This is a genomic window from Massilia eburnea (assembly GCF_009720745.1).
Classification (GTDB): Bacteria; Pseudomonadota; Gammaproteobacteria; order Burkholderiales; family Burkholderiaceae_D; genus Rugamonas; species Rugamonas eburnea.
In genome coordinates this window covers 168,402-224,159 of sequence record NZ_WNKX01000006.1, presented here as the reverse complement: position 1 = coordinate 224,159, position 55,758 = coordinate 168,402, and the positions used below count along the sequence as shown (strand labels likewise).

The following is a 55,758-nucleotide window of genomic DNA, read 5'->3' as shown; positions in this document are numbered from 1 at the left end:
CCGGCGGGTGGCCCACTTCGGAAGAATCAAGGCCGACGCCGATGAATTGTTCGCGGAATGGCAGAGCCGCTTCCAGCGTGGCGAGCGCGTCTTCCTCGCTCAGGTGGCGCAGGAAACACAGGATCAGCTTCGCGCTGATTGGCCCTTCGGTCGCAGCGCGGTGGATACCGTTAATCACATCGGCCATCGGCACGCCGCGCGCAGTGTGGGTTTGCGGATCAAAGAAGATTTCCGCGTGGCGCACGTGATCGGCCTTGGCACGCTGCAGGTAGGCCATTGTCATGTCATAAAAATCCTGCTCTTTCAACAGCACGCTGGCGCCGGCATAGTAGATGTCGAGGAAGGATTGCAGGTTGGTGAAGGCATACGCGGCACGCAGTTCTTCCACTGACTGATAGGCAAGCTTGACGCCATTGCGCTGGGCCAGCGCGAAGATCAATTCCGGCTCCAGCGAGCCTTCGATGTGGATGTGCAGTTCGGCCTTCGGCATGTTCTGCACGATGGAGCGCATTTGGGTAGTCATTTTTTGTTCTCTCTCGCTTTGGACAGTTTGAACATCATACTTCACATGTGCTGCAGAGTCGGGCCAGCCGTGCTACTGTGGTGCCATATGCGAGGGGATCGGCGCTGGCTGTACTACCAGCTTTACTTCTACATCCAATAGAGCAATAATAAATTTCATCAACGTAAGATGCGTTTCGAGCCCGGCAACCATCCCCCCGCCGGCTAATAATGATCCAGCTCTGAGCCTCGGGCAATCCCTGGCACCTCAAGCAAGCTGGCAAAGCATTGAGCAGGCCTGCAGCCCATAGCTTCGACTGCCGACCATGTGACGAGTAGATTTTTCATTAAAGGACATTCACATGACCATTTTTGACAACTACGCAGCACGCTACGAGCGCACCAAAGAAGAGGAGATGTCGCTCTCCGAATATCTCGCGCTTTGCAAAAAAGACCGCCTGACCTACGCGTCGGCGGCAGAGCGCATGCTGGCTGCGATCGGCGAACCCACCCTGGTCGATACGCGCAACGATACGCGCCTGTCCCGCATCTTCGCCAACAAGGTCATCAAGATTTATCCCGCCTTCCGCGAGTTCTACGGCATGGAAGACGTCATTGAGCAGGTCGTGGCCTATTTCCGCCACGCGGCGCAAGGCCTGGAGGAGCGCAAGCAGATCCTCTACCTGCTGGGGCCAGTCGGCGGCGGCAAGTCCTCGATTGCGGAAAAACTCAAGCAATTGATGGAAGAAGTACCCTTCTACTGCCTGAAAGGCTCGCCGGTGAACGAATCGCCGCTCGGTCTGTTCAGCGAGGCGGAAGACGGCACCATCCTGGAAGAAGACTACGGCATCCCGCGCCGCTACCTGCGTAACATCCCTTCGCCTTGGGCCGTCAAGCGCCTGCATGAGTTCAACGGCGATATCAACCAGTTCCGCGTAGTCAAGCGCTACCCGTCGGTGCTGAAGCAGACCGCCATTTCCAAGACCGAACCGGGCGACGAAAACAACCAGGATATTTCCTCCCTGGTCGGCAAGGTCGATATCCGCAAGCTGGAAGACTATGCCCAGGATGATCCGGACGCCTACAGCTACTCCGGCGGCCTGTGCCTGGCCAACCAGGGCCTGATGGAATTCGTCGAAATGTTCAAGGCGCCGATCAAGGTGCTGCACCCGCTGCTGACCGCTACGCAGGAAGGCAATTACAAGGGTACCGAGGGCTTTGGCGCCATCCCCTTCGAGGGCATCATCCTGGCGCACTCGAATGAGTCCGAGTGGAAGAGCTTCAAGAACAACCGCAATAACGAGGCATTCCTCGACCGTATTTATATCGTGAAGGTGCCGTACTGCCTGCGCGTCACTGATGAAATCAAGATTTACGAGAAACTTCTGCATAATTCCTCGCTCGACAAGGCGCCTTGCGCCCCCGGCACGCTGCGCATGATGTCGCAGTTCGCCATCCTGTCGCGCCTGAAAGAGCCGGAAAACTCCAGTATTTTCAGCAAGATGCTGGTATATGACGGTGAAAACCTCAAGGATACCGACCCGAAAGCCAAGTCCATCCACGAATACGTGGACTATGCCGGCGTCGACGAGGGCATGAGCGGGCTGTCGACGCGCTTTGCCTTCAAGATCCTGTCCAAAGTCTTCAACTTCGACTCGACCGAGGTGGCGGCCAATCCGGTGCACCTGCTCTACGTGCTGGAACAGCAAGTCGAGCGCGAGCAATTCCCGCCCGAGACCGAGCAAAAGTACTTCTCCTATATAAAAGAGCACCTGGCCCAGCGCTACGTCGAGTTCATCGGCAAGGAAATCCAGACTGCCTACCTGGAGAGCTACTCCGAATACGGACAGAACATCTTCGACCGCTACGTGACCTTTGCCGACTTCTGGATCCAGGACCAGGAATACCGCGATCCGGATACCGGCGAAAGCTTCGACCGCGAATCGCTGAACAACGAGCTGGAGAAAATCGAGAAGCCGGCCGGGATTTCGAACCCGAAAGACTTCCGTAATGAGATCGTCAACTTTGGCCTGCGTGCACGCGCCAATAACGGCGGCAAGAACCCGGCCTGGACCAGCTATGAGAAGTTCCGTACGGTGATCGAGAAGAAAATGTTCTCCAATACGGAGGAACTGCTGCCGGTGATCTCCTTCAACGCCAAGGCCAGCGCCGAGGATGCCAACAAGCACGCCGACTTCGTGGCGCGCATGGTGGAAAAAGGATACACGGCCAAGCAGGTCCGGCTGCTGTGTGAGTGGTATCTGCGCGTGAGGAAGTCGTCCTGATATAAAAGGTGGATAATCAGGACGCGCCAATCAAGCAGGCAGGAGGAACATGACTTACCTCATCGACCGTCGTTTGCAGGGCAAGAACAAGTCCGCGGTCAACCGCGAACGATTTTTGCGGCGTTACAAGGGCCAGATCAAGGATGCGGTCGGGCGTGCCATCAAGGGGCGCTCGATCACCGACATCGAGAATGGCGAAAAAGTATCCATTCCCGTCAAGGACGTGAACGAGCCCTCGTTCGGCCACGCCCACGGCGGGGTCTGGGAAGTAGTGAACCCCGGCAACCAGGAATACCAGAAAGGCGACTTGATCAACCGCCCCAAAGGCGGCGGGGGCAGCGGCCGCGGCCGCGCAGGCAACAGCGACCAGACTACCGAGGATGATTTCATCTTCGAACTGTCGCGCGAAGAATTCATGAACTACTTCTTCGAGGACCTGGAACTGCCGCATATGATCAAGACCCAGCTGACGGCCACCACGGAGTTCAAGCCGCAGCGCGCCGGCTACACGGTGTCGGGTACGCCTTCCAATATCCACGTGCTGCGCTCCCTGCGCGGCGCACTGGGCCGCCGCATCGCGGTGGGCGGCAGTTCGCGCAAGCGCCTGATCGAAGCCGAGCGCGAACTGGAAGAATTGCTGGTGGCGGGCGCTCCGCTGGATGACCCGCACGTGATCGAGCTGAAGAAGCTGATCCACCACCTGCACACGCGGCTGCTGGCCATTCCCTACATCGACCCCTTCGACCTGCGCTATTCCAACCGCATCAAGGTGCCGAAGCCGATGACGCAGGCGGTGATGTTCTGCATCATGGACGTGTCGGGTTCGATGGACGAGCAGCGCAAGGATACCGCCAAGCGTTTCTTCATCCTGCTCTACCTCTTCCTCAAGCGTGTGTACGACAAGATCGAAGTGGTGTTCATCCGCCACCATACGGCCGCGTCGGAAGTGGACGAAAACGAATTCTTCCACTCGCGCGAATCGGGCGGCACTGTCGTGTCCTCCGCCCTGCACCTGCTGAACAAGATCCTGGACGAGCGCTTCGGCGGCGGCAGCTGGAACGCCTATGTGGCGCAAGCTTCCGACGGCGACAACTGGGACAACGACTCCGTGCTGTGCCGGCAGCTGCTGGTCAACACCATCATGCCCAAGGTGCAGTACTACACCTACGTCGAAATCACAGATGGCCCGCCACAGAACCTGTGGGAGCAGTATGCGCAGGTGCCGGAATACCACCAGCACTTTGCCATGCAGAAGATAGTCACGCCGGCCGACATCTACCCGGTGTTCCGCGAACTGTTCAAGAAGCAGCCTAAATAGTATGAACCAGATGACCCGCCGCCCTCCCCATCCGCGCGCGCTGCCGGAGCAGTCGGAATGGACTTTCGAACTGATCGAGCAGGCGCACGAGGAAATCCGCCGCGTGGCGCAAAACTTCGGCCTGGACACCTACCCCAACCAGCTGGAGATCATTACCGCCGAGCAAATGATGGATGCCTACACCTCGGTCGGCATGCCGGTGTCCTATGCGCACTGGTCCTTCGGCAAGCACTTCCTTGCCACTGAGAAAGGCTACAGGCGCGGCCAAATGGGACTGGCGTATGAGATCGTCATCAACTCCAACCCCTGCATCGCCTACCTGATGGAGGAAAACAGCCTGACCATGCAGGCGCTGGTGATCGCGCACGCAGCCTATGGCCACAATTCCTTCTTCAAGGGCAACTACCTGTTCAAGACCTGGACCGACGCGGACGCCATCATCGATTACATGCTGTTCGCCAAGAATTACATCACCGAATGCGAACAGCGGCACGGCATCGATGCGGTTGAACTGCTGCTCGACTCCTGCCATGCCATCCAGCACTACGGCGTCGACCGCTACAAGCGGCCTGCCAAGCTCTCGCTGGCTCAAGAGCAAATGAAACAAAAGGAGCGCGAAGCTTACTTGCAGTCACAAATCAACGAGCTGTGGCGCACCGTGCCGCGGCGCGAAGAAGAAGCGGTCGACAAGCCGGCGCCGCGCTTCCCGCAGGAGCCGGAAGAAAACCTGCTCTACTTTATTGAGAAGTACGCGCCGCTGCTGGAACCCTGGCAGCGCGAGATCGTGCGCATCGTGCGCAAGATCAGCCAGTACTTCTATCCGCAGCGCCAGACCCAGGTGATGAACGAAGGCTGGGCCACCTTCTGGCACTACACCATCCTCAACCAGTTGTACGATGAGGGCGTGGTCGGCGATGGCTTCATGATGGAATTCTTGAAGAGCCATACCAACGTGGTATACCAGCCGCCGGTGCACAGCCCTTACTACAATGGCATCAATCCCTATGCACTGGGCTTTGCGATGATGTCCGACATCCGCCGCATCTGCGAGAACCCGAGCGAGGAAGACCGCGAATGGTTCCCCGATATCGCCGGCAGCGACTGGAAGAAGACGCTCGACTTTGCGATGCGAAATTTCAAGGATGAATCATTCATTGCGCAGTACTTATCGCCGCGCCTGATCCGCGAGTTCCACTTCTTCGCTGTACTGGACGACGACAAGAACGACAAGCTGGCCGTCTCGGCCATCCATGATGAACTGGGCTACCGCTATGTGCGGCAAATGCTGGCCGACCAGTACAACCTGGGCAACCGCGAGCCTAATATACAGGTGTGGTCGGTCAATACCCGCGACGACCGCGCCCTGACACTGCGCCACACGCAGTACAACCGCCGTCCCCTCAACCAGCAGGCCAACGAAGTCCTGAAACATGTGGCCCGCCTCTGGGGTTTCGACGTCCACCTGGATACGGTATCGCCGGATGGCCAGGTGGTCAGCACCATCGAGTGCAAGCGCGAGAAGCGCAACCGGGTGATCTGAGCCCCGCTTTTGACAGAGTTTCGTCGAAGCAACACACTTCACCGAATTTCGTCTGCTCTTCCAGCAATGCTGGCGTTGATTCTTTTGTCCTATGAAAAAAGTGATGAAGATCAATCGAAGAGCCGAAAAAATGGTCAATTTTCTCTTGCTTTTTCTGCCAGACCACTTTGCAGTAGTCTGGTAACAGCCTGCTAATATGGGGCTAAGAGCATGAAATTTAAACGGTTTTCAGGACAAAATTCTATGCAAAAATCCAAAATTCGTATGTATAATTCGCCGACGTCCCGGATGCGGCTGTAGCTTTGTGTCGCTATTTTGGGGGTTTAAAAAGTAGCAAACAAGAGTTGGTATTGGAGAAAGCAGGCATGAATTTCAGTGATAACGAGAAAATTGCCGGGAAAAAGAACTATACGGGCATCGCGTTCGTCGTAGTCCTGCACCTGTTAGCTGGTTACGGCATCGTATCTGGCCTGGGCAAGAAAATGATCAGCAAGATGATCGAACCGGTGGAGACCAAGATCATCGAGGAGGTAGCCCCGCCTCCGCCAAAAGAACTGCCGCCACCGCCACCTCCACCAGAGATGAAGGCACCACCACCGCCATTCATTCCTCCGGTTGAAGTGAACGTGCAGCAACCGCCGCCAGCGCAGAACGTGATCGCCAACGCGACCAGCGTGAAGCCGGCAAACACCGATATTCGCCCAGCCCCTCCAGCGGCGCCAGCTCCTGCAGCTCCTGCAGCAACTGGTGTTCGTACCCCGGCTGTGGTCGACTTCAGCACCTGCGCCAAACCAGAATGGCCGAAGTCGTCGCTGCGTAATGAAGAGACTGGCACTGTGACCATGTCCTTCCTGATCGGTACCGACGGCCACGTCGCTGAGGCAAAAGTAGTGAAATCTAGTGGTTTCCGTGACCTGGACAAGGCTGCACAAGTTGGTATTTCCAAGTGCAAATTCAAGCCTGCGACGGTAGACGGCAAGCCGCAAGAAGGCTGGCAACAGATGCAGTATGTCTGGACGCTGGAATAAACCAGAGACAACTCACCGTCTCGCAACTAAGTAAGTCTCGTTGTCGTTTAAGCCAGCGAACTGATAATTTTTCAAATTTGGAGGAAGCATGTTTAAGAATACCCGTTTGTCCGCTGTACTGGCCGCTGTGCTGTTCTCGGTGACCGCAGCTACTGCCCTGGTTAGCGCGCCAGCAATGGCTGACGCTCCTGCCTCGGCCGCCGCTTCGGCTCCTGCCGCTGACGCACCTGCAGCTCCAGCAGCCGACGCGGCAGCCGCTCCAGCACCAGCAGCTCCAGCTGCCGCTGCTCCAGCCGCTAAAGAAGAAGTCGAGAACCCATTCGGTCTGTCCGCAGTGTGGGAAGGCGGCTTCGTTTCCCGTGCTACCCTGATCATCCTCTCGATCATGTCGATCGGTTCCTGGTACATCATCGTGACCAAGGTCATCGACCAGCAGAAGATCTTCAAGCAGCAGAAAGAAACCTCTGCCAAGTTCTGGAAAGCATCCTCGATCGCTGCCGGCACCGCAACCCTGACCGAAGGTTCCCCATTCCGCTTCATCGCTGAATCCGGCACCAAGGCAACTGCCCACCACGACGGCGCCCTGCTGGAACAGATCGACCTGTCGACCTGGGTGACCATGTCCATCCAACGCGCTGTTGACAAAGTTCAGTCCCGTCTGTCCGATGGCCTGTCCTTCCTGGCAACCGTTGGTTCCACCGCTCCGTTCATCGGCCTGTTCGGTACCGTCTGGGGTATTTACGGCGCGCTGACCAACATCGGTATGACCGGTAACGCATCCATCGACAAAGTTGCAGGTCCAGTGGGTGAAGCGCTGATCATGACCGCTTTCGGTCTGCTGGTCGCAGTTCCTGCCGTTCTGGGTTACAACTGGCTGCTGCGTCGTAACAAGGCAGCAATGGAAGACGTGAACGCCTTCTCGGCTGACGTGCACTCCGTGCTGATCTCCGGCGCGATGTCCACCTCGAGCGCTGCGTCGAAAAAAGTAGGTTAATACCATGTCGATGTCTGTAGGCTCCGAAGGCGGAGAAGATAAGCTCAACAGTGAGATCAACACGACTCCGCTCGTGGACATCATGCTGGTGCTGCTGATCATCTTCCTGATTACGAGCCCGGTCGTTCTCAAACTGCAGAAAATCAGTCTGCCGGAAGAGATCAACCAGGCGATCCAGACCAAACCAGAAGACGTCAACATCACTGTTAACAAAGATGGCGACATCTACTGGAACCAGAAGAAAATGCGCGACTCGAATGAGCTGTTCGATTTTCTGAAAGAGGAAGCTGTGAAGTTGCCTCAGCCTGAAGTCCATATCCGCGGCGACAAAGACGCGAAATATGAATCGATCGGCCGAGTGATCTACACCACTCAGCGCGCTGGCATCCAGAAGGTCGGTTTCATTACCGAACCACCTGATAAGCAGTAAGGGAACCAGCCGCCCCCGGCAACATCGGGGGCGGTCTTCTGAAAAGGAACACAATTCATGAGTATGAGCGCAGGCAGTTCCGGCGGCGATGCGGAACCAATGATGGAAATGAACATGACGCCGATGATCGACGTCATGCTGGTTCTGATCGTTATGCTGATCATCACCATTCCAAAAGCCAACCACTCGGTTAACCTGAACATGCCGGTCGGCACCCCGCCACCGCCAACCAAGGAACCTGTGGTCGTGACCATCGACGTTGACTTCGACGGCACCATTCTGTGGGATAACGTGGTCGTTCCTGACCGCCCAGCCCTGGAAAACAAGCTGGTGGCTGTAGCTGCACAGGCTGACCAGCCTGAAGTGCACCTGCGTCCGAACAAGCTGGTGAGCTACAAGGTGGTTGCTGGCGTGATGGCTTCGGCACAGCGTCTCGGCGTCACCAAGATTGGTCTGGTCGGTAACGAGCAGTTCCAGTAAATAATTGGGCCAAAACACCCTTTATTTTCCCAAATAGGCAGGTTATCCTGCCTATTTCGCATTTTGAAGAAAGAAAATCACCCCATGATTAAGTTTCGTCTGGCACATCTCGGCCTGGTAATGGCCGCTATCGGTTTCAACGCTGCCGTTCCTATGGTTGGCCTGTCGTCCATCGCCTATGCCGAGAACGTGCGCCCTGAAGTGGGCAAGCCACTGCAGGAAGCGCAAAAACTGATGTCCTCCGGCAAAAACAAGGAAGCCCTGGCGAAACTGAAGGAAGCCGACGCGGTTGGTGGCAAGTCCGAACTGGAAAAGTTCCAGATTGAGTACACCCGCGGCTCCGCAGCGATCGCCGCCGGCGAAAACGAGACCGCCGCCCGCGCTTTCGAAGCTGTGCTGGCTTCGCCTAAGCTGTCGCCGGCCCAGGCGCCCAAGATTACTGAAGCGCTGGCCAGCATCTATCTGCGCGCCCGCGACTATCCAAAAGCCATTACCTACATCCAGAAAGTGTTGAAGGACAATCCTAACAACGCTGCGATGAAGGAACAGCTGATCCAGACCTACTACCAGAGCGGCAAGCTGAACGAAGCTGCCAAGGAACTGCAGGGCGCCAAGTCCGAAGGCAGCCTGCAAATGCTGGCCAACATCCAGCTGAAGCAGAACGACAAGGCTGGCTACGTGCAGACCCTGGAAAAGCTGGCAGCATCCTATCCAAAGGCCTCCTACTGGGCTGACCTGCTGAACCGCGTGGTTGGCAAGCCAGGCTTCTCCTCGTCCCTGAACCTGGACGTGATGCGCCTCAAGCTGGCCCTGAAGCAGATCACCAAGCCGTCTGAATTCATGGAAATGGGCCAGCTGGCCCTGCAAGCCGGCAACCCGGCTGAAGCCCTGAAGATCGTTGACGAAGGCTACAAGAAGGGCGCCCTGGGCACCGGCGCCGACGCCGGCCGCCACCAGCGCCTGAAAGACCTGGCCCTGAAGACCCAGGCCGACCTGCAGAAGAACGCAGCCACCCAGGAAGCTACCTTCACCAAGGAAAAAGATGCTGACGGCCTGGCCAACCTGGGTTACGCCCTGGTTGCTGAAGGCAAAGGCGCCGAAGGCCTGAAGCTGATGGAAGAAGCGATCAAGCTGGGTACCGGCCGCAAGCCTGAAGAAATGAAGCTGCACTACGGTGTGGCCCAGTACATCGCCGGCAAGAAGGCTGCTGCCATCAGCACCCTGAAGTCGGTGAAAGGTACCGCTGGCGAGCCGGAACTGGCCCGCTACTGGACCATGTACATTAACAACCCGGTCTAAACAAAGCCGGGCTGAGCCAAGAAAAGCGCTGCCTGCACCCGCAGGCAGCGCTTTTTGTCTTTGAGAACGTATAATCAAGCATTTGAGCCTCGCAGCAATATAAAGCAATCTACATGAAGGTATTTCGCGGACTTCCCAATGCAGCGGCGCGTGCGCCCTGCGCCTTAACGATCGGCAACTTCGACGGTGTCCACCGCGGCCACCAGGCGTTGCTGGCGCGCGTACGCGCGGCCGCCGATCGCCTGGGCCTGGAATCGGCCGTGATGACCTTCGAGCCGCACCCGCGCGAATTCTTCGCCCACAAGCTGGGCGATATGTCCAAGGCGCCGCCGCGCATCGCCAACCTGCGCGACAAGCTGCAGGCGCTGGAGAACAATGGCGTCGACCGTGTGATCGTCGAGCACTTCTGCGATGCCTTCGCCAGCCAATCGCCGCAAGCCTTCGTCGAGAAGGTGCTGGTTGAAGGCCTGCACGTCAAATGGCTGATGGTGGGCGACGATTTCTGCTACGGCGCCAAGCGCGCCGGCAATGTCGCCCTGCTGGCCGAAGCCGGCAAGCAGTACGGTTTCGAAGTCGAAGTGCTGCCGACCGTGCGTAACGGCGAAACCCGCGTGTCCTCCTCTGCCGTGCGCGCTGCGCTGGCGGAAGGCGATTTCCAGCACGCGCAAGCGCTGCTGGGCCATCCTTATTCGATTTCCGGCCATGTGATCCATGGCGCCAAGCTGGGACGCGATATCGGCTTCCCGACGCTGAACCTGCGCGTGCCGCACCGCCCTGCCCTCTCCGGCATCTTCATCGTGCAGGTGCACGGCCTGGGCGGCAAGCCGCTGCCGGCCGTGGCCAGCCTGGGCGTGCGCCCGACGGTGGAAGACGCCGGCCGCGTGCTGCTGGAAGTCCATGTCTTCGACTTCGCCCAGAACTGCTACGGCAAGGTGGTGCGCGTCGAATTCCTGCAAAAGATACGTGACGAAGAAAAGTTCGTTGACCTGCCTACCCTGGTCAAAGCCATCGAGCGCGACGCCGGCCAAGCGCGCGCCTTCTTCGCCACCCGAAACTAGAACTAGAGCTACTTATCATGTCCGACAACAAACCCAAAAAGCAAGAGAGCAAATACCCGGTCAACATGACCGAAACCCCATTCCCGATGCGCGGCGACCTGGCCAAGCGCGAGCCGGGCTGGGTCAAGCAATGGCAGGACAAGAAGATCTACGAGCGCGTGCGCAAGGCATCCAAAGGCCGCCCGAAATTCGTGCTGCATGACGGCCCTCCCTACGCCAACGGCGACATCCACATCGGCCACGCCGTCAACAAGATCCTGAAGGACATCGTGGTCAAGTCGCGCACCCTGTCCGGCTTCGACGCGCCTTACGTGCCGGGCTGGGACTGTCACGGAATGCCGATCGAGATCCAGATCGAAAAACTGTTCGGCAAGAACCTGCCGACCGCCGAAGTGCTGACCAAGGCGCGCGCCTACGCCTACGAGCAGGTCGAGCGCCAGAAAAAGGATTTCATCCGCCTGGGCGTGCTGGGTGAATGGGACAACCCATACCTGACCATGAACTTCGGTAACGAGGCCGACGAACTGCGCGCCCTGGGCAAGCTGCTGGAGAAGGGCTACGTCTACCGCGGCCTGAAACCGGTCAACTGGTGCTTTGACTGCGGCTCCGCGCTGGCGGAAGCGGAAGTGGAGTACAAGGACAAGCGCGACCCGGCCATCGACGTCGGCTTCCCATTCCATGAACACGACAAGCTGGCAGCCGCCTTCGGCCTGCCTGCCCTGCCCACCGGCGACGGCTTCGTGGTGATCTGGACCACTACCCCGTGGACCATCCCGTCCAACCAGGCCCTGAACATGCACCACGAGGTGACCTACGCGCTGGTGCAGAGCGAACGCGATGGCAAGCCGCTGATGCTGATCCTGGCGAAAGACCTGGTGGAAGCCTGCCTGCAGCGCTACAAGCTGGAAGGCACGATCATCGCCACCGCAACCGGCGACAAGCTGGCCGGCATCGCCTTCAAGCACCCGCTGCATGCACGCGACGCGTTCTACAACCGCCTGTCGCCGGTCTACATCGCCGACTACGTGACCACTGAAAGCGGTACCGGCGTGGTGCACTCCGCGCCAGCCTACGGCCAGGACGACTTCATCTCCTGCAAATCGCACGGCATGAAGGATGACGAAATCCTCAAGCCGGTGATGGGCGACGGCAAATACATCCCATCCCTGCCGCTGTTCGGCGGCATGACCATCTGGGAAGCGTCCAAGCCGATCTGCGAAGCGCTGCGCGAAGCGGGCGCCCTGTTCGAACTGAAGATGTTCGACCACAGCTACATGCACTGCTGGCGCCACAAGACCCCAATCGTCTACCGCGCCACCTCGCAGTGGTTCGCCGGCATGGACATCCAGCCGCTGGACGGCGGTTCCACCCTGCGCGAAACCGCGCTGGAAGGCATCGAAGCCACCGAATTCTTCCCTGACTGGGGCAAGGCGCGCCTGCACGGCATGATCGCCAACCGCCCGGACTGGACCCTGTCGCGCCAGCGCCAGTGGGGCGTGCCGATGGCCGTCTTCATCCACAAGGAAACCGGCGAGCTGCACCCGCGCACCCCTGAACTGCTGGAGCAGGTGGCCAAGCTGATCGAGCAAGGCGGCATCGACGCCTGGCAGGCGCTGGATGCGGCGACCCTGCTGGGCGCGGAAGCCGAACACTATGTGAAGAACAAGGACACGCTGGACGTGTGGTTCGACTCCGGCTGCACGCACCAGACCGTGCTGCGCGGCTCGCATCCGGAACAGTCGCACTTCCCGGCCGACCTGTACCTGGAAGGCTCCGACCAGCACCGCGGCTGGTTCCACTCCTCGCTGCTGACCTCTTCGATGCTGAACGGCCGCCCGCCGTACAAGGCGCTGCTGACCCACGGCTTCGTGGTCGACGGCGAAGGCAAGAAGATGTCGAAGTCGATCGGCAACACCGTCGCGCCGCAGAAGGTCTCCGACACACTGGGCGCCGACATCCTGCGCCTGTGGGTTGCCGCCACCGACTACACCTCCGAGCTGTCGATCTCCGACGAGATCCTGAAGCGCGTGACCGAGTCGTACCGCCGCATCCGCAACACCTTGCGCTTCCTGCTGGCCAATACCTCGGACTTCGATCCGAAGGCAAACGCCGTGCCGGTAGCCGAGTTGCTGGAAATCGACCGCTACGCGCTGGCCAATATGGCCGCGCTGCAGGCCGACCTGGCGCGCCACTATGAGCGCTATGAGTTCCACCCGGTGGTCTCCAAGCTGCAGAACTTCTGCTCCGAGGACCTGGGCGGCTTCTACCTGGACATCCTGAAGGACCGCCTGTACACCAGCGCCGTGGACTCCAAGGCCCGCCGTTCCGCGCAGACCGCGCTGTGGCACATCACCCAGTCGCTGCTGCGCCTGATGGCCCCGATCCTGTGCTTCACCGCAGAAGAAGCTTGGGCATCGTTCGCCGGCGCCGAAGCGTTCAAGGCCAGCGACGAGACCATCTACACCCAGACCTGGTGGCAGCTGCCGGAACTGGCAGGCGCCGAAGGCCTGCTGGCCAAATATGCGACCATCATCGCCGTGCGCGCGGACGTGACCAAGCAGCTGGAAGAGCTGCGCGGCTCGGGCGCAATTGGTTCTTCGCTGCAGGCGGAACTGGAGATCAAGGCTGCCGGCGACAAGTTCAAAGCGCTGGCTTCGCTGGATGACGATTTGAAGTTCATCTTCATCACCTCGCTGGCGAAGGCGGTGGAAGTGGCATCCGAAGCGGATGAAGCGGTGAACGTGGCCGCATCGACCGCGCAGAAGTGCGAGCGCTGCTGGCACTACCGCGCGGACGTGGGCTCGCACGCCGACCATCCAGGCCTGTGCGGGCGTTGCTACTCCAACCTGTTTGGCGCTGGCGAAAGCCGCAAGTTCGCCTAAATCCCGGTAAACCCGGGTCAGACCCAAGGGTCAGACCCAAAGTCTGCGACCGCCGCGTAACAGGGTCAGACCCTTGGGTCTGACCCAGGTTTACCGGGTTTGGCAAGCAAACGAAAAAGCTCAATATGGCCACCAAAAAGACCTTCAGCAGCAAACCCTCAACCGGCAGCATGGCTCCATGGCTGGGCATCGCCTTCATCGTCATCCTGCTCGACCAGCTCAGCAAAATCACCATCACCAGGCTGTTCGCGCTTGGCGAAGAAAAAGTCATCACCAGCTTCTTCAACCTGGTGCTTGCCTACAACTACGGCGCAGCCTTCAGCTTCCTGGACAAAGCAGGCGGCTGGCAGCGCCACATGTTCACCGCCATCGGCATCGGCGCCGCGCTGTACATCATCTATCTCCTGAAACGCAATAGCGGCCAGCGCATGTTCTGCTGGGCCCTGGCCCTGATCCTGGGCGGCGCGCTTGGCAACGTGATCGACCGCATCGCCTACGGCCATGTGGTCGACTTCCTCGACTTCCACTGGCAAGCTTTTGGCCACTTCCCGGCCTTTAACATCGCCGATTCCGCCATCTGCATTGGCGCCGCACTGTTCGTACTGGACGAACTGCGCCGCGTGAACAAGTAGGAGCAGCATCATGGAACTGACTGGCAAGAAAATCGTCCTCGGCCTCTCCGGCGGCGTCGCCTGCTACAAGGCCGCTGAGCTGTGCCGTGCGCTGACGAAGGAAGGCGCTTCCGTGCAGGTCGTGATGACCGACGCCGCCACCCACTTCATCACTCCGGTGACGATGCAGGCGCTGTCCGGCAAGCCGGTGTTCAGCAGCCAGTGGGATCCGCGCGTGAATAACAATATGGCCCACATCGACGTCACCCGCGACGCCGACGCCATCCTGATCGCGCCCTGCTCCGCAGACTTCATCTACAAACTGGCGCACGGCGTGTGCGACGACCTGCTGTCGACCATGTGCCTGGCCCGCCCGAGCCGGGTCCCGCTGCTGATCGCTCCCGCCATGAACGTGGAGATGTGGTCCAATCCGGCCACCCAGCGCAATGTCGACCAGGTGCGCGCCGACGGCATCACGGTGTTCGGCCCGGCCGCCGGCGACCAGGCGTGCGGCGAAGTTGGCCTGGGCCGCATGCTCGAGCCGGAACAGCTGCTGGCCGAAATGATCGCCGCCTTCCAGCCGAAAGTCCTGGCAGGCAAACGCATTCTCATCACTGCCGGCCCGACCTTTGAAGCCATCGACCCGGTGCGCGGCATCACCAACCTCTCTTCGGGCAAGATGGGCTATGCCGTCGCGCGCGCTGCGCGTGAAGCCGGCGCCGAAGTGACCCTGGTTTCCGGTCCGGTCGCACTGGCCACCCCGTACGGCGTCGACCGCCACAACGTCAAGAGCGCGCAGCAGATGTTCGACTCCGTGATGGACCATATCGGCGGCCAGCACGTGTTCATCTCCGTGGCCGCCGTGGCCGACTGGAAGGTGAGCAATCCCAGCGAACAGAAGGTCAAGAAGACCGGCGACGGCAGCATGCCGGAACTGAAGTTCGAACAGAACCCCGATATCCTGGCCAGCGTCGCGACCCGCACCAGCCTGGCAGGCTGGCCTTACTGCGTAGGCTTTGCCGCCGAATCGGAGAACCTGATCGAGTTCGGCGCATCCAAGCGCGAACGCAAGGGCATCCCCCTCCTGGTCGGCAATATCGGCCACAACACCTTCGGCCAGGACGACAACACCATCATCCTGTTTGACGAAAACGGACACACCATCCTGCCGCGCGCCGACAAGCTCACGCTGGCGCGCCAGCTGATTTCCGAGATCGCCAAGCGCATCGACAATAACTCGCTATTCCAATGAAAACTGTAGACGTCAAAATCCTCGACCCGCGCATGAAAGACCAGATGCCGGCCTATGCAACGCCAGGCAGCGCGGGCCTCGACCTGCGCGCCTGCATCGACGCGCCGATCGTGATCGAGCCTGGACAGACCGTGCTGGTGCCGACCGGCCTCGCCATCCACATCGCCGATCCTGGCTACGCTGCCATGATCCTGCCCCGTTCCGGCATGGGCCACAAGAACGGCATTGTTTTGGGGAATCTGGTAGGCTTGATTGACTCCGATTACCAGGGACAACTGATGGTGTCTACCTGGAACCGGGGCTTCAACACGTTTACGCTGAATCCAATGGAGCGCCTGGCGCAATTGATCATCGTGCCCGTGCTGCAGGTTGGCTTTAATGTTGTCGATGACTTCGAGGCCAGCGACCGCGGCGCCGGAGGTTTCGGCAGCACAGGCAAGCACTGAGGAAAAAAATATGGCAGTAGAGCAACTCGATCAATACCGTTTGCCGGTTCGCCGGCTCGCCTGGCCGGCAATCGCCGCCTCGCTCTTGCTCTCTGCCTGTTCCACCTTCCAGTCCGGCAGCGAACATGCCGCTCCGGCCGAACCGATCCAGCCTTCGGCGCCGGCAGCGCCAGTCGTCACGCCGCAGATGCAGGCCGCGCGCGAACACCTCAAGCAGATCGCCGGTTTGCAGGAACGACTGTACCGCGTCGCCGCCCCGCTGCTGATCAATAACGCTGACTTGTGCAAGGCGCAGGCGCGCAACATTCTTGGCTTCACCGCCAAGAACAAATACTCCTATCCAGGCGAATATGGCGATGCTTCGGCCGCCGTATTAGGCTACGACGATGTGCTGCAGGTTTCCGGCGTACTGGCTGGCAGCGGCGCCGCGAAAGCCGGCTTGCGCAAGGGCGACGACCTGGTCGCAGCTGGCGGCAAGCCCTTGCCGAAAGGACGCGACGCGGAGAGCAAGGCCGCCGCAGTATTCGGCCCGCTGACCGCCAACAGCGCCATGCTGAACATGACCGTTGCCCGCAACGGCAGCAACCAGACGCTGAATGTGCCGGTGACGCGCGCCTGCGCCTTCCGCGTGGACCTCGGCAACTCGGACAACGTGAACGCCTACAACGACGGCGGGCGAGTGCTGCTCACGCGCGGCATGATCAACTTCGCGCAGAACGACGAAGCGATCGCCTACGTGATGGCGAAGGAGCTGGCGCATAACATCCTTGGCCACACAGTGCAGATGCGCAGCACCGCCACCATGTCCAGCATCATCGACAACCTGGCCTCCGTGCGTCCCGACCTGACCATGCTGGTGGGCAGCGCCGGGGTACGTCCGATGCCAGCCGATTACGACGTGGCCGCCGACAACCTGGCGCTGTACATGCTGGCACGCGCCGGCTACAACATCTCCAATGCGCACGGCTTCTGGCAGCGGCTGTCCGGCCAGTATCCGGCTACCGTGCTGAATGGCTACACGGCGATCCACCCAAGCGTTTCAGCGCGCCTGGCGGCGATGGACCGCACCGTCTCGGAAATCAAGGCCAAACAGGCCTCCAAGCGCCCTCTCCTGCCATGAAACCTGCAGTCCTGATCCTCGCCCTGGCGCCCGGTGTGGCGCTGGCGGGGCCCTGGACTACCATCGCAAGGGATAAGGACAGCATCCTCCTGCTCGACAAAAAGTCGGTGCGCAGCGGTCCCGATGGCCGCAAGGCCCTGACCATGGAATCCTTCCGCAAACCGCAGACCGCGCCGGACGGCAAAATGTATCTTTCGGTACGCTCGCTGCATCTTTACGCCTGCGACGCCGGCACCCGGACACCGCTGAGCCAGACCTTCCACCCCGAAGTGCTGGGCAAGGGCGAAGCGGTGGGCACCTTCAAATACGAAGCCTACGACCCCGAAACAGTCGCACCTGGCAGCCTGGCCGACAAGGCCATGAAGGCCGTCTGCAAAAAGCGCTGACCCTTGCTATAGTTCGGTGCATGGATAGCATCGACCTCGAAGTGCTCAAGACTTGCTCCGCCTGGCTCGCCGCGGGACAGCGCTGCCAGTTGGTCACCGTGATCCGGACCTGGGGTTCCAGCCCGCGGCCGATCGGCGCCACCCTGGCCATTTGCGAAGACGGGCGCGTGGTTGGTTCGGTCTCCGGCGGCTGCATCGAAGACGACCTGATCGAACGCGTACGCAAGGAAGGCATCCAGCGCCAGCTGCCCGAAGTGGTCAGCTACGGCATCAGCGCCGACGAGGCCCACCGCTTCGGCCTGCCCTGCGGCGGCACCATCGAACTGGCACTGGAACCGCTTGGCCCGCACAGCCGCATCGACGAACTGCTCGAACGGCTGGCAGCGCATGAACTGGTGGCGCGCACCCTCGACCTGGGTAATGGCACCGTCACCCTGGAACGCGCCCGCCCCGGTGCAGTGCTGGAACGCAACGGCAACCTGCTGGTCACGCAGCACGGCCCGCGCTGGCGGCTGCTGATCATCGGCGCCGGCCAGCTCTCGCGCATGCTGGCGCAGATTGCCAGCGCCATGGATTACCACGTCACCGTCTGCGACCCGCGCGAAGAATACCGGGCAGGCTGGCCCCTGCCCGACGTGCCGCTGGTGCACGCCATGCCCGATGACCTGGTGCTGGAAATGCAGCTCGACTCGCGCAGCGCCGTGGTCGCATTGACCCATGATCCCAAGCTGGACGACATGGCCCTGATGGAAGCGCTGAAAACGGACGCCTTCTACATCGGCGCCATCGGCTCGCGCGCCAACAACGCCAAGCGGCGCGAGCGCCTGCTGCAGTTCGAACTCACAGAGCAGCAAGTTGCCCGCCTGCACGGCCCCATCGGCCTGTACATCGGCAGCAAGACCCCGCCCGAAATCGCCATCTCGATCCTGGCCGAAATGACCGCGATCAAGAACGGCGTCCCCGAAGTGCTGCAAATCAACCACGCCACCGCCCTGGCGTCACCACCAAGCGCCGCCTGCTCAACGTGAACGCCCGAATTCAAAAGCAAGAACCAGCTTGCCACAGCCCCGCCCGTGTCCCACCATGGGGTCACACCCGAAATGGGACACGAGCCCAGCAGCAACACAGATGAGAACGTGTCCCGAAACGGGTGTGACCCCATGGTAGGACACGAACTGAACCGTATGAATACTTCAAATTTACTCAAACTTGTTTTTCTGGCTGCTATTTGGGGCAGCTCTTTTCTCTTCATGCGTATCGCGGCGCCGGTCCTGGGGCCGGGGGTGCTGATTGAGTATCGCGTGACGTTTGCGGCGATCTTCCTGGCCGTTGTGGGCTTGGTGCTGCGCAAGCGGCTCGATCTGGGCAAGCATTGGCGGCATTATTTGATCCTCGGTTTCTTTAACTCGGCGCTGCCTTTCCTGCTGTTTGCCTTTGCGGCCAAGACGCTGACTGCCTCGGTGCTGTCGGTGCTAAATGCGACTGCGCCGATCTGGGGCGCGATCGTGGGGGCGGTGTGGCATCGGCATATGGTTTCCAGGCGCGTCATGCTTGGCCTGGCGCTTGGCACGGCGGGTGTCGCCATGCTGGTGGGTTTTGACCACGTCAGCAGCAAGGAGGGTGCTGGACTTGCCATCGCTGCCGCTACGCTGGCGGCATTCAGCTACAGCATCGCGACGACCTACACCAAGGTAGCCAAGTCGGCTCAGGGCGTGGAGCCGTTTGCCAATGCCCACGGCAGCATGTGGGCGGCGGCTTTGCTGACCATTCCTGCACTGGCAATCTTCCCGCAGCCGGGCGAGCCGACCGTTGGCATCATGGGCGCGGCCCTGGCGCTGGGCGTTCTGTGCAGCGGCATCGCTTACCTGCTGTATTTCGGCCTGGTGCGTGATGTGGGGGCGACTTCGGCGCTGACCGTTACCTTCCTCAATCCATTGTTCGGCATCCTGTGGGGTACGCTGTTCCTGCATGAAGTCGTAGGCTGGTACACCGTCGCCGGCGCGGCAATCGTTATCACGGGCACCATGCTGGTTACCGGTTACAAGATCAAACTGCCCTGGATGCAAAACACTGAAGCCGCATGAAACATCGCTTTTCACTCGCCTTGCCCACCGGCTACCGGGTGCAGGATGTGCTGGCCTTCCATAGCCGCGATGCCGAAAGCGTCGCCGAGCAAGTCAGCCCGGAAGCCATCCGCAAAGGCATGCTGCTGGGCGGCGTGCCTGTCGTGCTGAGCGTTGCACTGCCCAAGGGCCGCGCGCGTTCAGTGGCGTGCGAAGCCGACGCCGAGCTGCCGCGCGCACGAAAGGTGCCTCCAGCGCTGGCGGCACTGATCGAGGCTGCCGCCCGCAATATCCTTGGCCTGCATATCGATCCGGCGCCTTTCGTGGCCTTCGCGCGCGAAGACGCCCTGCTCGGCCCCCTGGTTGTGCGCCAGCCTGGCCTGCGCATCGTGCAGTCGGCCACCGTGTTCGAGGCCCTGACCTGGGCCATCATCGGCCAGCAGATCAACCTTTCCTTCGCCATCGCGCTGCGCCGCACTTTCATCCTGCAGGCCGGCCGCCAGCACAAGGATGGCTTGTGGTGTTATCCGGAAGCGGCCGATGTCGCCAAGCTCACGGTCGAAGACCTCACTACCCGCAAGTTCTCGCGTGCCAAGGCCGAAACCCTGATCCGCTGCGCCCAGCTGGTCGCCGCCGGGGAACTCGATATCGAGGAACGCGCGGACAACCCTATCCCGGCCATCTGCAAAAACCTGCTGGCGGTTAAAGGCATCGGCCCCTGGACCGTCAATTACGCGCTGCTGCGCGGCTACGGCTATGCCGACTGTTCCCTGCATGGCGATGTGGCGATCCGCGCCGCCCTGCAACGCCTGCTGGGCGAAGAGAGCAAGCCCGATATGGCGCGTACCGAGCAGATCTTGCAGCGATGGCAACCACACCGCACAATGGCGGCTGCCCACCTGTGGGCCAGCCTCGCCGACCGCCCCAACGAAAGCGCTTGACCCTCACCTAACGTCAGGCTCCAGCATGTCGGTAACGTAACGATGACAAGGAGCGAAAAGATGATGTTGAAAGTGGGTGAACTGGCGCGCCGTTCCGGCCTGACCGTGCGGACCCTGCACCATTACGACAGCATCGGCTTGCTCAAGCCATCGGGACGTTCCGATGCCGGCTATCGCCTCTACAACCGCGACGACGTGGCGCGCCTGCACCAGGTTCAGGCCCTGCGCCGTTTCGGCATGGCGCTGGCCGATATCGGTCACTTCCTGGCCAAACCCGATACTTCCCTGCCCGACCTGATTGCGCGCCAGATCGATGCGCTCGATCAGCAGATCACGGAGGCCGCTAAACTGCGCGAGCAGCTGACGGTCCTGCGTGGGCAACTGCTGGCAGGCGAGGAACCGGAACTGGCTACCTGGCTAACCACACTGGAGCAAATGACCGTGTACGACAAATACTTTACCAAGGAAGAACTGGCGCAACTGCCGATTTTGACCGATCCGACCGCCCGCGACGAATGGCCGCCACTGGTCGAGGCGGTAAGGCAGAACATGGAAGCAGGCGTCCCGCCGTCCGACCCATCGGTCCAGCAACTGGCGGAACAATGGATGGCAACGTTCCGCCGCCACACCAGCAACAACGTCGATCTGATGCAACGCGTGAGCAATATGTGGTCGCGCGAAGAGGCGTACCGCAAAGAGGGAGGCGTTACCTTCGAGATGCGCAACTACATCGCGGCCGCCGGCGGCGAAAAGAAACTGGCGCTCTACGCAAAATACCTGCTGCCGGAAGAAATCGCGACCATGCGCAAGCACGTGTACGCCCGCTCCCACGAGTGGCCTGCCCTGATCGGCGAAATCCGTGAGCAGATGAGCGCCAATCCATCGCCGCACGCACCTGAAGCGCGCGCCCTCGCGCTACGCTGGTTCGAACTGTTCACCGACATGGTGGGCAACGCGCCAGGCGTGCGGCAGCGCTTCCGCCAAGCGCTCGACAGCGAACCTGAGCTGAAGGAAGGCCGCTTGATGAGCGATGAGTTGCTGGATTTCCTGCGCAAGGCGCACGGTGAGGCGTAAAGACGAAAAAAAACCGTCATCGCACGAAGCTGATGACGGTTTCTTCAGAATTCTGGTTGCGGGGACAGGATTTGAACCTGTGACCTTCGGGTTATGAGCCCGACGAGCTGCCAGACTGCTCCACCCCGCGTCTGATGCGAGTATTATAGGGCCTCCCGCCACTTTAGGCAATATTTATCCCCGTCCTTTTTGCGATAGCTCGAATATATTTCGCCGCATCCCGGCAGCGGCCCGTTCGGTGTAAAGTAACGCTATGAAATTTTGCTCAGAATGCGCCCACCCTGTTGAGTTGATGGTTCCGGCCGGTGATAACCGGCCGCGTTACGTTTGTGTCAACTGTTCAGCAATCCATTATCAGAATCCCAAGATGGTGATCGGTACGCTGCCGGTCTGGGAACGCGACGGCGAGTTGCAGGTCTTGCTCTGCAAACGTGCCATCGAGCCGCGCCGCGGTTTCTGGACCCTGCCCGCCGGTTTCATGGAAAACAACGAAACCACTGCCGAAGCCGCCCAGCGCGAAACGGAAGAGGAAGCTGGCGCCAACATCGAACTGGGCCCGCTGTATACGCTGCTCAATGTGCCCCGCGTGCATCAGGTGCACATGTTCTATCTGGCCACCCTGCGCGACCTGGAATTCGCGCCGGGCGAGGAAAGCCTGGACGTGCAGATGTTCACGGAAGCGCAAATCCCATGGGAAGACCTGGCCTTCCCCACCATTCGCACCACGCTGGAATTCTTCTTCGCCGACCGCAACAAGATGCGCGAAGGCGGCGGCTACGGCTTCCACACCCAGGACATCACGCAGCCAATGCGCCAGCCGACCGACAAATGATCCCTTGGCTTGACGTCAATACGCCCTTTCCCGACGTCTCCGAAGCCTTGACCACGGACGCGCCGGGCTTGCTGGCCGCCGGCGCGGATTTGTCGCCCAAGCGGCTGCTGGCTGCTTACCAGCGCGGCATTTTCCCCTGGTTTTCGGAAGGCCAGCCCATCCTCTGGTGGAGCACTGATCCGCGCATGGTCTTGCGCACGGCCGACTTCAAGATTTCCGATAGCCTGCGCAAGACGCTGCGCAAAGTTGCCCGCGACAGCCGCTGGGAAGTGCGCTTCGACAGCGCCTTCGAGCAAGTCATGCGTGCCTGCGCCGCACCGCGCCGCGACGGTCCCGGCACCTGGATTTCGGAAGACATCATCGCCGGTTACACCGGCTTGCACCGCCAGGGCTATGCCCACTCCTCCGAACTGTGGCTGGACGGCGAACTGGTCGGCGGCGCCTACGGTGTCTCGATCGGCACCATGTTCTACGGCGAATCGATGTTCGCCCGCGTCACCGACGGCTCCAAAGTCGCACTGGCCTACCTCGTGCACTTCCTGCGCCTTCACGGCGTGGAATTGATCGATTGCCAGCAGGAGACCGGCCACTTGGCCTCGCTCGGCGCCCGGCCCATTCCACGCGCGGCATTCATCGCACACTTGCAAAAATGTATTGTGATGCCACAGATACGCGATTGGTGCCCCATCGCACCGTTTTAAGCGCCGGACGCGTTATGATATGACTCATGACGCAGCTTAACGACCTTCCCTTCGCAACGTTGCAGTTTTATACAACGGCGCCTTATCCGTGCAGCTACCTGGACGCGCGGCAGGCCCGCTCGCAAGTAGCGACGCCATCGCACCTGATCAACGCTGACGTGTACTCGGAGCTGGTGAAGAACGGCTTCCGCCGCAGCGGCATCTTTACTTATCGTCCATATTGCGATGGGTGTCAGGCTTGCATACCGGTGCGCGTGGAAGCAGGCGCTTTCAAGCCGACGCGCGGCCAGCGCCGTGCCTGGGCGCGCCACAGCAATCTTGAAGCCGGCGTAGCCAGCCTGTCGTTCTCGGACGAGCATTACGAACTTTACCTGCGCTACCAGAGCACGCGCCATGCGGGCGGCGGCATGGACCAGGACTCGCGCGACCAGTATGCGCAATTCCTGCTGCAAAGCCGGGTCAATACGCGGCTGGTGGAATTCCGCGAGCCGGATGGAACGCTGCGCATGGTGTCCATCATCGACGTGCTGTCGGATGGCCTGTCGTCGGTCTACACCTTCTTTGACCCGGATGTGCCTGGCGCCTCATTCGGCACCTTTAACGTGATGTGGCAAATCGCCCAGGCGCATGAACTGGGACTCGATTTCGTCTACCTGGGCTACTGGATCGAAGACAGCCCGAAGATGAATTACAAGATCAAGTTCCAGCCGCTTCAGGCGCGCATCAAGGGCGTGTGGGGGCTTTTGACGAGCAAGTAGCATCGGGCAGGCAGTGTAAAATGCTGCAAAATTCAACAAAGCTGCCCATATGTCCGACAAATTCCTGTACTCCCTCGCCCGCCCCGTCCTGTTCTCGATGGACCCGGAATCCGCCCACCATTTCACCCTGCCTGCACTGAAACGCCTGTCCGCCCTGGGCCTGACGCGCGCCATGGTGCGCCGACCGAAAGACGATCCGCGCACCGTGATGGGCCTGACCTTCCGCAATCCGGTCGGCCTGGCAGCAGGCCTGGACAAGGATGGCGCATTCATCGACGCGCTGGCCGACCTGGGCTTCGGCTCCATCGAAGTGGGCACTGTGACGCCGCGCGCACAGCCGGGCAACCCGAAGCCGCGCATGTTCCGCATCCCGGCCGCGCACGCCATTATCAACCGCATGGGCTTCAATAACGGCGGCGTGGACGCCTTCGTGGCCAACGTACAGTCGTCGCGCTTTTACCAGAACCGCGAGGGCGTGCTGGGCCTGAACATCGGCAAGAACGCCGATACGCCGATCGAGCGCGCGGTGGATGACTACCTGCACTGCCTGGACAAGGTGTATCCATACGCCAGCTACGTCACCGTCAACATTTCTTCGCCGAACACCAAGAACCTGCGCCAGCTGCAAGGCGCGTCGGAAGTGGACGGCCTGCTGTCGCAACTGAAGGAAGCGCAATTGCGCCTGGCCGACCAGCACAAGCGCTACGTGCCAATGACCCTGAAGATCGCGCCGGACATGGATGGCGACCAGGTGAAGAACATCGCCGACGCCCTGCTGCGCCACAAGATCGACGGCGTGATCGCCACCAACACTACCCTGAGCCGCACTGCCGTGGAAGGCATGCAGCATGGCGCGGAAGCCGGAGGCCTGTCGGGCGCGCCGGTGTTCGAACTGTCCAACAACGTGATCCGCCTGCTGAAAGCGGAGCTGGGCAATGAGCTGCCGATCATCGGCGTGGGCGGCATCATGCAGGGCAAAGACGCCAAAGCCAAGATCGACGCCGGCGCGCAACTGGTGCAGCTGTATTCGGGCCTGATTTACGCCGGTCCGGCGCTGGTGCGCGACTGCGCGGAAGCACTGCGGGGCCAATGATGGAAAAGATTACCCTGGGCCGCAGTGATCTGAAGGTCAGCAAGATCTGCCTCGGCACGATGACCTTCGGCCAGCAGAACACCGAAGCGGAGGCGCACGCGCAGCTCGACTACGCGCTGGAGCGCGGCATCAATTTCATCGATACCGCGGAGCTGTATCCGGTGATGCCATCCGCCGACACCCAGGGTAACACCGAGCGCTTTATCGGCAGCTGGCTGAAAAAGTCCGGCCGCCGCGCAGACGTGGTGCTGGCGACCAAGGTGGCTGGACCGAACCCGTACATGCACTGGATCCGCAAGGGCAAGAGCAACCACAATGCGGCCACCATCCGCGCTGCGGTGGAGACCAGCCTGCAGCGCCTGCAGACCGATGTCATCGATCTTTACCAGCTGCATTGGCCAAGCCGCAATGTCCCGATCTTCGGCGCCAGCCAGTTCGACCCTGAGAAGGAACGCCACAGCATCGCCGTGGAAGAAACCCTGGCCGTGCTGGGTGAATTGATCAAGGAAGGCAAGATCCGCCACATCGGCGTGTCCAACGAGAGCAGCTGGGGCGTCTCCGAATTCATCAAGCAATCCGAGATGAAGGGCCTGCCGCGCATCGCCACCATCCAGAACCTGTACAACCTGACAGCGCGCCATTTCGAAACCAGCTTCCTGGACGAGACCTGCTTCCGCGAGCAAGTGAGCCTGATGGCGTATAGCCCCCTGGCTTTCGGCCAGCTGACGGCGAAATATCACGACAATCCGAAGGCGCATGGCCGCCTGACCATCTTCCCGCCAACCTGGAGCCCGCGCTACCTGCGTCCGGGCGTGCTGGAAGCGGTGGCGCAATACGCCAAGCTGGCGCGCGAGAACGGCATGACGCCGGCGCAGCTTGCGCTGGCCTGGTGCTACTCGCGCTGGTTTGTCGCCTCCACCATCATCGGCGCAACCACCCTGGCGCAACTGCAGGAAAACATCGACGCCTTCGGCATACGCCTGTCGCCCGAAGTCATGGCGGCGGTCGATGCAATCCACGCCCGCCTGCCCAACCCGGGCCAGTAATTACAAGGGAGCAGCGCCCTGCAAGGCCTGCTCAACTTCACTGCGTTTCAGGTCGGGCGCAAACTGCTTGATAAACTCGAATGCGTATGAACGCAGGTAAGCCCCTTTGCGCAGCGCCAGCCGTGTGGTGTTCTGCGCGAACAGGTGCGACGCCTCGATAGCGCGCAGCCCCTTGTCGCGGCCATGGTCGAAGGCCATCGAGGCCACCAGGCCGACACCCAGTCCCAGCGTGACGTACTGCTTGATGACGTCCGAGTCCATTGCGGTCAGCACGATATCGGGCCGCACGCCAGCCTTGTCGAACGCAGCGTCGATGTGGCCACGGCCGGTGAAGCCGACGTCATAGGTGATCAGCGGGTAATCGGCCAGGTCTTCCAGGCGGATCGGGGAGCTGGTCAGCAGCGGGTGGCCATCAGGCACCACCACCAGGTGGCTCCACTTGTAGCATGGGAAGGACACCAGGTCCGGGAATTGCGACAGGCCTTCGGTGGCGATGCCGATATCGGCTTTGCCCGACAAGACCCATTCGGCGATGTGGTCAGGCGCACTTTGCTGCAAGGCGATGCGCACATCGGGGAACTCGTTGCGGAAATGCGAGACAGCCTTCGGCAGCGCATAGCGCGCCTGGGTGTGAGTCGCCGCGATCGTCAGGGTGCCGCTTTTCTGGCCGGTAAACTCCAGGCTGGCCTGCTGCAGGTTTTCCGCTTCCACCAGCAGGCGGTCGACGATTTTCAGGATGCCCTTGCCCGGCTCGGTGAGGCCGGTCAGTCGCTTGCCGTTGCGTTCGAAAATGACGACACCAAGTTCATCCTCCAGTTCGCGGATCTGCCGGCTCACCCCCGGCTGGGAGGTGAACAGCGCGTTCGCCACTTCGGTCAGGTTGTAATTGCGGCGTGCGGCTTCGCGCACGGAGCGCAGCTGCTGGAAATTCATGCGTGTGCTCCTTCGTCAACGAAGACTCGCAGGCGTTTGGGACGCACGACCAGAGTCTCGCCGTCTTTCAGGTTCAAAGCGACATAGCGCTCGTTGGAAATGGTGGCTTCAATGATCTGGGCGTTGTCGGTGCGTTCGAGATCGAGCTGGGCCAGCGGGCCGATCGCGTGCGCGCGGCGCAGCTTGACCACGATGCCTTCCGCGCCTTCGGCATAGCGCTCCACTTCCAGGTCATGCGGACGGATGTAGGCCGTTCCCTTGCCGCTGCCATGGCCTTCCACATCGAATTCCACGCCGTCGCTGGCCAGCACGCCTTCATGCACGCGGCCATGGAACACGTTCACGTTGCCGAGGAAGCCGTACACGAATGGCGAAGCGGGATGGTTGTATACCTCGTCCGGCGAGCCAAGTTGCTCGACGTGGCCCTTGTTCATCAGCACCACGCGGTCCGCCACCTCCAGCGCTTCTTCCTGGTCGTGGGTCACGAAGATGGAGGTCACGTGCAGCTCGTCGTGCAGGCGGCGCAGCCAGCGGCGCAATTCCTTGCGCACCTTGGCGTCCAGCGCGCCGAACGGCTCGTCCAGCAACAGCACGCGCGGCTCCACGGCCAGCGCGCGCGCCAGGGCGATACGCTGGCGTTGGCCGCCCGACAGCTGCGGCGGATAGCGGTCGGCCAGCCAGTCCAGCTGCACCAGCTCCAGCAATTCTTTTACCTTGCGGCGGATCTGGTCTTCGGAGGGACGCTCCTTGCGCGGCTTGACGCGCAGGCCAAAGGCCACGTTCTCGAACACGGTCATATGCTTGAACAGCGCATAGTGCTGGAACACGAAGCCGACCTGGCGCTCGCGCACATGGCGGTCGGAAGCGTCGGCGCCATCGAGCAGCACCTGGCCCGAGTCCGGATGCTCCAGGCCGGCGATGCAGCGCAGCAGCGTCGTCTTGCCGCAGCCCGATGGGCCCAGCAGCGCGGTCAGCTCCCCTTGCGGGAAGTCGAGCGACACATTATCCAGGGCGACGAAATCGCCGAAACGCTTGTTGATGTTCTTGACTGCGATCGTCATGTCAATGCTCCTCAGCGTTCACGTGCAAACGCCATTCGATAAAAGTCTTCACTGCCAGGGTCACCAGCGCCAGCAGCGCCAGCAGCGAGGCCACCGCAAAGGCTGCGGCAAAGTTGTATTCGTTATAGAGGATTTCAACCTGCAGCGGCATGGTGTTGGTCTCGCCGCGGATATGGCCGGACACAACCGAAACGGCGCCGAATTCGCCCATGGCGCGGGCGTTACACAGGATCACGCCGTACAGCAGGCCCCATTTGATGTTCGGCAGCGTCACGCGGAAGAATGTCTGCCAGCCGTTCGCGCCCAGCACTACGGCCGCTTCCTCTTCCTCGCTGCCCTGCGCCTGCATCAACGGGATCAGTTCACGCGCCACAAAGGGGAAGGTGATGAACACCGTGGCCAACACGATGCCCGGCACGGCAAACAGGATCTTGATGTTGTGCTCCGCCAGCCAGGGCCCGAACCAGCCTTGGGCGCCGAACAGCAGCACGTAGATCAGGCCCGAAATAACCGGTGAAACCGAGAACGGCAGGTCGATCAGCGTCAGCAGCAGGCTCTTGCCGCGAAATTCGAATTTCGTGATGGCCCAGGATGCGGCAACGCCGAACACCAGGTTGAACGGCACCGCAATGGCGGCCGTCAGCAAGGTCAATTTGATGGCGGAAAGCGAATCCTCGTCCACGATGGCGTTGGCGTAGACATCCCAGCCTTTTTTCAATGCCTCGGTAAACACGGCCACCAGCGGCACGAACAGGAACAGGGTCAGGAAAGTCAATGCTACCGCGATCAGGGCGTAACGCACCCAACGCGGTTCCAGCACGTCATGGCGTTGCGGCAGTTCACCGCGGCGGATTGGGGTGACGGATTCGCTCATTTGGCGTTCCTCCCGCGCGACCAGGCCTGCAGCAGGTTAATCGTGAGCAGCATGATGAAGGACGCCACCAGCATCACCACGGCAATTGCGGTGGCGCCGGCGTAGTCATACTGTTCCAGCTTGGTGATGATGAACAGCGGGGTAATCTCGGAGACCAGCGGCATATTGCCGGCAATGAAAATCACCGAACCAAATTCACCGGTGGCGCGCGCAAACGCCAGCGCAAAACCAGTCAGCAGTGATGGCAGGATGGTCGGGAACACGACGCGGCGGAAAGTCTGGAAGGCCGATGCGCCAAGGCTGGCTGCCGCTTCCTCCAGTTCGCGCTCCGCATCTTCCAGCACCGGCTGCACGGTGCGCACCACGAATGGCAGACCGATGAACGTCAGGGCCACCACTACCCCCACCGGAGTGAAGGCGACCTTGATGCCCAACACGCCCTCGATATAACGGCCGAACCAGCCGTTGGAAGAATACAGCGCGGTCAGCGTAATGCCGGCAACGGCGGTCGGCAGCGCAAACGGCAAGTCGACCAGCGCATCGACGATGCGCTTGCCGGGAAATTTGTAGCGCACCAGCACCCAGGCCACGATACCGCCGAAGAAGACGTTGAACAGCGCGCCGATGAAGGAAGCGCCGAACGTCAGCTTATAGGAAGCGATGACGCGTTCGGACGTGACCGCAGCCCAGAAGCCTTCCCAAGTCATGGTGAAAGTCTTGAGGAAGATCGCCGACAGAGGAATCAGGACGATCAGGGTCAGGTACAGGATGGTGAAACCGAGCGACAGCTTAAAGCCCGGCATCACGCGATACGGCGCCTTCCTGGGCTTGATCTCTCCTGCCGGCGCCGAAGCCGGCAACGCTACTGCAGACATGCTCGCTCCCTTATTACATTTTCGACTAACAGGAGCGCATGTTCGCATTCATGCGTTATAAACCAAACTAACGATTTTTCATTTGCTTAGATGCCAAAGCGGCAGTCATGCCACCAGCTTGGCGGCGACGGTCACCAGCACGGTGGCCAGCATGCCGCGCAGGATGCGCTCGGGCATGGACTTGGCGAACCAGGAGCCGAGCGTGATGCCGGGGACGGAACCAACCAGCAAGGTCAGCAACAGCATCCAGTCGATCGAGCCCAGCCACCAGTGTCCCGCGGCCGCAATGGCGGTCAGCGGCACGGCATAGGCGATGTCGGTGCCGGCTACTTCAGCCGGCGTCAGGCGTGGATACATCAGCACCAGCAGCGTCGCGCCAACGGCGCCTGCGCCGATCGAGGAAATGGTGACCAGGGTGCCCAGCACAGCTCCGGCCACGATGGTGGCGGCGGCCAGCGTACGGCCCTGCAATTGCCGGTCAGGGTGGGCCAGCATCCAGGCCAGCATCTTGCCGCGGAACAGGATGGCCAGCACGGTCAGCATGACTGAGCCGGCGATGCAGACGCGGATCAGGTGGCCGATTTCCTTGTTCAGCGCGCCGAAGTGCTTGAGGCCATAGGTCGCGACCAGCGCGGCAGGCAAGGCGCCGCAGCAAAGCAGGCGGACGATGTCCCAGCGCACCGTGCCGCGCAGGCGATGGGTGGCGGTGCCGGCCGTCTTGGTGACGGACGCGAAGGCCAGGTCGGTACCCACTGCCACCGAGGGAGATACGCCGAACATCAGCGTCAGGACAGGCGTCATGAGGGAACCACCGCCAACGCCGGTCAAACCGACGAGCAGGCCCACGACGAAACCAGAAACGATGAACGACAGATCCATGCGAAATCCTTCCAAGATCCGCTACAGTATACAGTTGGGCATAGAATCCAAACAACGAAGTGCTTATTTGCTTATGCAATGTCCGGAGATGATGTTGCCGGCTATCAATATGCTATCCTTAGCAGGCAATTCCGCAGGTCCAGCTTATCGCTTCAGCATGATTAAGAAAATCACCATCGACCAGGTTCGCCAAGGCATGTATGTACATGCACTGGGCGGCTCCTGGCTGAATAACCCTTTCTGGGCGCCCTCGTTCGCCGTCGATAGCCACGAGCTGGTGCACAAGCTGAAAACCTGCGGCGTCAAAGACTTGCAGATCGACCTGAGCAAGGGCGTGGACGTTGCAGGCGAGGCCGAAACGGCCCCGGCCACCGCTATCGCCGAGGCGCCGCCGGCCGCCGAAGTGTTCCGCTTCAAGAAAGTGCAAGCGACCGGCATGGTCGACGAACTGCACCACGCAGCGCGCCTGGTGAAGCAGTCCAAACAGGCCATCAGCGAAATGTTCGACGACGTGCGCATGGGCCGCCTGCAGGATGTGCAGACCGTGATGCCGCTGGTCGAAGACATCGCCTCGTCCGTCATCCGCAATCCCGGCGCACTGGTCAGCCTGGTGCGCCTGAAACAGGCCGACGATTACACCTACCTGCATTCGGTAGCCGTGTCGGCCATGATGGTCGCCCTTGGCAAGCAGATTGGGCTGAGCGACGCCGAACTGCGCGACTGCGGCCTGGCCGGCCTGCTGCATGATATCGGCAAGGCCGTGGTGCCGCTGGCGATCCTGAACAAACCGGGCAAGCTCACCGATGACGAATTCAAAGCAGTCAAGCAGCACTCGCTGGGTGGCTACGAAATCCTCGTTGCTGCCGGCAATGCGCCTCCCATCGCGCTCGATGTCTGCCTTCACCACCATGAAAAATTCGACGGCACCGGTTATCCGCACGGCTTGAAAGGCGATGCGATCAGCCTGCATGCGCGCATGGGCGCGATCTGCGACGTATATGACGCCGTGACGTCCAACCGGCCGTACAAAGCCGGCTGGTGCCCGGCCGAATCGCTGCGCCGCATGGCCGAATGGGCCAAGGGCGGGCATTTCGATCCGCAATTGTTTGCCGCCTTCGTCAAATGCATCGGCATTTTCCCGGTCGGCACGCTGGTGAAACTGAAGTCGGGCCGGCTGGCGGTTGTGGTCGACAACAGCAAATCCCTACTGCAGCCGCTGGTGCGTATCTTCTACTCGACCAAGTCGATGAGCTACATCCCGCCACTCAGCCTGGACCTGTCGACCGCCGGCGCGCTGGACAGCATCGCCGGCCGCGAAGATGCAGAGCGCTGGGGCCTGAAAGACATCGACCGCTACTGGCTCGACGCCGCCTGACTTCGGCCAGCGCCGTTCGCAGATCAGTGTCGGACCCACAGGTCAGACACTCCCCGCACCACTGACGCTGGCCATAAAAAAAAGCGCCCGGCAGGGCGCTTTCTCTTTCTGATGCCGCTTAGAAGGCGGTATCAAACTTCAGGTACATCGAACGGCCGTTGATGCCGAACGGGCAGGTTTCCCAGCAATACTTGAAGCCCAGTTTCGGGAACGCGCCGCCGTTGGTCCACTCCGACGGATAGGTGTCGAACAGGTTGTTGACGCCGAACGAAACGCTGGTCTTCTTGCTGAAGCCGTAGCGCAGGCTGGTGTCCACAATCCACTTGGCATCCCAGGTCTGCAACGGGCTGAAGCCTTCACCCTGCACCGAACCGTAGTAGTTGGCGCGTACATTGCCATTCCAGGCGCCGTAGGTGTAGTCAGCTGCCACAACGTGGTGCTTGCGTGGCTGGCCGTGTTCGATCAGGGTCACCTGCGCCTGGTTGAACAACTGGTCACCGGTCAGCAGGCTCGATGGCGAGTGGCGGTTGGTCACTTCCGTCTTGTTGAAGCCCAGCTGTGCGGACAGCACCAGGGTGGACGCATCGAACTTGGTGGTGTGGTCGGCAACGATGTCCAGGCCGCGGGTCTTGGTATCCACCGCGTTGGTGAAGAACTGCGCCTGGCCAACGCCCAGCGGGTTCAGCACGTTGGCGATCGGGCCGCCACCGGCTTCCGGCGAGATCTCGCTCGAGAACACGATGCGGTCCTTGATCTTGATCTCGTACAGGTCGGCGGTCAGCGACATGTTCTTCGCTGGACGCAGCACCAGGCCGATCGAGCCGCTGCGCGAAGTTTCTTCCTTCAGCGGCTTGATGCCCAGCGCGGTGGTGACGGCGCTGCCTTCACGTGCGGTCAGGGTCTCGGTCAGCTGGCCAGCCTGGTTCAGGTTGGTTGACACCGAGCTGTAGAACTTCTGCTGCACGCTTGGTGCGCGGAAGCCGGTCGACAAAGTGGCGCGCACGCCGATTTCCTTGGTCGGGTCCCAACGGGTGCTCAGCTTGCCGGTCACGGTGCTGCCGAAGTCGGAGTACTTCTCGTAGCGCACCGCGCCGCCCAGCATCACTTCCTTGATCGGATGGTATTCCGAATCCAGGTACAGGGCGATGTTGTGGCGGCCATCATCCACTGCGGTGGCCGGGGTGTAGCCAGGGAAGCCCTGGGTGCCCGATGCAGCTACGCCGCCGTTCTGGTTGGTGATGGCGATGGCCGGGTTGTTGGTACGGCCGTACTGATAGGACACCGGATCGCCAGCGACGATCTGGTAGTTGTCCTGGCGGTATTCAAAGCCGGCCGCCAGGAAGATTTCTTCGCCGCCCAGCTTGACCGGACCTTTGATGTCGGCATTGATGGTGGTCTGGTTGAACTTCAGCTTGCCGGTATCGGCTTCCAGCGGCGAATCGGCGTAGATGCCGCCACCTGGTTTTGGCTCGTACCAGTAGGAGACGTTGATGGTCTGCTTTTCGTGGAAATCGAGTTCACTGGCGCCGTGGTTGATGCTCAAGTCAGCCTTCCAGTCATTTGGCAGGTCGCGGCGGTAGCCGAAGGCAAACGACTGGTCTTTCACCGTGGTGCGGATGTTCGGCAGGAAGCCTTCCGGATACACGGCAGGCACGGTGCGGTCATCGCCCTTGGAGCGGAAGAAGCCGGCCGAATCGCCCTTGCGCTTGGACACGCCGCCAAAGAAGTAGAACTCGCTGGCCTTGTCGATTGGCAGGGCCGCATTCCACCAGAAGTAAGCATCCTTGGCATCGCTGTCGCCGATGCGCTGGGTCACGCGCGGCGGGTCAACGCGCAGCGAGTCAACGCCGGCGCGGTTGGTTTCCTTGCGGCGGCGGCCTTCCGCCGACAGGTTGATGAAGCCGCCGTTCTCGCCCAGGGACCAGCCACGGTTCACACTGCCGGAGAACATGTCGCCGTCGCCTTCCTTGGTGGTGCCAACCTGGCCGCTCAGGGCGGTCTCGTCGACGTTCGACTTCAGCACGATGTTGATCACGCCGGCGATCGCGTCGGAACCGTATTGCGCAGCCGCGCCATCGCGCAGCACTTCGATATGGTGGATAGCCGACAGCGGAATGGCGTTGATGTCGGTACCGGCCGAACCGCGACCGATAGTCTGTTGCACGTTCACCAGCGCTTGCTGGTGGCGGCGCTTGCCGTTCACCAGCACCAGCAGCTGGTCAGGGCCGAGCGAGCGCAGGGTCGCAGGGCGGATGATGTCGGTACCGTCACTGATGAAGGTGGTCGAGAAGTTGAACGATGGATCCAGTGTTTGCAGCAGCTTGCCCAGTTCCAGTGGGCCGGCGGTCTGCAGGTCCTTGGCGTTGATCAGGCCAACCGGGGCTGCGGTATCGAGCGCGGTCTTGGCCGGCGAGCGCGAGCCCAGCACGACCACGGTCTGTTGTTCATCGGTATTTGGGGCGGCAGTCTGTGCATATACCTGCGATGTGGCCAGCAGAACAGCGCTTGCAATAAGGGTGCGTTTCATGAATGTTCCGATCTCTCTGACAATTTTTATGATGTGCCGCGGAAAAATACTAACCTTGCACGATTGATCTCACAAAGAAAACATTCATTTATGCTAACTGAATAAGCTTATAACGTTGCATGAATGGAACAGAGCCAAGGCAATTGGCATTGAACCGAGCCAAGTGCTACATTGTCAGCAAGCGATTCAAGGGAGGAAGTGTGATGACTGATGCTCTGTTGCTGACCGACCGTTTGTGCGACCTGACCGAGATGGCCTTGCAGGCCTATACCAAGTTCGAGAAGGCCACTGTCTACTGCACCGCCAAACACCTGATGGCCGATTTCGAGGACGCGGGGCTGCCGCTGGCAGCTTTCGACAAACTCTCGTCGATCCAGGCCAGCATCCTGGCGGCTGTCGAATTTGCCCCGCCTGGGGGCAAGAACAATCCCCAATGCATTGTCAGCGCACGCAACGACATTGCAGCCCTGCGCGAAATGCTGAAAGAAAAAAAGCGTCCCGAAGGACGCTTGTCAGAGCACGTGCACTAGCCGCCTGCAGGCCTTGAGCCTGATGATCGTTTCCTGCCGGCGGCGGGCCGCGCGATTCAATTTTTATTGGTTGGGTTGCGGGGGGATGCGCAAATAAGGACACGGGGCATTGTACCCTGCCGGGTCCTTCTGCCTGATCACCTCAGGGCCCTGCACCGTGAGCGGGAGGACACGGTTTGCTGGGTTTCTTCAATATCCTTGATCCATTCCCGGTGCTTGTCGGCCGGGTCGACCGACAGCGCAATCGCCTTCACATTGCGCTTGTCGAATTCCGGTTCCAGCTTGGCGGTCAGGCCCAGTTCCGTGGTGCAGACCGGGGTGAAATCGGCTGGATGCGAGAACAGCACTACCCAGGAATCGCCTGCCCACTCATGAAATTTGAGGCTGCCAATGCTGGACTCCTGTTCGAAGTCCGGTGCGGTATCGCCAAGGCGTAAACTCATTCTTCTTCTCCGTTGTCAAATTGCTCGCGCGCTGCGCCAGGACTTGCAGCAGGCGCTGGCCGAAGCGCCAGTCGCCCAGTCCCGAATCTGCGTTGATATGTCCCAATGCTCCGGCGTTGACGAAATCGCTGCCCCAGCGGCGCGCCCAGGTCTCGGCCTTTTCCATCGTCATCCACGGATCGTTGGTGCTCGCCACCATGATCGACGGGCAAGGCAGTTCTCCGCGCGGCAGCAGGGAGCTGACCTGGAACTTATCGGGATCGGCAGGCCCCACCAGCAGCACGCCCGCCACGTGGGGGGAGGAAGAACGTGACAGGCTCAATGCAGTGGTGAGGCAGCCGAAACTGTGTGCCACGATGAGGGTCGGACGGCGGTCCTGGTCCAGCACTTCATCCAGGCGGTCGGCCCAGCGCAGCAGGACCGGATCGCTCCAGCGTTTCTGCTCTACCCGCTCGAAGCGGGGGTACAGGCGCTGCCAGCGCGATTGCCAGTGTTCCGGGCCGCTGTTGTGCAGGCCGGGAGCGACCAGTACGCGGAATTGATTCAGGTGTTGGATCGCCATGGCGCCCTCCGTCGCATAATTTATTTGCCTGCTACCTTGGAGCTCGGCTGGTAGATCTGGTCGAACACGCCGCCGTCGGCAAAGTGGGTCTTCTGTGCGACGCTCCAGTCGCCGGCCACGTCGGTGATCTTGAACAGTTTCACGTTCGGGAACTGGCCTGCGTATTTCTTCGCTTCCTTCTCCACCGTCGGACGGTAGTAGTTCTTGGCGATGATGGCTTGCGCCTGGTCGGTGTACAGGAAGTTCAGGTAAGCCTCGGCGACTTTGCGGGTGCCCCGCTTGTCGACGACTTTATCGACCACGGCGACCGGCGGTTCGGCCAGGATGGAGACGGAAGGCGCCACGATCTCCACCTTGTCCGGACCCAGCTCCTTGATCGCCAGCAGGGCTTCGTTTTCCCACGCTACCAGCACGTCGCCGATGCCGCGCTCGACGAAGGTGGTGGTGGCGCCGCGCGCGCCGGAATCGAGCACCGGCACGTTCTGGTAGAACTTCTTCAGGAATTCACGCGCCGTGGCATCGTTGCCGCCCGGCTGGCGCAAGGCGTAGCCGTAAGCGGCCAGGTGGTTCCAGCGTGCGCCGCCGGAGGTTTTAGGATTCGGGGTGATCACTGCCACACCTGGCTTGACCAGGTCGTTCCAGTCCTTGATGCCTTTCGGGTTGCCCTTGCGGACCAGGAAGACGATGGTGGAGCTGTATGGGGTGGCGTTATGCGGCAAGCGCTTTTGCCAGTCCTTGTTCACCAGGCCGCGCTCGGCGACAGCGTCAATGTCATACGCCAGGCCCAGGGTCACCACATCGGCTTCCAGGCCGTCGATCACGGCGCGCGCCTGCTTGCCTGAGCCGCCGTGCGACTGCTTGATCTTGACGTTGTCGCCTGTCTTGGCCTTCCACTCTTTGGCGAAGGCGGTGTTGACGTCCTGGTACAGCTCGCGGGTTGGATCGTAGGAGACGTTGAGAAGGCTCACGTCGGCAGCCTGCGCCACGGCGGAGGTGGCGAACAAGGCAGCTGCAATCAGTTTTTTCGACAACATCTGGCTTCCCCTTCATGTTTGGAGATGCCAGATTACGGCTTTGCTTTATAAAGACGAACGAATACTTTCGATATTCGTTATACCAGAAAGTAATTAGAGGAAGCGATTCACCAGTACGACAGCCCAGCTGGCGCCCGACAGCAGGCAAGCCAGCAGTACCGCAGCGCTGCCAAAGTCCTTGGCGTTTTTGGAAAGAGGATGGCGCTCCAGCGATACGCGGTCCACCACGGCTTCAATGGCCGAATTGATGAGCTCGACGATCAGGACCAGCACCATACTGCCGATCAATACAAGTTTCTGGAAGGCAGAAACCGGCAGCAACAGGGCTGCGATCGTACCCACCACGAACACGGCCAGTTCCTGGCGGAAAGCATGTTCGGATCGTATTGCAGTCTGCAAACCTTCGATCGAGTAGAAAAAGGCCGAAAAAATGCGCTTCAGGCCGCTCTTGCTTTTGAATTCACTAGTTTCCATGGGGACGAATTATAGCGACAGATTTCCCATTTTTTTCACATCATGGTATAAATAAGTCTGCTTATACCGCACCGCACCAACCACATCATGAAAAGCGAAACCCTGCCGCCGCAGGAGCAAAAGACGACCATCCAGGTCATCGACCGCATGACGGCCCTGCTTGACGCCCTGGCCAAGTACCCCGACCCGGTCAGCCTGAAAGAGCTGTCGAAAGTCTCCGGCCTGCATCCCTCCACCGCCCACCGCATCCTGAGTGACCTGGTGGTGACCCGTTTTGTCGACCGCGTCGAGCCTGGCACTTACCGCCTAGGCATGCGCCTGCTGGAACTGGGGAATGTCGTCAAGAGCCGCTTGTCCGTGCGCGAAGCCGCGCTGGACTTCATGCGCGCCCTGCACAAGAAAACGCAGCAGACCATCAACCTGTCGGTACGCCAGGGCGACGAGATCGTCTACATCGACCGCGCCTTCTCCGAGCGTTCCGGCATGCAGGTGGTGCGCGCCATCGGCGGCCGCGGCCCGCTGCACCTGACCTCGACTGGCAAGCTGTTCCTGTCGGTGGATGAACCGAAGGCGATCCGCGCCTATGCCACCCGTACCGGGCTGGCAGGCCACAACAAGAATTCGATTACCGACCTGCCGCGCCTGGAGCGCGAGCTGAGCCTGGTGCGTGCACGCGGCTATGCGCGTGACAATGAGGAGCTGGAACTGGGTGTGCGCTGCATGGCGGCCGGCATCCGCGACGATTCCGGCAAACTGGTGGCAGGCTTGTCGATTTCCGCGCCGGCGGACCGGCTGCAGGATGAATGGCTGGACGACCTGGTCAGCACCGCCAACCAGATCTCTGCAACCCTGGGTTACATCCCCGAATAAGTCTGGGCGCCGGCGCTGGCGCCGCTGACGTTTTCGCCGAAGGTCGGCTTCAGGGCGGCCAGCCACTTCTTCATGCGGGTGGCGTCCGCCACACGGGCCGCGCTGCCCTTCGCATCCAGCAGCACCATGATGACGGCGCGGCCTTCCACGATGGCTTGCATGATCAGGCAACGGCCTGCTTCGTTAATGAAGCCGGTCTTCTGCAAACCGATTTCCCAGCCCGAATTCGGCGCTACCAGGCGGTTGGTGGTGCCAAAGGTCACCGGGCGGCCATTGTTCTCCACCACCGCTTTCGGGTCGGTCGAGAATTCGCGCAGGATCGGGTGCTCATAAGCAGCCTGGACCAGCTTGGCAAGGTCGCGTGCGCTGGCCACGTTCAGCTTGGACAGGCCGCAGGAATCGACGTAGTGGGTGTCGGTCATGCCCAGCTGCTGCGCCTTGTCGTTCATGGCTTGCACAAAGGCCGGCAAGCCGCCCGGATAGTTGCGGCCCAAAGCGGAGGCGGCGCGGTTTTCCGAGCTCATCAGCGCGATGTGCAGCATATTGCGGCGGGTCAGGCGGTCGCCCACACGCAGGCGCGAAGAGGAAAACTTTTCGCGGTCGACGTCTTCGTCGGTCACGGTCAGCACTTCATCCATATCCTGGTTCGCTTCCACTACCACCAGTCCGGTCATCATCTTGGTGATCGAGGCGATAGGCAGCGCCACGCCGGCGTTCTTTTCGAACAGGACTTCGGAATTGGCCTGGTCAAGCACCAGGGCCACATTGGATTTCAGGTCGAGGGGATCGCGCACCAGGTTCAGGCCGGCCAGGTCGCCCATGGTTGGACGGCTCACTTCCGACACCTTGGTCACGCGCTGATAGACAACCTTGCTCTTGCCGTGAACTTTCACGGTGCGCTTCACCACCTGCTCTTTGGAAGCAGGTGCTGCGTGGCGGGTACCAGCTTTCTTGACTGCCGCTTGCGCAGAACCCATTGAAGCCGATGCGCATAGTACAGACACAAGCACGCTGATAGCAAGTTTGTTCATTCCTCATCCCCGGTGTGAAACAGCAGAATCGCTAGTTGCAGTGTAGCAAAAACAGATTCCAGCGCAAGCAATTCCGAAGTAAAGTTTTCAGCCTCGCAATACACATTTCCCATAGTGACGCGAGACTGCAACGGAAGCTTGTTCACTCCATAAATTTAACAAATTTGGCAATCGGCTCGCGCTCGGTTACCAGCGTATTTTCGATTTTGCCACTATCTGCGAATCCAAGCGACATCCCACATACAACAGTTTCGCTAGCCGGCAGGCCCAGGACTTCGCTGATGATGCGGTGGTATTGGGTGAAAGCGGCTTGCGGACAGGTATCGAGTCCACGCCCGCGGGCTGCCACCATGATGTTTTGTAAGAACATGCCATAGTCAAGCCAGGAGCCCTGCTCCATGATGCGGTCGATCGTAAAAATAAGGCCCACGGGCGCATCGAAAAATTCAAAGTTGCGGCCGTGCTGGGCAGCCATGCCGGACTTGTTCTCGCGGGTCAGGCCAAGCAAAGAGTACAGGTCCCAGCCCACCTTGCGGCGGCGGTCGATATAGGGCGACACCCACTCGCGCGGATAGTAGGCGTATTCCTCGGTATGCAGCTTGTTCTGCTCCGGGTCGGCATAGACGGCCAGGATTTTGGCGGACAAGGCCTCCTTCATGGCGCCGGTCAAGACATAGACTTGCCAGGGCTGGGTATTGGTGCCGGAAGGCGCACGGGCGGCCACTTCCAGGATGCTCTCGATATCTTCGCGCGCCACCGGCGTCGGCAGGAAGGCGCGGATCGAGCGGCGCGAGGTGATGGCCGCATCGACGGCTTGCTGTTCAGGAGACTTGATCATGATGGGCTGGCCTATTTGGATTGCTTAACCACAAATATTACTCCAAACATGGGGGAATTCTTCCTGCTTGGCAGCAATACGCCCGGCAATTCCACCAAGAAAGCCTTTACTGGCGGGAAGTTGCTTACTTTGTGCAACGCACAAAAAGCGCTTGACTTTGACTCCTGAACCCGGATAATTGGCTTTGTTGCGTTGCACAATGCGTTGTTTTCTGTTGTAGAGACATCAAGTTCCAACGACTAATTCACTTATTTGGAGAGTCCAATGTTTGCGATTCCTGAGCAGTTTTCCAATGCCACCAAGGCAAACTTCGAGAGCCAATTCGCACTGTTTTCTTCGCTGACCAACAAAGCCTTCGAAGGCGTTGAAAAGTTCGTCGATCTGAACATCACCGCTGCCAAGGCATCGCTGGAAGAATCGTCGGTCGCTACCAAGCAGCTGCTGGCTGCCAAAGACCCACAAGAGTTCTTCACGCTGACCGCTGCCCAGGCTCAACCAGCAGCCGAAAAAGCGATCGCTTACGGCCGCCACCTGGCATCGATCGCTTCCGGCACCGGCGCTGAATTCAGCAAGGCCGCTGAATCCCAGATCGCCGAGACCAACCGCAAGGTGATCTCCCTGGTCGACGAAGTGAGCAAGAACGCCCCGGCCGGCAGCGAAAGCGCCGTTGCCCTGTTCAAGTCCGCCCTGAACAACGCCAACGCCGGCTACGAGCAGTTCACCAAAAGCGCCAAGGCTGCTGCTGAAACCTTCGAAGCCAATGTGAACGCAGCTGTGAACCAGTTCACCACTGCCGCCAACGGCGCCAAGAAGCAGTAATTGAAATTCCGCCGGCCCAGCGGCCGGCACATGAAGCATCGCTGTACAAGGGTCTCCTCGGCATCCGTGGTTTCCTCTCAGCGGGTGTCCTTCCCGAGCCCCGGCAAAAGTCCGGGGCTTTTTTTCGTTCGCGCTTTACGATTCCAGTTACGCGTTTGCCTTGGCGTTTTTTCGCAAATACGCAACCTGGGCGGTCAGCCCGGCCAACAGCAATAGCAGCAGGCCAGCCTGGGATCCGAGCAGCAGCGGCGATTTCAGGTCAGTCACAAGCGGATGCCCATCCGGCACGCGACGCAGGATCTCGGTTACCGTCGGCAACATCAAGAGGAATGTGGTCACCGTCAGGGACAGGGTTTCGACGTATTTGGCCGCTCGGCCAAGCTGCGGGAACCGGCTGATCCCATACCCCATAAGCAAGAGTGCCAGCGTGACCACGGCAATTCCCTTGCTCGCTGGCTGGCGTGCGACCAGGAAGACGGTCGCAGCGCCGATCAACATCGACAAGAAGTAAATTGCGCCTGCTGCCGAGCGCGGCACGATGCGGCCATGACGCGCAAACATGTAGACCGCGACAGGAATGGCCGGCAGGCTGCCAAGCGTATGGATCCAGCCAAGCGGAGATATGCCAAACATGGTGATGCCCTTTCAGTGATGACTACAATTTTAACTACCTACTGGAAGGTAGGCTCGTTGGGTAAACGTTGAGATGCGGTTTCCTGTTTTGCCAATCGGCGCTTAAGCGGACAGCCTGGCCAGCATTGGCCTGACGAGCATGCCGAACATTTTGGCGTCGCCGTATGCGCGGGACGACAACATGGCCCCGTGCACGGCCGCCATCAGCATTTCCGCTTCCTCCTTGGGGGACCGCGACAGACGACAGCGGCCCTGCTTCCCGGCACGTGCAAGTACGGCAGCCAACCACGCCGAAAGCATGCGGAAATGGGCCCGTACTTCGAGTGCTATTTCTTCCGGCAGGATCGGCATTTCGGCTGCAAGCATGGCGCAAACGCAGAATGCCGAGGCCGGATCAGCAACGCAGGCTTCCCAGTACGCGGCGTAGGCATTCAGCTGTTCAAGCGGATCGGGCACGCTTGCCTCCAGGGCGGCTAATCCGGCCTGCGCGGCTTCCCGGTAGCGCGCGACCAATGCCTGGACCAGCATCGCCTTACTGGGAAAATGGTGATGGATGCTGGCATTTCGGATACCCACTACTTTGGCGATATCGGCGTAGCTGAAGCCGTTGTAGCCACCAGCAATAATCAGCGATTGCGCACAGCGCAAGATGTTTTCGGATGTGTTGGAAGAACTGAGCATCCGGACATTCTACTAACTAGTAGGTAGCTTGTCAAACGGCCGCAGCGCGGGCCAAAGGTTTACACTTTATCTAAACCGAGATAATCTGTCTCAATGATGAAACGAACTCCCGCACAGCAGCATTTGCTGGAACAGATAAAACAAGTGGCCGATGGGCTCGGGCGCACGCTGGCGCCGTTCACGGAGGTCGTATTGCACGATTTGCTCGATCCGGGGCATGCAGTGCTGGCAATCCATAACAACCTGTCGGGACGTGCGGTTGGCGAGCCGGCGACTGAGCTGGGGCTCGCTCGGATTGCCGATCCGTCGTTTCCACAAGTTCTGGCGAATTATCCGAATACCTTCCCTGACGGGCGCCCGGCCAAGAGCACTTCGGTCGGCATCAAGGACCAGGATGGGCAGTACATTGCCGCACTGTGCCTGAATGTGGACCTGAACCTTTTCCGCAGCCTGCAGGCGATGCTGGGCCAATTCAGCAATGTCGACCCGGCGGCGGCTGTCATTGAGTCTCTGGCGCCGGCTGCAGGAGCAGACGCAATCCGCGCACATATCGAGCAATTCGCTGCACGCCTTTCCACCACGCCGCGCGCGTTGAAGGCCGATGACCGCCGGGCCTTGTTGCGCGAACTGGGCGACGCAGGTCTGCTTGACATGCGGCGCTCGATGGAAACCATTGCAGCGCACCTGGGAGTGTCACGTGCTACCGTCTACAACTATGCCAAGTAACGCATCGCGCCTGCTACTGCTGGACCGTGACGCCGTCGCGGCGCTGCTGCGGCCGGACGACGTTCGCGCCGCCGTACGCGAGGCCTTTACGCTTCATGCCGCGCGCGCGGCGCGCGTATTCCCCCTGGTGCGGGAGGAGCTGCCGGGCAGCGCGGTATTCGGCATCAAGTCCGGCGACGTCCCTTCGCAGGAGCTGCTTGGCTTTAAGGCCGCCGGCTTCTGGCCCGCGAACCGCGAAGGCGGCAGCGATACCCACCAGGCCACCATCATGCTGGTCGATCCGCGCACCGGCCGCCCGCTGTGCCTCGCCGACGGCAACGCGGTCACCACCGCGCGTACAGCCGCCGCCGGTGCGCTTGGCCTGCAATTGCTGGCGCGCGCCGGCAGCGAGCAGCTGTGCGTGTTCGGCACCGGCGTGCAGGCGCGCGGCCATATTGACTACGCGCTGGATGCCCTGCCCTCTCTCAAGCGCTTGCGCTATGTCACGTCCGACGGCCGGCAAGAGCTTTCGTTCGAAGCGCAGTTCGCAGGGCGTTGCGACATCGTCCTCGCAGGCGGCGCACGCACTGCAGCTGCCGATGCTGCGGTTGCGGCGTCGGACGTGGTGATCACCGCCACGCCCGGCCACAGCATGCTGTTCAACGCCGATGCTGTCCGTCCCGGCACGCACATCAACGCCGTGGGCGCTGATACGCCGGGCAAACGCGAACTGCCGCCGGGCCTCCTGCAGCGCGCCCGCGTGTGGACCGACGACCGGCCGCAAGCGCGCCGCATCGGCGAACTGCAATGGGCACCGGACCTGCCGGCAGCCGAATTGGGTGAGCTGCTCGCCAAGCCGCCTGCGCGCGCTGCGGAAGACATTACGATTTTCGACATGACGGGCATCGCCCTGCAAGACCTCACTACGGTGCGCATGCTGTACCAGCGCGCCCTCGCCAACAACATCGGCCATAACGTTTTGTGGCCCTGGTAAGGAAAGAAGCAATGACCATCCCAACTTATGAAGACATTGTCGCAGCTGCCGGACGCATCGAAGGCCACGCCCACCGTACACCGGTCCTGACATCGCGCACCGCCAACCAGGAACTGGGCGCCGAGATCTTCTTCAAGGCCGAAAACCTGCAGCGCATGGGCGCCTTCAAATTCCGCGGCGGCTTTAACGCCCTGTCGCGCTTCAGCGAAGCCCAGCGCAAGGCTGGCGTGGTTGCCTTCTCCTCCGGCAACCACGCGCAAGCGATTGCGCTGTCGGCAAAAATCCTTGGCATCCCGGCCACCATCATCATGCCGGAAGATGCACCGGCATCGAAGATCGCCGCCACGCGCGGCTACGGCGGCAATGTGGTGACCTATGACCGCTACAAGGAAGACCGCGAAGCCATCGGCCGCAGGCTGGCTGAAGAAAAGGGCATGACCCTGATCCCGCCGTACGACCATGCCGACGTGATCGCCGGCCAGGGTACGGCGGCCAAAGAACTGTTCGAGGAAGTGGGTGAACTGGATGCCTTCTTCGTCTGCCTGGGCGGCGGAGGCCTGCTCTCCGGTTCGGCGCTGGCAACACGCGCGCTGTCGCCGAAGTGCAAGCTGTATGGCGTGGAACCGGAAGCGGGCAACGACGGCCAGCAATCGTTCCGCAGCGGCTCTATCGTGCATATCGACACGCCCAAGACCATCGCCGACGGCGCGCAGACGCAGCATCTCGGCTCGCTGACCTTCCCCATCATCCAGCGCGACGTGGACGACATCCTGACGGTCGGCGACGCTGAACTGGTGGAAGCCATGCGCTTCTTCGCCGCGCGCATGAAGATCGTGGTGGAGCCGACAGGCTGCCTGGGCTTCGCCGCAGCGCGCAAGATGAAGGACCAGCTGCGCGGCAAACGCGTGGGTGTGCTGATCAGCGGCGGCAACGTCGATATCGAGCGCTTCGCCAGCCTGCTCGCCTAAAGTACCGGCTGCACGTTGCACAAGGCCTGCCCGCGCCAGTTCACGGACTGCACCTGGAATTCGGCGCACAGCTCGCGGAACTGCTGGCTGGCCAGGAACTGGTACTCCTTGATGCGGAAAGCCTCGCCGCCCCAATCCTTCAGCGCAGGGTGGCACATCGCCAGCCCGCCCTGCTCTGGAGCATTGGCCAGCCAGCCCCGCCACAGTGCCGGCAAGTCAGCATCAGCAGACAAATCGTAGACGCCCATGAAGTCCGCGTTGCCGGTGAAGCCCAGGCGTTCCAGGCGCCGCACCAGGGCTCCGCTGCCCAGCATGGCGATGACGGCCGCCTTTGCGCCGCGCCAGCGCAGCGCATGGGTACTGCGCACACGGATACGCCGGCCGCCGTATGTTTCCAGCGCCTGCACCAGTGCCTCGCGAATCACCGGGAACTGGTGCACGTGCTGGTGTCCATCGATGAAGTCCGGCAGCCGTCCGGTCAATTCAGCAAAACGCTGCAACTGGCCGTCGAGCGCCTCGCGCACGAAAGCGGCGCTCAGCGTGCCGCTCCAGGCCGACAGCATCAGCGAGGACAGGCTGGTCTCGCGCCGGTAGGCCGTATGCGCCAGCTCGCTGGTGAAATCCAGGTGCAGACCCAGGTCCGCCCCGCAGCGCGTCATGGCGGCCAGCGTATCGCGGTTGGGCCGCCCCAGCGACATCACGCTGGCGGAGCTGACGATGCCCTTCTCCACCAGCTCGGCCACCGCATCGTCGACCGCTGGATGCATGCCGACATCGTCGGCATTCAGGATCAGGCCCTTCACCGCGCCGCTCCCGCAAATGCCCAGACTTTCCCGAGCAGGAAACTGAGCGCCGCAACCAGGAAAGTCACTACCGCCAGCAGCAGCAGGTAAGGCTGGCCTGGCAGGTGCAGCAAGGCTTGCGTGAACATCAGCTGGTTCAGTGCGAACGCCGCCACCGATACCGCGCCCCAGCGCGCCATGCTGTGCAGCCATGGTGCGCCGGCGCCAAAGGTATAGCGCCGCTGTCCCATATAACTGACCAGGAAGGCCACGCAGAATGCAGCCACATTGGCCTGCGCCGGCGGCCAGGAGGCAAACTCCACCAGCAAATACACCACCGCCAAATGCGTCAGTGCGGCGGCCGCGCCAACCAGGGCAAAGAAGAACGGACGCCTCATCAAATTGCCTTCATGCTGCGTTCGCGCTGGCCAAGCTGGCTATGGTCGACCGTTTCATCAAGCACATACAAGGGACGCTGCTTGGCCTCTTCATACACGCGCCCGAGGTATTCGGCGATCACGCCCAGGCACAGCAACTGCACCCCGGACAGCAGCATCATGCCCGAAGCCAGCGTGGCCCAGCCGGACACCGCATTGCCGAACACCAGGGTTTCGACAGCGATATACAAGCCGTAGGCGACCGCCGCGAAAGACACCAGGGCGCCCGCCGCCGATACCATGCGCAGGGGGCGCAGCGAGAAGGCGGTGATGCCGAGGGTCGCCAGCTCAGCCAGCTGGCGGAAGCGGAACTTGCTGCTGCCGGCCGTGCGCGGCGCGGCATCGAAATCGATCATGGCAGTGCGGAAGCCGAGCCAGGCATACAGGCCTTTCATGAAGCGGCTGCGTTCAGGCAGCTGCAACAGCGCACGCACCACTTTGCGGTCGAGCAGGCGGAAATCGCCGGCATGCGCAGGAATGCGGAAGCGCTCGTGGCCTTGCAGGAACGCGTAGAAGCGGCGCTTGGCCCAAGCCAGCAGGAGCGGCTCGTGCGCACGCGACCCCTGTTTGGCAATAACGGTATCGTAGCCGGCACGCCACTGCGCCACCATGGCCGGCAGCAAGGTTGGGGGATGCTGGCCGTCGCCATCCATGCACACCACGGCGTCGCCGCGGGCCGCCGCCAGGCCGGCGGTCAGTGCGGCTTCCTTGCCAAAATTGCGCGAAAGCTGCAGCAGCTGCACATTGCAAGGCCCGTCCGCGTGGCGTTCGAAGTCGGCGACCACCTCGGCCAGGTTGTCGTTGCCGCCGTCGTCGACGATTACGATTTCCCACTCCACCCGGCAGCGCCGCAATTGCTGCTCGACTTGCGGCAGCAGTGCCGCCATCCCTTCGGCCTCGTTCAGCACCGGAATGACAACGGAAAGCGAATGACGTGATTTCATGGCGTTACCTCCAACAATGTGCGGTGCGCGCCGTGGAACAGCACGCGGCCGCGAATGGCTGCCACCTTTTCATTATCCACCACAACCAGGCCTGATGCAGGCATTGGTGCGCCGGGCGCTGCCGGCTGGATCAAGGTATCGCCGTAAAAGGCCGACGAGAAGGCGGGCTTGGCCAGATACTGCAGCGGAGCGCCCGGCGCCGCCTGCGCCGCAGCACGCAACAGGGCGCGCTCCGAACTCATCTCCTGCCGGCTCAGGATGAAAGGCACAGCAAGCAGCACCAGCAAGGCGAAGCCGGCCAAGGCCATCCCGGCCTTGCGCAATGCGGCCGCCTCCATCCGGTCCAGCCAGCCAGCTGCCAGCACCGCGAAAGCCGGCACGGCAGTCAAGGTATAGGTCCCGATGATGTTGCGGCTGAAGGTGAAGAACAGCAGCGGCACCAGGGTGGCGCACCACAGGTAGGCTTCCAGCGGGGTGGCGCGGCGCAGGCGCAGCACGGCGGTCAGGCGGGTGGCAAACAGCACAATCCAGGGCAGCACGCCGCCCAGCCAGAATACCCAGATCGCGCCCCATGGCTGGCGGTGCGCGAAGCCATAGCGGTCGCCCGTCCAGCCGGGCACCAGGAAGCGCGAGAAATGCTCGCCAACGATGAAGTAGCTCAGGAAGCCGGGGTAGGCATGCTCGGCCGCTGCGTACCATGGCACGAAGAGCAGCAGCGCCAGCAGTACGCCGCGCCAGTCCCACAGTTCCCATAGCTCAGCCAGGCGGCGGCCCGGCAACATGGCCCAGGCCAAGATCGGCATGCCGATCAGGGCCCACGTCGCCAGCCCCTTGGCCAGGGCGCCCAGGCCGATGAAGGCCCAGAATGCCAGGCGGGCCCGGCGCGACTTTTCCTGCATGGCCAGCCAGGCGAAATACTGCGCCCCGCCCACAACCAGCATCTGGACGGCATCGGTCATCACTGCGCCCGCGCTGACGAAGAAGATCGGTGTCGCGGCCAGCACCGGCAGCACCAGCCAGCGCTGGCGCACGCCATGCGCGCCAGCCCAGGCATAGCAGATCCAGGCCGCCAGGGAAGAGAACAGCAAGGCTGGCAGGCGCGCGGCGAATTCATTCACACCCAGCAGTTCCATTGCCACGGCGCTGCTCCAGGTCGACAGCGGCGGCTTGGCGAAGAATGGCGTCTGCGCATCCATATGCGGCATCAGCCAATAGCCGTGCACCACCGTCTGGCGCGCCAGTTCGCCGTATCGCGCTTCGGTGGTATCGGCCAGCGGCCCCAGCGCCATCAGGGCCAGGCGGGCCACCAGCAGCAGGGCCAGCGCCGCATAAAACCACGTCTTGAGCCGCGGCTGCAGGGCGCCCGCCTCGCCTGGCAGCGCGGCATCTTGAGTAACTTGCAACGAAAGATTTTGAGTCATTGGGAAAGCGTATCAGCAGCTGCATTAAGACAACGTTAAGCGCCGGCATGATATGGTTAGCGCAATATTGAACAGGGATTGTGAAGTGCGATTGTTACTGGTTGAAGACGATGACATGATCGGCGACAGCATCGAGGCCGGCCTGCGCAGCGAGAACTACGCACTGGACTGGGTGCGCGATGGCGCCAGCGCCGAACTGGCGGCGGCGGCCAACAGCTACGACCTGGTGCTGCTCGACCTTGGCCTGCCCCGCCGCGAAGGGATGGCTGTGCTGCGCACGATCCGCGCGCGCGGCAACGACGTGCCTATCCTGGTGGTCACGGCGCGCGAAGGCACGGCAGCCCGCATCGAAGCGCTGGACGCCGGCGCCGACGATTACCTGGGCAAGCCCTTCGACCTGGACGAGCTGCTGGCGCGCATCCGCGCCCTGCTGCGGCGCCGCGTCTCGCGCAGCAGTTCGGTGATCGTGCATGGCCGGCTGCGGCTCGACCTGGCAAGCCACGTCGTCACTTGCGACGGCGCCGAAGTCACGCTGTCGGCCCGTGAGTTCGCCGTATTGCGCGTGCTGCTCGACGAACCGGGCGCCGTGGTACCGAAACGCAAGCTGGAAGAACGCCTTTACGGCTGGGATGCCGAGATCGAGAGCAATGCCATCGACGTCTACATCCACCATCTGCGCAAGAAGCTGGGCCCCGACCTGATCCAGAACGTGCGCGGGGTCGGCTACAAGGTGGCCGAACCGTGATGGCCACGGTGCGCCGCCAGCTGCAGGTGGGCATGCTGTGCGCCACCGTGGCCGCCACCACGGGAGCGGGCTGGCTGCAATACCGCGCCCTGCGCATCGAAACCAACGAACTGGAAGACACCCAATTGCGGCAGCTGGTCAATGCCCTGCCGGACAAGCTGGCCTCCGACATACTGCAGATGTCCGTCGAAGATCCGCAAGAAGACTTTGTGCTGCAGGCGTGGGATGCCGACGGCAGGCTGCTATACGACTCCAAGCCGTCGGCGCACGTGCAGCGCCACGACCTGTCGGGCTATTCGGTGGTCGAGCAGCGCGGCGAGGCCTGGCGCGTCTACGGCGGCAGAGAGAATGGGCGCTATGTGCAGGCCAGCCAGGCGCTGGCGGTACGCGACCACATGGCTGCGGCCATCGTGCTGCGTACCGGCTTGCCGCTGCTGGCTTTCATTGGCCTGATGGCCATCCTGGTGCAGGTGGTGGTCAACCGCGCCATGCGCCCGCTGGAATTCCTGACCAAGGCGCTGGCGCACCGCTCGCCGGCCATGCTTGAGCCGTTGCCGCCGGACGGCTGGCCGGGTGAGCTGGTGCCGGTGGTGGAAGCGCTGAACGGCTTGCTGGAACGCTTTAGCCAATCGCTGGAAACCCAGCGCACCTTTGTCGCCGATGCGGCGCATGAACTGCGTTCGCCGATCACCGCCCTCAAGCTGCAATTGCAATTGATGGAACGCGCCGGCAACGACGAAGCGCGTCAGCTCAACTTCGCCAAGCTGCACGAGCGGCTCGACCGAACCGCCCACCTGGTGCACCAGCTGCTTAACCTGGCGCGGGTGGAATCGGGGCCCGCGCGGCAGGACCTGCAGAACGTCGACCTGCGGCGCCTGGCCTGCGATGCGGTGGCCGATTACAGCACGCTGGCCGAAAGCCGCAGCGTCGACCTGGGCGTGGAGGGGCAAGAGGCGGTGTACGTGCGCGCCGAGCCGGATAGCCTGCGCATCCTGCTGAACAACCTGCTGGACAATGCCCTGCGCTATTCGCCGGAAGGCGGGCGCGTCGACGTGATCGTGCAGCAGCAAGGCAATGGCGCCCTGCTGCGCGTGAACGACAATGGCCCCGGCGTCAACCCGGCCGATTTGCCGCGCCTGTCCGACCGCTTCTTCCGTCCGGAAGGCAGCCTTGCCGGCGGCTGCGGCCTGGGGCTGTCCATCGTGCGCCATATCGCCGACAACCACGGCGCCCGCGTCGGCATGGCGAACCGCGAGGGCGGCGGTTTCAGCGTTTCAATCGAATTCTGAACTTATTCGCCGAGGTAGGCGGCTTTTACGCGCGGGTCGTGCAGCATGTCGTCGGCATTGCCGGTCATGGTGACCGCGCCCGACTCCATCACGTAGCCGCGGTTGGCAGCCTGCAGCGCCAGCTTGGCATTCTGCTCCACCAGCAGGATGGTGATGCCCTGCCGGTGCACGTCGCGGATCACTTCAAAGATCTTTTCCACCATGATCGGCGACAGGCCCATCGACGGCTCGTCGAGCAGCAGCAGGTGCGGGTGGCACATCAGCGCGCGCGCCATGGCCAGCATCTGCTGTTCGCCGCCGGACAGGGTGCCCGCCAGTTGCGCCGCGCGCTCCTTCAGGCGTGGAAAGATGCTGAACCACTTTTCGATATCGGCAGCAATCGCGGCCTTGTCGCTCATGGTGTAGGCGCCCATCATCAGGTTTTCGGTGATGGTCATGCGCGTGAAGACGCCGCGGCCTTCCGGCACCATGGCCAGCTTTTTCTCGACCAGGTGGAAAGATTGCGTCCCCTTCAGGGACGCGCCCATGTAAGACACGGTGCCCTCCACCTTGCAAGGCGGCAGGGTGCCGGTGATCGCCTTCAGCGTAGTGGTCTTGCCCGCGCCGTTGGCGCCGATCAGGGTGACCAGTTCGCCTTCGTTCACTTCCAGGTCGATGCCTTTGACCGCCTTGATGCCGCCGTAAGCGACCTTCAGGCCCGATACTTTCAACACATTGGCGCCCATCAGTGCGCTCCTCCCAGATAGGCTTCAATCACGGCTTTGTTGCTTTGGATTTCGGCGGGCAAGCCTTCGGCAATCAGCTTGCCGTATTCGAGCACGCTGATGCGGTCGCACAGGCCCATCATCAGCTTCACATCGTGCTCGATCAGCAGCACGGTCTTGCCTTCGTTCTTGATCTTGACCAGCAGCTCGCGCAGCGCCAGCTTCTCGGTCGCGTTCATGCCGGCTGCCGGTTCGTCCAGCGCCAGCAGTTGCGGATCGGTCGCCAGGGCGCGTGCAATCTCAAGGCGGCGCTGGTCGCCGTACGACAGGTATTTCGAGGTGCGGCTGGCGAACTGGCCGATGCCGACGAAGTCCAGCAGCTCCTGGGCGCGCTTGCGGATCGCCTGTTCCTCTTCGCGTGCAGCCTTGTGGCGGAAGATGGCGCCGAACACACCCTGGTGCGAACGCACATGGCGTCCCACCATCACGTTCTCCAGCGCAGTCATTTCACCGAACAGGCGGATGTTCTGGAAGGTGCGCGCAATGCCGGCCTTGGCCACGGCGTGCGGCGCCGACGGCGAGTATGGCTTCCCTGCCAGCTCGAAGGTGCCGGTATCCGGCTGGTACAAGCCAGTGATCACATTGAAGAAGGTGGTCTTGCCGGCGCCATTGGGGCCGATCAGGCCGTAGATCTGGCCCTTGTTGATCTTGATGCGCACGTCGGTCAGCGCCTGCAGGCCGCCGAAGCGTTTGTTGACGCCTTCGATATTCAGGATTACTTGATCGTTCATCTCGACTAACCTCATGCTGCCATTACGCCGGTGGACTGGCCTTTGGAGTCCGCGTCGCCATCCGTAGGACGATCTTCATGCTTGGGCGAAGGCCACAGGCCCGCAGGACGGGTCAGCATGATCACCACCATGGCCAGGCCGTACAGGAGCTGGCGCAGCACTTCCGCTTCGACCACGACTTTGCCGAACAACTTCATCTGCAGCGGCTCCACCACATGGCGCAGGATTTCCGGCAGCGCCGCCAGCAGCGCGCCGCCCAGCACTACGCCTGGAATGTGGCCGATACCGCCCAGCACCACCATCGCCAGCACGGCGATCGACTCGGTCAGCGAGAACGATTCCGGCGACACGAAGCCCTGGAAGGAAGCGAACATGGCGCCGGCCACGCCGCCGAAGCAGGCGCCCATCGAGAACGCCAGCAGTTTCACGTTGCGGGTATTGATGCCCATGGCCTTGGCCGCGATTTCATCTTCGCGGATCGCCACCCATGCACGGCCCAGGCGCGAGTGCTGCAACCGGGTGGTGACGAACACGGTCACGACGGTCAGCAACAGGAACAGGAAATAGTAGGCGTTCACCGAAGGCATGGAGAAGCTGCCGATGAACACGGTGGCGCGCGAGCCCTGCTCGCCCGCCAGGTTGACGCCGAACACCCGGATCGGGTCGATCAGGTTGATGCCCTGCGGGCCGTTGGTGATATTGACCGGATCGTTCAGGTTATTCATGAAGATGCGGATGATTTCACCGAAGCCCAGCGTCACGATGGCCAGGTAGTCGCCGCGCAGCTTCAGCGTCGGCGCGCCCAGCAGCGCGCCGAACATGCCAGCCAGCGCCGCCGCCATCGGCACGATCACCCAGACCGACAAGTGAATGCCGTTGGTGCGGATGTCCTCGCCCAGCAGCCTGGCCAGCGCCTCGCCAACGGCCGGATTCACGTTGACCAGCGATTCCAGGACGGCGGCAAACTGCGGCGATGCAAGCAGTCCGGTCATGTAAGCGCCCACCGCATAAAACGCGATATAGCCCAGGTCGAGCAAACCGGCAAAACCCACCACGATGTTCAGGCCGACGGCCAGCATGATGTAGAGCAGCGCCAGGTCGGCGATACGCACCCACGAATTGCCGAACGGTGCGGCCGCGAACGGGAAGATAATCAGCGCGGCGAACAGCAGCGCCATGCTGATATACGCCTGCTTGGGATTCTTTTGTACGTCGAAGTTCAGCATTGTCACTTCCTTATCAGGCGCGGTCTGCCACGCGTTCACCCATGATGCCGGACGGACGCACCGTCAGCACCAGGATCAGCACTACGAAGGCAACGATATCCTGGTAGTTGGAGCCGATGAAGCCCCCGGTCCAGTCGCCGATATAACCCGCAACCAGCGATTCGACCAGGCCCAGTACAATGCCGCCGACCATCGCGCCATAGATATTGCCGATACCGCCCAGCACTGCCGCACAGAAAGCCTTCAGGCCAGGCATGAAGCCCATCGAAAACTGGATGGACGCGTAGTTGGCGCCCCACATCACGCCCGCTACGCCAGCCAGGGCCGCGCCGATGGCAAAGGTAGCGACGATGATCTTGTTGGAGTCCACGCCCATCAAGCCCGCCACGCGCGGGTTTTCCGCCACGGCGCGCATGGCGCGGCCCATGCGGGTGCGCTCCACCAGCATCACCAGGCCAAACATCGAGGCTGCAGCCAGCACCAGCAGCAGCACCTGGGTGACGGTGATCACGGCGCCGCCCACCATGATTGGCTCGGTCGGCAGCAGCTGCGGGAAGGGCAGCGGGTTGCGGCCCCAGATCATCATGGCGAAGGTTTGCAGCAGGTAGGACACGCCGATGGCGGTGATCAGCGGCGCCAGGCGCGGGGCATTGCGCAGGCGGCGGTAAGCGATGCGCTCGATCAGGATGTTCACGAGCATGCAGGCGGGGATGGCGCCGATGATGGCGATGCCCAGTTGCAGGTAGCCCGGCAGGCCAGGCGCATACACGCCCAACAAATTCAGGATGGAGAGGCCGACCATCGCGCCGATCATCAGCACGTCGCCGTGGGCGAAGTTGATCAGGTTCAGCACGCCGTACACCATCGTATAACCGAGGGCTACCAGCGCATACATACTACCCAGCACCAGGCCGTTAAGAATTTGTTGGATAAAGGTATCCATCGTCTGCCTTTAATGACTAATAAAAACGGCACCCAAGGTTTCCCTCGTGGTGCCGCCGTTTTGGAAGCGTTCGCCATGATAGCGATGTTTCCGAAAAACTAATCGCGGAAAATCCGCATCCAACAGAATTATATTCAGCCAAGTCCTTTTGGCAATGGGAAAGTGACCGATTCTTCCACGCCTTCCAGGGTGCGCACGCTCTTCGCGCCCAGTTCCTTCAGGCGGTTGATCACGGCTTCGACCAGCACTTCCGGCGCCGACGCACCGGCCGTCACGCCCACGCGCATCTTGCCGTCCAGCCAGGCCGGATCGATCTGCGACGCGTTGTCCACCATATAGGCCGGGGCGCCCTTCTTCTCCGCCACTTCGCGCAGGCGGTTGGAGTTGGAGCTGTTCGGCGAGCCCACCACGATCACCACTTCCACCTGCGGCGCCATGAATTTCACGGCTTCCTGGCGGTTGGTGGTGGCGTAGCAGATATCGCCTTTTTTCGGTTCAATAATATTCGGGTATTTCGCCTTCAGGGCTTCGATGATTTGTGCCGTATCATCGACGGAAAGCGTCGTTTGCGACACATAGGCCAGCAGCTCCGGATTTTTCACCTGCAAGGCGGCCACGTCTTCCGAGGTTTCGACCAGGTACATGCCTTCCTCGGTCTGGCCCATGGTGCCTTCCACTTCCGGATGGCCCTTGTGGCCGATCATGATGATCTCGCAGCCCTGCTTGCGCATCTTGGCCACTTCCACGTGAACCTTGGTCACCAGCGGGCAGGTGGCGTCGAAGATGGCCAGGCCGCGCGATTCCGCTTCGGCGCGCACGGCTTTCGATACGCCGTGGGCCGAGAACACCAGGGTGTTGCCGGATGGGACGTCGTCCAGTTCTTCGATGAAGATGGCGCCCTTGGCGCGCAGGTCTTCCACCACATAGGCGTTGTGCACGATTTCGTGGCGCACGTAGATCGGCGCGCCGAACTGCTGCAACGCGCGCTCGACGATCTCGATGGCGCGGTCAACGCCGGCACAAAAGCCGCGAGGCTGGGCGAGGAGGATTTCTTTGTCCATGTTCTTTTACAGCACAGAGATAAGGTTCACTTCAAACTTCACCGGCTGGCCGGCCAGCGGGTGGTTGAAGTCGAAGATGGCGACGTCCTCGCGCAGTTCGCGCAGCACGCCGGCGAAGCGGCCGCCCTTTGGCGCCGCAAAGTCGACCAGGTCGCCGATCTTGTATTCATT

General features: G+C 61.4%; 58 protein-coding genes, 1 tRNA gene and 1 pseudogene (2 of these 60 running past the window's edge). 33 read left to right on the top strand and 27 right to left on the bottom strand.

What is annotated here, in order from left to right:
- Positions 1 to 523 carry the 5' portion of an adenosine deaminase gene (locus GM658_RS10350; protein WP_155453956.1) on the bottom strand. It extends 491 nt beyond the left edge of the window, so only the first 523 of its 1,014 coding nucleotides appear in the window; it begins with the start codon at positions 521 to 523; the stop codon falls past the left edge of the window.
- 340 nt (positions 524 to 863) lie between these two features.
- Between GM658_RS10350 and GM658_RS10345 the strand changes: the two genes are divergently transcribed.
- The 19 genes from GM658_RS10345 (at position 864) to GM658_RS10255 (ending at position 21,708) form a co-directional block, all read left to right on the top strand.
- Positions 864 to 2,786, top strand: coding sequence for a PrkA family serine protein kinase (locus GM658_RS10345; protein ID WP_057260456.1), 1,923 nt, complete (start codon positions 864 to 866; stop codon positions 2,784 to 2,786).
- 49 nt (positions 2,787 to 2,835) lie between these two features.
- Complete coding sequence (locus tag GM658_RS10340; RefSeq protein WP_155453955.1) at positions 2,836 to 4,104, top strand: YeaH/YhbH family protein; 1,269 nt, start codon at positions 2,836 to 2,838, stop codon at positions 4,102 to 4,104.
- 10 nt (positions 4,105 to 4,114) lie between these two features.
- Positions 4,115 to 5,644 carry a SpoVR family protein gene (locus GM658_RS10335; RefSeq protein WP_155454048.1) on the top strand — a complete coding sequence of 510 codons (1,530 nt, stop codon included), beginning with the start codon at positions 4,115 to 4,117 and terminating at the stop codon, positions 5,642 to 5,644.
- Positions 5,645 to 6,009: 365 nt separating this feature from the next.
- On the top strand, positions 6,010 to 6,672 hold the full coding sequence (locus GM658_RS10330; protein WP_155453954.1) for an energy transducer TonB: 663 nt from the start codon (positions 6,010 to 6,012) through the stop codon (positions 6,670 to 6,672).
- Positions 6,673 to 6,760: 88 nt separating this feature from the next.
- The gene (locus tag GM658_RS10325; RefSeq protein ID WP_170298760.1) at positions 6,761 to 7,666 is read left to right on the top strand and encodes a MotA/TolQ/ExbB proton channel family protein; all 906 of its coding nucleotides are present in this window, start codon (positions 6,761 to 6,763) and stop codon (positions 7,664 to 7,666) included.
- Between the two features lie 4 nt (positions 7,667 to 7,670).
- The gene (locus GM658_RS10320) at positions 7,671 to 8,096 is read left to right on the top strand and encodes an ExbD/TolR family protein (RefSeq protein WP_155453953.1); all 426 of its coding nucleotides are present in this window, start codon (positions 7,671 to 7,673) and stop codon (positions 8,094 to 8,096) included.
- 57 nt (positions 8,097 to 8,153) lie between these two features.
- Positions 8,154 to 8,576, top strand: a complete 423-nt coding sequence (locus GM658_RS10315) for an ExbD/TolR family protein (RefSeq protein ID WP_155453952.1) — start codon at positions 8,154 to 8,156, stop codon at positions 8,574 to 8,576.
- Between the two features lie 84 nt (positions 8,577 to 8,660).
- Entirely contained in the window at positions 8,661 to 9,875 is a 1,215-nt protein-coding gene (locus GM658_RS10310) for a tetratricopeptide repeat protein (protein WP_229416847.1), read from the top strand.
- A gap of 113 nt (positions 9,876 to 9,988) precedes the next feature.
- On the top strand, positions 9,989 to 10,933 hold the full coding sequence (locus GM658_RS10305) for a bifunctional riboflavin kinase/FAD synthetase (protein WP_155453951.1): 945 nt from the start codon (positions 9,989 to 9,991) through the stop codon (positions 10,931 to 10,933).
- 17 nt (positions 10,934 to 10,950) lie between these two features.
- The gene (gene ileS, locus GM658_RS10300) at positions 10,951 to 13,815 is read left to right on the top strand and encodes an isoleucine--tRNA ligase (protein WP_155453950.1); all 2,865 of its coding nucleotides are present in this window, start codon (positions 10,951 to 10,953) and stop codon (positions 13,813 to 13,815) included.
- 125 nt (positions 13,816 to 13,940) lie between these two features.
- A complete protein-coding gene (gene lspA, locus GM658_RS10295; protein ID WP_155453949.1) occupies positions 13,941 to 14,447 on the top strand; it encodes a signal peptidase II in 507 nt (168 codons plus the stop codon).
- A 10-nt stretch (positions 14,448 to 14,457) separates the two neighbouring features.
- A complete protein-coding gene (gene coaBC / locus GM658_RS10290; protein WP_155453948.1) occupies positions 14,458 to 15,678 on the top strand; it encodes a bifunctional phosphopantothenoylcysteine decarboxylase/phosphopantothenate--cysteine ligase CoaBC in 1,221 nt (406 codons plus the stop codon).
- Complete coding sequence (gene dut, locus GM658_RS10285; RefSeq protein WP_155453947.1) at positions 15,675 to 16,124, top strand: dUTP diphosphatase; 450 nt, start codon at positions 15,675 to 15,677, stop codon at positions 16,122 to 16,124. Before coaBC ends, dut begins: the two co-directional genes overlap by 4 nt.
- Positions 16,125 to 16,134: 10 nt before the next feature.
- Positions 16,135 to 17,244: a M48 family metallopeptidase gene (locus GM658_RS10280; protein WP_155453946.1), complete on the top strand. Its 1,110-nt coding sequence runs from the start codon at positions 16,135 to 16,137 to the stop codon at positions 17,242 to 17,244.
- Positions 17,241 to 17,630, top strand: a complete 390-nt coding sequence (locus GM658_RS10275) for a surface-adhesin E family protein (protein WP_155453945.1) — start codon at positions 17,241 to 17,243, stop codon at positions 17,628 to 17,630. The genes GM658_RS10280 and GM658_RS10275 overlap by 4 nt, the downstream gene beginning before the upstream one ends.
- 20 nt (positions 17,631 to 17,650) lie before the next feature.
- Positions 17,651 to 18,658 carry an XdhC family protein gene (locus tag GM658_RS10270; RefSeq protein WP_155453944.1) on the top strand — a complete coding sequence of 336 codons (1,008 nt, stop codon included), beginning with the start codon at positions 17,651 to 17,653 and terminating at the stop codon, positions 18,656 to 18,658.
- A gap of 156 nt (positions 18,659 to 18,814) precedes the next feature.
- Positions 18,815 to 19,714, top strand: a complete 900-nt coding sequence (locus GM658_RS10265) for a DMT family transporter (protein ID WP_155453943.1) — start codon at positions 18,815 to 18,817, stop codon at positions 19,712 to 19,714.
- Positions 19,711 to 20,634 carry a DNA-3-methyladenine glycosylase 2 gene (locus GM658_RS10260; protein WP_155453942.1) on the top strand — a complete coding sequence of 308 codons (924 nt, stop codon included), beginning with the start codon at positions 19,711 to 19,713 and terminating at the stop codon, positions 20,632 to 20,634. The genes GM658_RS10265 and GM658_RS10260 overlap by 4 nt, the downstream gene beginning before the upstream one ends.
- A 60-nt stretch (positions 20,635 to 20,694) precedes the next feature.
- Positions 20,695 to 21,708, top strand: a complete 1,014-nt coding sequence (locus GM658_RS10255) for a MerR family transcriptional regulator (RefSeq protein WP_155453941.1) — start codon at positions 20,695 to 20,697, stop codon at positions 21,706 to 21,708.
- Between the two features lie 53 nt (positions 21,709 to 21,761).
- Here the strand turns inward: GM658_RS10255 and GM658_RS10250 are convergent.
- Positions 21,762 to 21,838 (bottom strand) — tRNA-Met (locus tag GM658_RS10250).
- 123 nt (positions 21,839 to 21,961) lie between these two features.
- On the opposite strand from GM658_RS10250, the gene GM658_RS10245 reads away from it, so the two are divergent.
- The 5 genes from GM658_RS10245 to GM658_RS10225 are packed head-to-tail and all read left to right on the top strand — an operon-like array spanning position 21,962 to position 26,138.
- On the top strand, positions 21,962 to 22,540 hold the full coding sequence (locus tag GM658_RS10245; protein ID WP_155453939.1) for an NUDIX hydrolase: 579 nt from the start codon (positions 21,962 to 21,964) through the stop codon (positions 22,538 to 22,540).
- A complete protein-coding gene (gene aat / locus GM658_RS10240; protein ID WP_155453937.1) occupies positions 22,537 to 23,241 on the top strand; it encodes a leucyl/phenylalanyl-tRNA--protein transferase in 705 nt (234 codons plus the stop codon). The genes GM658_RS10245 and aat overlap by 4 nt, the downstream gene beginning before the upstream one ends.
- 26 nt (positions 23,242 to 23,267) lie before the next feature.
- Positions 23,268 to 23,999 carry an arginyltransferase gene (locus GM658_RS10235; RefSeq protein WP_155453935.1) on the top strand — a complete coding sequence of 244 codons (732 nt, stop codon included), beginning with the start codon at positions 23,268 to 23,270 and terminating at the stop codon, positions 23,997 to 23,999.
- Between the two features lie 49 nt (positions 24,000 to 24,048).
- Positions 24,049 to 25,092 (top strand): quinone-dependent dihydroorotate dehydrogenase, encoded by a 1,044-nt coding sequence (locus GM658_RS10230; RefSeq protein WP_155453933.1) that lies wholly within the window; start codon positions 24,049 to 24,051, stop codon positions 25,090 to 25,092.
- Positions 25,092 to 26,138, top strand: coding sequence for an aldo/keto reductase (locus tag GM658_RS10225; RefSeq protein ID WP_155454045.1), 1,047 nt, complete (start codon positions 25,092 to 25,094; stop codon positions 26,136 to 26,138). Before GM658_RS10230 ends, GM658_RS10225 begins: the two co-directional genes overlap by 1 nt.
- Here the strand turns inward: GM658_RS10225 and GM658_RS10220 are convergent, their stop codons facing one another.
- The 5 genes from GM658_RS10220 to GM658_RS10200 form a co-directional block, all read right to left on the bottom strand.
- Complete coding sequence (locus GM658_RS10220) at positions 26,139 to 27,071, bottom strand: CysB family HTH-type transcriptional regulator (RefSeq protein ID WP_155453931.1); 933 nt, start codon at positions 27,069 to 27,071, stop codon at positions 26,139 to 26,141.
- Complete coding sequence (locus tag GM658_RS10215; RefSeq protein ID WP_155453929.1) at positions 27,068 to 28,132, bottom strand: sulfate/molybdate ABC transporter ATP-binding protein; 1,065 nt, start codon at positions 28,130 to 28,132, stop codon at positions 27,068 to 27,070. Before GM658_RS10215 ends, GM658_RS10220 begins: the two co-directional genes overlap by 4 nt.
- A 1-nt stretch (position 28,133) precedes the next feature.
- Positions 28,134 to 29,006 (bottom strand): sulfate ABC transporter permease subunit CysW, encoded by an 873-nt coding sequence (gene cysW, locus GM658_RS10210; RefSeq protein ID WP_155453927.1) that lies wholly within the window; start codon positions 29,004 to 29,006, stop codon positions 28,134 to 28,136.
- The gene (gene cysT, locus GM658_RS10205) at positions 29,003 to 29,881 is read right to left on the bottom strand and encodes a sulfate ABC transporter permease subunit CysT (protein WP_155453925.1); all 879 of its coding nucleotides are present in this window, start codon (positions 29,879 to 29,881) and stop codon (positions 29,003 to 29,005) included. The genes cysW and cysT overlap by 4 nt, the downstream gene beginning before the upstream one ends.
- Positions 29,882 to 29,986: 105 nt before the next feature.
- On the bottom strand, positions 29,987 to 30,760 hold the full coding sequence (locus GM658_RS10200) for a sulfite exporter TauE/SafE family protein (RefSeq protein ID WP_155453923.1): 774 nt from the start codon (positions 30,758 to 30,760) through the stop codon (positions 29,987 to 29,989).
- Positions 30,761 to 30,917: 157 nt separating this feature from the next.
- Between GM658_RS10200 and GM658_RS10195 the strand changes: the two genes are divergently transcribed.
- Positions 30,918 to 32,135 (top strand): HD-GYP domain-containing protein, encoded by a 1,218-nt coding sequence (locus GM658_RS10195; protein WP_155453921.1) that lies wholly within the window; start codon positions 30,918 to 30,920, stop codon positions 32,133 to 32,135.
- Between the two features lie 118 nt (positions 32,136 to 32,253).
- On the opposite strand, the gene GM658_RS10190 is transcribed toward GM658_RS10195, so the two are convergent.
- On the bottom strand, positions 32,254 to 34,662 hold the full coding sequence (locus GM658_RS10190; protein ID WP_155453920.1) for a TonB-dependent receptor plug domain-containing protein: 2,409 nt from the start codon (positions 34,660 to 34,662) through the stop codon (positions 32,254 to 32,256).
- 203 nt (positions 34,663 to 34,865) lie between these two features.
- On the opposite strand from GM658_RS10190, the gene GM658_RS10185 reads away from it, so the two are divergent.
- Positions 34,866 to 35,192 (top strand): hypothetical protein, encoded by a 327-nt coding sequence (locus tag GM658_RS10185; RefSeq protein ID WP_155453918.1) that lies wholly within the window; start codon positions 34,866 to 34,868, stop codon positions 35,190 to 35,192.
- A gap of 170 nt (positions 35,193 to 35,362) precedes the next feature.
- On the opposite strand, the pseudogene GM658_RS10180 reads toward GM658_RS10185, so the two are convergent.
- From GM658_RS10180 to GM658_RS10165, 4 genes and pseudogenes are all read right to left on the bottom strand, one after another.
- Positions 35,363 to 35,635, bottom strand: a pseudogene (locus GM658_RS10180) (redoxin domain-containing protein); the annotation flags it as partial.
- Entirely contained in the window at positions 35,562 to 36,197 is a 636-nt protein-coding gene (locus GM658_RS10175) for an RBBP9/YdeN family alpha/beta hydrolase (RefSeq protein ID WP_155453916.1), read from the bottom strand. The gene GM658_RS10175 and the pseudogene GM658_RS10180, both read right to left, overlap by 74 nt.
- A 20-nt stretch (positions 36,198 to 36,217) precedes the next feature.
- Positions 36,218 to 37,231, bottom strand: coding sequence for a sulfate ABC transporter substrate-binding protein (locus tag GM658_RS10170; protein ID WP_155453914.1), 1,014 nt, complete (start codon positions 37,229 to 37,231; stop codon positions 36,218 to 36,220).
- A gap of 93 nt (positions 37,232 to 37,324) precedes the next feature.
- Positions 37,325 to 37,705 (bottom strand): diacylglycerol kinase, encoded by a 381-nt coding sequence (locus GM658_RS10165; RefSeq protein ID WP_155453912.1) that lies wholly within the window; start codon positions 37,703 to 37,705, stop codon positions 37,325 to 37,327.
- An 87-nt stretch (positions 37,706 to 37,792) separates the two neighbouring features.
- Here GM658_RS10165 and GM658_RS10160 point away from each other — a divergent pair, with 87 nt between their 5' ends.
- Entirely contained in the window at positions 37,793 to 38,575 is a 783-nt protein-coding gene (locus GM658_RS10160) for an IclR family transcriptional regulator (protein ID WP_155453910.1), read from the top strand.
- Here the strand turns inward: GM658_RS10160 and GM658_RS10155 are convergent.
- From GM658_RS10155 to GM658_RS10145, 3 genes are all read right to left on the bottom strand, one after another.
- On the bottom strand, positions 38,560 to 39,606 hold the full coding sequence (locus GM658_RS10155; RefSeq protein WP_155453908.1) for a serine hydrolase: 1,047 nt from the start codon (positions 39,604 to 39,606) through the stop codon (positions 38,560 to 38,562). The two genes, GM658_RS10160 and GM658_RS10155, sit on opposite strands and share 16 nt — an antisense overlap.
- Before the next feature lie 142 nt (positions 39,607 to 39,748).
- The gene (locus GM658_RS10150; protein WP_155453907.1) at positions 39,749 to 40,444 is read right to left on the bottom strand and encodes a nitroreductase; all 696 of its coding nucleotides are present in this window, start codon (positions 40,442 to 40,444) and stop codon (positions 39,749 to 39,751) included.
- A gap of 24 nt (positions 40,445 to 40,468) precedes the next feature.
- The gene (locus GM658_RS10145; RefSeq protein ID WP_155453904.1) at positions 40,469 to 40,642 is read right to left on the bottom strand and encodes a hypothetical protein; all 174 of its coding nucleotides are present in this window, start codon (positions 40,640 to 40,642) and stop codon (positions 40,469 to 40,471) included.
- A 66-nt stretch (positions 40,643 to 40,708) separates the two neighbouring features.
- Between GM658_RS10145 and phaP the strand changes: the two genes are divergently transcribed.
- Positions 40,709 to 41,263 (top strand): TIGR01841 family phasin, encoded by a 555-nt coding sequence (gene phaP, locus GM658_RS10140; RefSeq protein WP_155453902.1) that lies wholly within the window; start codon positions 40,709 to 40,711, stop codon positions 41,261 to 41,263.
- Between the two features lie 147 nt (positions 41,264 to 41,410).
- Here the strand turns inward: phaP and GM658_RS10135 are convergent, their stop codons facing one another.
- Entirely contained in the window at positions 41,411 to 41,896 is a 486-nt protein-coding gene (locus GM658_RS10135) for a hypothetical protein (protein WP_155453900.1), read from the bottom strand.
- A gap of 102 nt (positions 41,897 to 41,998) precedes the next feature.
- On the bottom strand, positions 41,999 to 42,577 hold the full coding sequence (locus GM658_RS10130; RefSeq protein WP_155453898.1) for a TetR/AcrR family transcriptional regulator: 579 nt from the start codon (positions 42,575 to 42,577) through the stop codon (positions 41,999 to 42,001).
- Between the two features lie 93 nt (positions 42,578 to 42,670).
- Between GM658_RS10130 and GM658_RS10125 the strand changes: the two genes are divergently transcribed.
- The 3 genes from GM658_RS10125 to GM658_RS10115 are packed head-to-tail and all read left to right on the top strand — an operon-like array spanning position 42,671 to position 45,244.
- Entirely contained in the window at positions 42,671 to 43,303 is a 633-nt protein-coding gene (locus GM658_RS10125) for a helix-turn-helix transcriptional regulator (protein WP_155453896.1), read from the top strand.
- A complete protein-coding gene (locus tag GM658_RS10120) occupies positions 43,293 to 44,276 on the top strand; it encodes an ornithine cyclodeaminase family protein (RefSeq protein ID WP_155453895.1) in 984 nt (327 codons plus the stop codon). Before GM658_RS10125 ends, GM658_RS10120 begins: the two co-directional genes overlap by 11 nt.
- 11 nt (positions 44,277 to 44,287) lie before the next feature.
- The gene (locus tag GM658_RS10115; RefSeq protein ID WP_155453893.1) at positions 44,288 to 45,244 is read left to right on the top strand and encodes a threo-3-hydroxy-L-aspartate ammonia-lyase; all 957 of its coding nucleotides are present in this window, start codon (positions 44,288 to 44,290) and stop codon (positions 45,242 to 45,244) included.
- Here GM658_RS10115 and GM658_RS10110 read toward each other — a convergent pair.
- Genes GM658_RS10110 through GM658_RS10095 form a run of 4 tightly spaced genes read right to left on the bottom strand, consistent with a single transcriptional unit; the run spans position 45,241 to position 48,810 of the window.
- A complete protein-coding gene (locus tag GM658_RS10110; RefSeq protein WP_155453891.1) occupies positions 45,241 to 46,047 on the bottom strand; it encodes a ChbG/HpnK family deacetylase in 807 nt (268 codons plus the stop codon). The two genes, GM658_RS10115 and GM658_RS10110, sit on opposite strands and share 4 nt — an antisense overlap.
- Positions 46,044 to 46,424 (bottom strand): GtrA family protein, encoded by a 381-nt coding sequence (locus tag GM658_RS10105; protein WP_155453889.1) that lies wholly within the window; start codon positions 46,422 to 46,424, stop codon positions 46,044 to 46,046. The genes GM658_RS10110 and GM658_RS10105 overlap by 4 nt, the downstream gene beginning before the upstream one ends.
- Entirely contained in the window at positions 46,424 to 47,407 is a 984-nt protein-coding gene (locus GM658_RS10100; RefSeq protein ID WP_155453887.1) for a glycosyltransferase family 2 protein, read from the bottom strand. Before GM658_RS10100 ends, GM658_RS10105 begins: the two co-directional genes overlap by 1 nt.
- Entirely contained in the window at positions 47,404 to 48,810 is a 1,407-nt protein-coding gene (locus GM658_RS10095) for an ArnT family glycosyltransferase (protein ID WP_170298759.1), read from the bottom strand. Before GM658_RS10095 ends, GM658_RS10100 begins: the two co-directional genes overlap by 4 nt.
- 103 nt (positions 48,811 to 48,913) lie before the next feature.
- Here GM658_RS10095 and GM658_RS10090 point away from each other — a divergent pair, with 103 nt between their 5' ends.
- Entirely contained in the window at positions 48,914 to 49,573 is a 660-nt protein-coding gene (locus GM658_RS10090) for a response regulator (RefSeq protein WP_170298758.1), read from the top strand.
- Positions 49,573 to 50,862: an ATP-binding protein gene (locus GM658_RS10085; RefSeq protein ID WP_229416859.1), complete on the top strand. Its 1,290-nt coding sequence runs from the start codon at positions 49,573 to 49,575 to the stop codon at positions 50,860 to 50,862. The genes GM658_RS10090 and GM658_RS10085 overlap by 1 nt, the downstream gene beginning before the upstream one ends.
- Positions 50,863 to 50,864: 2 nt before the next feature.
- On the opposite strand, the gene GM658_RS10080 is transcribed toward GM658_RS10085, so the two are convergent.
- From GM658_RS10080 to GM658_RS10055, 6 genes are all read right to left on the bottom strand, one after another.
- The gene (locus tag GM658_RS10080; RefSeq protein WP_155453881.1) at positions 50,865 to 51,587 is read right to left on the bottom strand and encodes an ABC transporter ATP-binding protein; all 723 of its coding nucleotides are present in this window, start codon (positions 51,585 to 51,587) and stop codon (positions 50,865 to 50,867) included.
- On the bottom strand, positions 51,587 to 52,357 hold the full coding sequence (locus GM658_RS10075) for an ABC transporter ATP-binding protein (protein WP_155453880.1): 771 nt from the start codon (positions 52,355 to 52,357) through the stop codon (positions 51,587 to 51,589). Before GM658_RS10075 ends, GM658_RS10080 begins: the two co-directional genes overlap by 1 nt.
- 11 nt (positions 52,358 to 52,368) lie before the next feature.
- Positions 52,369 to 53,583 (bottom strand): ABC transporter permease subunit, encoded by a 1,215-nt coding sequence (locus GM658_RS10070; RefSeq protein WP_155453879.1) that lies wholly within the window; start codon positions 53,581 to 53,583, stop codon positions 52,369 to 52,371.
- A 13-nt stretch (positions 53,584 to 53,596) separates the two neighbouring features.
- Positions 53,597 to 54,526, bottom strand: a complete 930-nt coding sequence (locus GM658_RS10065) for a branched-chain amino acid ABC transporter permease (RefSeq protein WP_155453878.1) — start codon at positions 54,524 to 54,526, stop codon at positions 53,597 to 53,599.
- A 134-nt stretch (positions 54,527 to 54,660) separates the two neighbouring features.
- A complete protein-coding gene (gene ispH / locus GM658_RS10060) occupies positions 54,661 to 55,587 on the bottom strand; it encodes a 4-hydroxy-3-methylbut-2-enyl diphosphate reductase (protein ID WP_155453877.1) in 927 nt (308 codons plus the stop codon).
- Positions 55,588 to 55,593: 6 nt separating this feature from the next.
- Positions 55,594 to 55,758: the end of an FKBP-type peptidyl-prolyl cis-trans isomerase gene (locus tag GM658_RS10055; RefSeq protein WP_155453876.1), read on the bottom strand. Its footprint extends 279 nt past the window's final position; 165 of the gene's 444 nt are visible here — the last part of the coding sequence; its start codon lies beyond the right edge, outside the window; its stop codon occupies positions 55,594 to 55,596.

Coding starts and splice junctions, on each gene's coding strand:
- GM658_RS10345 (WP_057260456.1), top strand. CDS start 864: ATGACCATTTTTGACAACTACGCAGCACGCTACGAGCGCACCAAAGAA.
- GM658_RS10340 (WP_155453955.1), top strand. CDS start 2,836: ATGACTTACCTCATCGACCGTCGTTTGCAGGGCAAGAACAAGTCCGCG.
- GM658_RS10335 (WP_155454048.1), top strand. CDS start 4,115: ATGACCCGCCGCCCTCCCCATCCGCGCGCGCTGCCGGAGCAGTCGGAA.
- GM658_RS10330 (WP_155453954.1), top strand. CDS start 6,010: ATGAATTTCAGTGATAACGAGAAAATTGCCGGGAAAAAGAACTATACG.
- GM658_RS10325 (WP_170298760.1), top strand. CDS start 6,761: ATGTTTAAGAATACCCGTTTGTCCGCTGTACTGGCCGCTGTGCTGTTC.
- GM658_RS10320 (WP_155453953.1), top strand. CDS start 7,671: ATGTCGATGTCTGTAGGCTCCGAAGGCGGAGAAGATAAGCTCAACAGT.
- GM658_RS10315 (WP_155453952.1), top strand. CDS start 8,154: ATGAGTATGAGCGCAGGCAGTTCCGGCGGCGATGCGGAACCAATGATG.
- GM658_RS10310 (WP_229416847.1), top strand. CDS start 8,661: ATGATTAAGTTTCGTCTGGCACATCTCGGCCTGGTAATGGCCGCTATC.
- GM658_RS10305 (WP_155453951.1), top strand. CDS start 9,989: ATGAAGGTATTTCGCGGACTTCCCAATGCAGCGGCGCGTGCGCCCTGC.
- ileS (WP_155453950.1), top strand. CDS start 10,951: ATGTCCGACAACAAACCCAAAAAGCAAGAGAGCAAATACCCGGTCAAC.
- lspA (WP_155453949.1), top strand. CDS start 13,941: ATGGCCACCAAAAAGACCTTCAGCAGCAAACCCTCAACCGGCAGCATG.
- coaBC (WP_155453948.1), top strand. CDS start 14,458: ATGGAACTGACTGGCAAGAAAATCGTCCTCGGCCTCTCCGGCGGCGTC.
- dut (WP_155453947.1), top strand. CDS start 15,675: ATGAAAACTGTAGACGTCAAAATCCTCGACCCGCGCATGAAAGACCAG.
- GM658_RS10280 (WP_155453946.1), top strand. CDS start 16,135: ATGGCAGTAGAGCAACTCGATCAATACCGTTTGCCGGTTCGCCGGCTC.
- GM658_RS10275 (WP_155453945.1), top strand. CDS start 17,241: ATGAAACCTGCAGTCCTGATCCTCGCCCTGGCGCCCGGTGTGGCGCTG.
- GM658_RS10270 (WP_155453944.1), top strand. CDS start 17,651: ATGGATAGCATCGACCTCGAAGTGCTCAAGACTTGCTCCGCCTGGCTC.
- GM658_RS10265 (WP_155453943.1), top strand. CDS start 18,815: ATGAATACTTCAAATTTACTCAAACTTGTTTTTCTGGCTGCTATTTGG.
- GM658_RS10260 (WP_155453942.1), top strand. CDS start 19,711: ATGAAACATCGCTTTTCACTCGCCTTGCCCACCGGCTACCGGGTGCAG.
- GM658_RS10255 (WP_155453941.1), top strand. CDS start 20,695: ATGATGTTGAAAGTGGGTGAACTGGCGCGCCGTTCCGGCCTGACCGTG.
- GM658_RS10245 (WP_155453939.1), top strand. CDS start 21,962: ATGAAATTTTGCTCAGAATGCGCCCACCCTGTTGAGTTGATGGTTCCG.
- aat (WP_155453937.1), top strand. CDS start 22,537: ATGATCCCTTGGCTTGACGTCAATACGCCCTTTCCCGACGTCTCCGAA.
- GM658_RS10235 (WP_155453935.1), top strand. CDS start 23,268: ATGACGCAGCTTAACGACCTTCCCTTCGCAACGTTGCAGTTTTATACA.
- GM658_RS10230 (WP_155453933.1), top strand. CDS start 24,049: ATGTCCGACAAATTCCTGTACTCCCTCGCCCGCCCCGTCCTGTTCTCG.
- GM658_RS10225 (WP_155454045.1), top strand. CDS start 25,092: ATGGAAAAGATTACCCTGGGCCGCAGTGATCTGAAGGTCAGCAAGATC.
- GM658_RS10220 (WP_155453931.1), bottom strand. CDS start 27,071: ATGAATTTCCAGCAGCTGCGCTCCGTGCGCGAAGCCGCACGCCGCAAT.
- GM658_RS10215 (WP_155453929.1), bottom strand. CDS start 28,132: ATGACGATCGCAGTCAAGAACATCAACAAGCGTTTCGGCGATTTCGTC.
- cysW (WP_155453927.1), bottom strand. CDS start 29,006: ATGAGCGAATCCGTCACCCCAATCCGCCGCGGTGAACTGCCGCAACGC.
- cysT (WP_155453925.1), bottom strand. CDS start 29,881: ATGTCTGCAGTAGCGTTGCCGGCTTCGGCGCCGGCAGGAGAGATCAAG.
- GM658_RS10200 (WP_155453923.1), bottom strand. CDS start 30,760: ATGGATCTGTCGTTCATCGTTTCTGGTTTCGTCGTGGGCCTGCTCGTC.
- GM658_RS10195 (WP_155453921.1), top strand. CDS start 30,918: ATGATTAAGAAAATCACCATCGACCAGGTTCGCCAAGGCATGTATGTA.
- GM658_RS10190 (WP_155453920.1), bottom strand. CDS start 34,662: ATGAAACGCACCCTTATTGCAAGCGCTGTTCTGCTGGCCACATCGCAG.
- GM658_RS10185 (WP_155453918.1), top strand. CDS start 34,866: ATGACTGATGCTCTGTTGCTGACCGACCGTTTGTGCGACCTGACCGAG.
- GM658_RS10175 (WP_155453916.1), bottom strand. CDS start 36,197: ATGGCGATCCAACACCTGAATCAATTCCGCGTACTGGTCGCTCCCGGC.
- GM658_RS10170 (WP_155453914.1), bottom strand. CDS start 37,231: ATGTTGTCGAAAAAACTGATTGCAGCTGCCTTGTTCGCCACCTCCGCC.
- GM658_RS10165 (WP_155453912.1), bottom strand. CDS start 37,705: ATGGAAACTAGTGAATTCAAAAGCAAGAGCGGCCTGAAGCGCATTTTT.
- GM658_RS10160 (WP_155453910.1), top strand. CDS start 37,793: ATGAAAAGCGAAACCCTGCCGCCGCAGGAGCAAAAGACGACCATCCAG.
- GM658_RS10155 (WP_155453908.1), bottom strand. CDS start 39,606: ATGAACAAACTTGCTATCAGCGTGCTTGTGTCTGTACTATGCGCATCG.
- GM658_RS10150 (WP_155453907.1), bottom strand. CDS start 40,444: ATGATCAAGTCTCCTGAACAGCAAGCCGTCGATGCGGCCATCACCTCG.
- phaP (WP_155453902.1), top strand. CDS start 40,709: ATGTTTGCGATTCCTGAGCAGTTTTCCAATGCCACCAAGGCAAACTTC.
- GM658_RS10135 (WP_155453900.1), bottom strand. CDS start 41,896: ATGTTTGGCATATCTCCGCTTGGCTGGATCCATACGCTTGGCAGCCTG.
- GM658_RS10130 (WP_155453898.1), bottom strand. CDS start 42,577: ATGCTCAGTTCTTCCAACACATCCGAAAACATCTTGCGCTGTGCGCAA.
- GM658_RS10125 (WP_155453896.1), top strand. CDS start 42,671: ATGATGAAACGAACTCCCGCACAGCAGCATTTGCTGGAACAGATAAAA.
- GM658_RS10120 (WP_155453895.1), top strand. CDS start 43,293: ATGCCAAGTAACGCATCGCGCCTGCTACTGCTGGACCGTGACGCCGTC.
- GM658_RS10115 (WP_155453893.1), top strand. CDS start 44,288: ATGACCATCCCAACTTATGAAGACATTGTCGCAGCTGCCGGACGCATC.
- GM658_RS10105 (WP_155453889.1), bottom strand. CDS start 46,424: ATGAGGCGTCCGTTCTTCTTTGCCCTGGTTGGCGCGGCCGCCGCACTG.
- GM658_RS10100 (WP_155453887.1), bottom strand. CDS start 47,407: ATGAAATCACGTCATTCGCTTTCCGTTGTCATTCCGGTGCTGAACGAG.
- GM658_RS10085 (WP_229416859.1), top strand. CDS start 49,573: ATGGCCACGGTGCGCCGCCAGCTGCAGGTGGGCATGCTGTGCGCCACC.
- GM658_RS10080 (WP_155453881.1), bottom strand. CDS start 51,587: ATGGGCGCCAATGTGTTGAAAGTATCGGGCCTGAAGGTCGCTTACGGC.
- GM658_RS10075 (WP_155453880.1), bottom strand. CDS start 52,357: ATGAACGATCAAGTAATCCTGAATATCGAAGGCGTCAACAAACGCTTC.
- GM658_RS10070 (WP_155453879.1), bottom strand. CDS start 53,583: ATGCTGAACTTCGACGTACAAAAGAATCCCAAGCAGGCGTATATCAGC.
- GM658_RS10065 (WP_155453878.1), bottom strand. CDS start 54,526: ATGGATACCTTTATCCAACAAATTCTTAACGGCCTGGTGCTGGGTAGT.
- ispH (WP_155453877.1), bottom strand. CDS start 55,587: ATGGACAAAGAAATCCTCCTCGCCCAGCCTCGCGGCTTTTGTGCCGGC.